The organism is Candidatus Palauibacter soopunensis, from assembly GCF_947581735.1.
GTDB lineage: Bacteria > Gemmatimonadota > Gemmatimonadetes > Palauibacterales > Palauibacteraceae > Palauibacter > Palauibacter soopunensis.
On the sequence record NZ_CANPVT010000032.1, the window covers coordinates 1 to 57,671 of the forward strand.

Consider the following 57,671-nt stretch of genomic DNA (forward strand, 5'->3'; position numbering starts at 1 on the left):
CGACCGCGACCGTGACCGGTGTGGCGCGCGGAAGCGCGGTCGTCACTATCACAGCGGCCGATCCGGCGGGCCTCCAGGCCAACCAGGGATTCAACGTGACGGTGGGCCAGAGCGGCGTGAAGGAGGCGACGGTCGCCATCTTCGGGTTGCGGAACGTGGAGGACCGGTCGAAGTCCATCAACCCGACCAACGTGTTTGGTGATGTCGCCGTCATCCTCGACGTCCAGAACAACGATGAAACGGTCGCGGGGATCGGCCTCACCCTGAACGACGAGGAGATTCAGTGCCGTGGCAACATCGGCGCGGATCTCGCGGCATCCGGCGGGCAGATCGAGGTGGACTGCTTCTTCGACACCAACGCCGTGGACGGCGAGTGCGTGGGGATGCAGTTGCAACCGCGCTACGCCAACGGCGAGTACAACCTCGGCGCGTTCCTCGTCACCGCGGAGGGCGAGCGGCGCGAGGTCGTCGCCACGCAGCCGATCACGCTGAAGAATTCCGGCTACGTGATCATCGCCCACGAGGCGGGTGCGAATTCCGTGGTGTCGAACACGACCAAGGGTCTGACGTTCTACGGCGGGCCTCCGGGCGAGGACGACGAGAACCGGAACAGCTTCCACGCCTGCCCAGTGTCCTACAAGGGCACAACGGTGGGCTCGATGCAACTCGGCAGCATCCACACGAACACGGCGCGTCCGGATCCGGTGGCGACGGATCCACAGCCCGCTTATGGTGCCGGTCTGCTGAGCTTCAGGCGGGCCAACGGCAGGCCGCACGATCCGGTCGACGACGAGGCGCCGTTCACATGGCCGATCAGCACGGCTTCCTGGACGGGCAACAGCGCCGTGGAGAACATACCGGGCGAGAACGAGTTCTGGATCGAGAACCGGGGTCTCATCAAGAACGCCGACGGGCTCGACGTGAGCGGCGAGTTCCGCAAGGACGGCAATGCGGCGAATACGCACAAGGAAGGTCCGTTCCAGTTCGACTTCAGCGCACCGCGCCTGAACGACGACGACGGCGACTCGGAAGTCGCGATCAGCTACGTCACCGGAGGCAGGCGCGTCACCCGAAGCATCGGCAGCGCGACGGGCAACATGTTCTCCCCCGGTTCGAGTTCGTCTCCCGCGCGCCTGGTCGTATCGGACGTCGCGGAGGCCGGCGTGGGCGGTGTGAACGAGGTCATCGCGGTGGGCGATTGCACGATCGCGGCTAACACCGACTCCCGGTCGAGCACCGATTTCGTGGCCGGTGACGGGATGGACGACATACGTAACATCGCCGAGCTGCCCGAGGACGACGCGGAGGCCAATCCGGGCGACGAGGGCGGACTCGACTGCTACACCGCCGAGTTGCAGGAGTTGACGGACGCGATCGGCAACTCGACGTGGCTCGGGAACGTCCGGATTCAGTCGGCCGCGGCCTTCGGCGTCGACAAGACGCCACCGGAGGTCACCGACGTCGAGCCGGAAGGCGAAGTCGTGTTCAAGGGACGCGGCACCACTGCGAGTCCTACCGCCGAGTTCATCTTCTTCGACGCCAACGATCCGGATCTGGAGACGGGCGATGAGGGCAGCGGGTGCTGCTTATTCACGCCCCAGCGGTACTACAGCGGAGCGTACCGAACGGCCAACGCGGGCTGGAGCGTTTCTAGCAGGTTCGGTGACGATACGTACGGCGGTAGCATCGCCGGTCTGGACGACGGGGCGTATCGGCTGCGCGCGATCGCGTGGGACCGCAGCACGCCGGGCAACGGCAGTGTCGCACTCTACTCGTTCGTCAAGGACACGAAGGCGCCGACGTTCAGCTTGGGCGCGAGCCCCGGTGGCGCCATCAACGCGGGCTCTTCCTCGTCCATCACGGTGGTGGTGAGCGGCACGATCAAGGACGCGAACCCGGTCGAGGAAGCCCTGCTGACCGTGATGATGCAAGGGACGGGCGACGGCAGCTCGAACGACATCTGCGGCGGTGACGACACGACCGATACCGAGCTGCCGCGGTCGCGGGCTCGCAAGTACGACCTGGAGAACGACACCAAGACGATCGAGTTCAGCCAGTCGGTCACGATCGGGCGGGCGCCGGGCGGCGGCATGGAGAACCTCTGCTTCAACCTCAAGCTGACGGACTCGGCCGTCGACCATGAGGGCGACGACAACGGCAACGAGTCGATGTACTCGGCCGGCAACTTCTCGGTGAACTGGGGCCTCGGAGTCAACGTGACCGAGGATAAGTTGTCCGTACCGGAAGGCGGCGAAGCCACCTATGGGGTGAGCCTGCAGTCCGCGCCGGTCGGAGACGTCACTGTGACGCCGCGCACGAGCAACTCGCACGTAACGTTTACTCCTGCGACCCTCACGTTCACCACCACCGACTTCGGGACTGCCCAGACGGTCACGGTGTCGGCCGTCGAGGATACTGATGCGGTGAACGAGGCGACGACGATCTCCCACAGCGCCTCGGGCGGGGGCTACAGCAACGTGAGCATAGCCTCGGTCGCGGTGACTCAAGCGGACAACGACGCCACGCTGGCGGTGGATGTGGACTCGATCGACGAGGGCGTAATCGACACGGTGACGGTGACCGTGGAGTTGGCGACCGCAGCGACGGCCGAAACGACCGTTACGCTCACGTTGACCGACAACGTCCCCGACGATGACAACAACGAGGATCCGGTGATCGCCAAAGTCGGCCCGGGCGAGAACCCGACCGCCACCGATCGGACCATCACGATCGCGTCCGGCGCAAAGAAGGGAACGATCGAGCTCGAGATCGAGGTTGGCGAACTCGACGGGACACGGGATCGTAGGATCACGGTGACGGGCACGTTCACTCACATCAGCGGTACCAACGTCACCGACCCGGACGAGGTGCGCATCACGCTCGTCAACGACGATTCATGATGGCGCTCCGGTGAGGCTGGCGGCTTGAAGGGTTGAGCCGCGTAAGCCGAACCGAGGGCAAACGGGAGCCCCTCGCGGATTCGCGGGGGGCTCCTTTTTTCTTAGGGAAGAGTTTCCTTTCACCCGACTTGTTGGGCCGTCGGGTCTGTCGGGAGAAGAGCCGGGAGGGCTGACCGAATGAACGGAAAAACGAATCGCTACCGCACCCTGGGCTTCGCGAGCGCACTCGTTGCGGCTCTCATCGGCGGTGTCTCCTGCGGCGGAGACGGGACGACGGATCCGCCCCCGCCGCCTCCGCCACCGCCTCCGGCGCCTGTGGCTCCGGTGGCGGTCGGGTCGATCCCGGCCCAGGTCATGACCGTGGGGCAGACGGTGACGGTGGACGTGACGCCGTTCTTCCGCGATCCCGACGGGGGCGCCCTGACGTATACGGCCGCATCGTCGGCCACGGCCGTGCTCACCGTGTCGCTGACCGGCAGTAACCTGACGCTGACGGCGGTGGCGCCGGGGACGGCGACCGTGACCGTGACGGCCACCGATCCTGGCGGCCTGACGGCCACGCAGAGCGCGGGGGTGACGGTCGAGGCGGCCAACGAGGCGCCGGAGGCGGTGGGCACGATTCCCGCGCAGGCGATGACCGTGGGCCAGACGGCGACCGTGGACGTGGCGGCCTTCTTCAGCGACCCGGACGGCGACGCGCTGACGTACACGGCAGGGTCGAGCAATGAGGCGGCGGTCACGGCCGGGCTCGAGGGCAGCAGCCTGACGCTGACGGCCGTGGCCGTGGGCACGGCGACGGTGACGGTGACCGCCGCCGACCCGGACGGTCTGACGGCCTTGCAGAGCGCGGAGGTGACGGTCGAGGCGGCCAACCAGGCACCGGAGGCCGTGAGCGCGATCCCGGCGCAGACGTTGTCCGCCGGTGATACGGTGACGGTGGACGTGTCCGCCTACTTCACCGATCCGGACGGGGACGGATTGAGCTACGAGGCGGAATCGAGCGACGCGGACGCCCTCGCGGCCGGGATCGAGGGCAGCAGCCTGACGCTCGCGGCGGTGGCGCCGGGGACGGCGACGGTGACCGTGACGGCCACCGACCCGGGCGGCCTGAGCGCGACGCAGAGTGCGGAGGTGACGGTCGAGGCGGCCAACCAGGCACCGGAGCCGGTGGGCGCGATCCCGGCGCAGACGATGACAGCGGGGCAGACGGCTGAAGTGGACATATCGATTTTCTTCACCGATCCGGACGGCGATGACCTGTCGTACGGGGCGGAGTCGGGCGATGCGGGCGTGGTCTCGGTCGCCCTGTCGGGCAGCACGCTGACGCTGACGGCGGTGTCAGCCGGGACGGCGACGGTGACGGCGACGGCGACGGATCCGGGCGGTCTTTCGGCGACTCAGAGCGCCGAGGTCACGGTGGCGGCGAGCGCCGGATTCCGGGACGACTTCGATTCGGCCGCCAGCCTGGACGACTGGGAGATATTGAACGCCGACGCCTCCGTCGCGGATGGTCTCCTGCGCTTGACCAACACCACGGATGGTTTGCTCGGAATCGCGGAACGCGAGGTCGACCCGGTGCTTACGGACTGGACGATCCGGGTCAGGATGGGCCGGGCCGCGGACGATGGAACCGTGCGGATGTATTGGTTCACGGAGCACCCGCGCTATCAGGCCTTTGGCGTATCGCTTGGCCCGCAAAGTCAAGGGCACAACTACAGGTTCCTTCTCTGGGACGATGATGAGTCGGCCTGGTTTTTTCTCGGAGACCAGAGCGGTAACTCGGATGCGATTCGAGATGCGCCGGGCGAGTTCACGGACGTCACGATTGGGTGGGACGGCGATGAGTTCTTCCTGATGGCGGGAGACACCGAACTCTGGAGATTAACTCCGAACGCGACGTTTCGTGCAGCCTTTGGCAGCGTGACCGATATCTGGTTGGCGGGGAGCGGAGACAGCGGCGCCGCACAACGCTTCGATTGGTTCGAGGTCACAGGCACGGAGAGCAGCGCGGCGATGTCGAGTAGGGCGAGAGCCGCTCGCGATCTTGTGAAACAAGCCGCTGACGCGACGGAGCGTGGATTGGACCGCGCCGGCAGCAAGCAGTGAACCGGAAAGCCTCCCGCCGCGACGGAGCGGCGTCCGCTCGCGCGGCGCGGAGATGTGTACGCGGACTCCGGACCGCGGTCGTATCGATCGCCGGCGCATGGGCTGCGGCCTGCGGCGACGGGAACCAGGTTACGGAGCCGGCCCCTCAGCCGAACCGGGGACCACGGGCCGTAGGCACGATTCCCGCCATGACGGTGTCGGTCGGCGAGTCGGCCAGCGTTGACGTGTCTCCGTACTTCAGCGACCCGGACGGAGACGCCCTTTCCTACGCGGCAAGTTCGTCGAACGATGCGGCTGCGGCCGCATCGGTGTCGGGCGCTTCGGTCGTGGTCGCCGCACACGCGAGGGGCGTTGTGACGGTCACGGTGGAGGCGCGCGATCCACGTGGCCTGATCGCGCAGCAGACGTTCCAGGTGACCGTGCCGAACCGGGGGCCGGAAGCGGCGGACGAGATCCCGGTCCAGACCGTGTTCGCGGGACGGACCGCGACGGTGGATGCATCGGCCTACTTTCGCGACCCCGACGGCGACGCTCTGCGCTACACCGCCACGTCGTCGAGAACCGAGGTTGCAACGGTCGCCGTGTCGGAAGCGGAGATCGCGATCCGGGCCCTGGCCCCGGGGGTCGCGATGGTCACTGTGCGCGCGAGCGATGCGGATGGCGCGAGCGCGGAGCGGGTGTTTTCGGTGACCGTGCCGAATCGGGCCCCGGAGGGTGTGGGGACGATCTCGCCCTTGAAGCTGGCTGTGGGCGACACGGTGACCGTGAACGTGTCCGCCTACTTCACGGATCCGGACGGAGAGAGCCTTTCCTTCACGGCCGCTTCGTCGAACGCCGCCGTGGCCGGCGTCTCGGCGGCGGGAGATTCCGTCACGGTAGCGGCGGTTGCGAAGGGGCTCGTGACCGTGACGGTCACGGCGCGCGACCCGCAGGGCGAGGCGGCGCAGCAGACGTTCCGGGTCACCGTGCCCAACCGGGCGCCGGAGCGGGTCGGGACGATCCCGTCACAGACGCTGCCCGCCGGCGAGACGGCGGAGGTGGATGCCTCCCCATACTTTACCGACGCCGACGGCGACGCGCTTTCCTACTCGGCGGCCTCGTCGAACGCCGGCGTGGCCGCGGTCTCCGCGTCCGGCAGCGTCGTGACCGTGCGGGCGGTCGCGCCGGGCGACGCCACCGTGACGATCACGGCCAGCGACCCAGGAGGCCTGAGCGCCTCCTCCGCGTTCGGCGTGAGTGTGGCAAGCGTCCCCTCCGGGTTCCAGATCGAACTCGTGTTCGCGACGTCGGTGACCGCAACCCAGGAGGCAGCCTTCCGCAGGGCTGCCGAGCGCTGGATGAAGATTCTGGCGCCGACGGACCTCCCGGACATTGCGCTGAACCGAACCCTGGGCTGCGGCGGCGATCCGAAATTCGAGCGCTACGTCGAGACGATCGACGACCTGATGATCGTGGCGGCGATCGAAGAAATCGATGGTTCGCGCGGGACGCTGGCGCGAGCCGGCCCCTGCCGGGTGCGGACCGGGAGCCTGCTGCCCCTGTACGGTCGGATGACGTTCGACGTCGCCGACCTCGAGCGGCTCGAGCGCGGCGGCGAGCTGGAGGACGTGGTCCTCCACGAAATGGGGCATGTGCTGGGCATCGGAACCATCTGGCGACCGCTCGGATTGCTCCAGAACCCCGCATCCGAAGACGACGAGCCCGACACGCACTTCACGGGCCGGCGGACCATCGAGGCGTTCGACGAAGCCGGCGGCGCCAACTACACGGGCGCCAAGGTGCCCGTCGAGAACACCGGCGGCCTGGGCACCCGGAACGGCCACTGGCGGGAAGTCGTGCTCGTCACCGAACTCATGACCGGATACCTGGATCGCGGTCCCGAGCCCTTGAGTGCGATCACCGTTCAGTCCCTGGCGGACCTCGGCTACTCCGTCGATCTCGCGGCGGCTGATTCCTACCGGCTTCCCGACGCGGACGCCGCCCGCGCGGTCGAGGAGGACGAGCGGATCCCGTACGGAGACGACATCTGGAGAGGGCCCGTCGTCGTGGTCGACGATGCGGGGCGGATCGTCCGAATCATCAGACCCCACTAGGCTTTACTCGAATCGGGGAGCGCCAGCCATGACCAAGCCTGAAACCGAAGCCAACCGGCCTCCGGCTGCGACCGAACCCCCGCCGGACCCGAAGGAGTTCGACCCGGTTGCCGTGAACCCGTTCTACCGGGGACTTCGCTTCTCGGAGGTGGTCCGCATCCTCCTCACGCCCACGGACCCGGAAGTGCGCGAGCGGATCAGGCGTAGGGCACGGCGGGGTAGCGGGCCGCGCCCCGGCCGTACACCAGATCCCGATAGGTGAGGCGCTTGCCCGCCATGTGAACCACGACCTCCCGCATCCTCTCCATGGTCCCGAGCGCCCGAAGGTTGTGCTTGCCCGCCAGCTCGTCCACGTACCGCTGAAGATGCTTCCGGCTCAGCACGTGGAACGTCCCCATGTACGCCCGCTTCAGCAGCGCCCAGAAGCTCTCCATGCCGTTGGTGTGGGCATCGCCCCGCACCCACTCCCCCGCCGAGTGCTTCGCCGCGCCGTGCCGGTAGCTCGGCGCCAGCCGTCTGTACGTCGGGTACTCGTCGGTGTAGATCACCGAGCCCGGACCCGCGTGCGCCGTGATGATCCGCCATAGCGTTCTCGCATCCGTGCTTCCCACCACGTAGGCCGACACCCGGTTCGTGGCACGGTCCTTGAGCCCCACCACCGGGATCTTCCCCGCGAACCCGCCCTCCTGGCGAAGCCGCTTGTCCACGTGCTTGTTGTGTTCCTTCCCCCCGATGTACGCCTCGTCCACCTCCACCGGCCCCTCGAACCGCGCCGGGCGGTCCCGGACGAAGATCTGCCGGATCCGGTGCTGCATGAACCACGCCGTCTTCTGCGTCACCCCGATGTCGTGCGCGAGCTTCGTCGACGCCACCCCCTTCGGGCTGCTCATGTTCAGGTGGATCGCGTAGGCCCATTTCCTCAAGGGGAGCGGGGAGCCCGCCATCGGCGTCCCCGTCTTGACCGAGAAGTACTTCCCGCAGTCCCGGCACCGGTACGGCATCTTCGCGTGCCTGCAACGGTAGGTCCCCAGACTCCCGCACCGGGGGCAGTGCCGGTTCCCGTCCGGCCACACGATCTGCTCGAACCACCTCCGTGCCGCCGCTTCCGTCGGGAACTTCTCCGCCAACTCCAACAGGCTCAACCCTTTGACCTGCATCGATGCTCCCTCCCGATCGCTCTCTGACTCAACCCAGGTATGTAAGTCCCACTACCGGATACGACCTGTTCCGGCCCTTGGCAGAGCCGGTCCGAAGGCAAGTTCCTCGCCTTCATCCCCGCTGTCCGCGAATCTGCCGAGCGAGAGGCTCGGAAGCTCGTGCGCGAATTGCGTAAGGGGCTGGGCCGGCCGGTCTACAGGGAACTGATCGCCGCTTCGTCGCGCCCGATGGTGCTCTCCATCCTCGCGGGCGGGGAGAGCTACGGCTACCAGATGCTCAAACAGGTGAAGGTCCTATCGGGTGGAAGCGTGGACTGGTCCGACGGAATGCTCTATCCGGTCCTGCACCGCTTGGAGCGGGACGGTCTCATCGCGGGCCGCTGGCAGTTGACCGATGCGGGACGGCGGCGGAAGTACTATCGGCTGACCGGACGGGGAAGGCGCCAGTTGTCGCGCGACCGGGCGAGTTGGCGGACGCTGACCACGGCACTCGAAGCGGCTTGGGGAGGAGCGCATGTTTGATCCGGAGGCGGCGTTTCGGGACTGGAGCGCGCGCGTGGAGCGCGGCGCGGGGCTGTCGGCGTGCGAGGTGGACGAATTGGAGGACCACTTGCGGGCGCACGTCGATCTGGAGTTGGAGTTGGACAACGCCCTGACCCCCGCTCGCGCGTTTGCGCTGGCCCGCCAAGGCATCGGCGAGCCGAAGACGCTTTCGAGGGAGTTCGCCAAGGCGGGCAAGCCGAGGTGGCGGCACCTGCTTCGGGCTGGCGGGGCAATGTTCGCGGCGTCCTGGGTCCTGCCCGCCATCGGTGACGCGGCCGGGCACCTTTCGGGCTGGGAGGCTTTTCGACTCGCGCTCGAATGGGGAAATCCGGGCGAAGCGCTGAGCGCGCTCGGCAGCATTCTGGTGCTCCTCGCACTGTTCGTGACCGGTCGCGTCCGTCGCGCGAAGCTCCGGTGGCTGACTTGGTGCGTGACCGGCGCGACGGCGCTGAACCTTCTCTACTGGATCCCCTCGGGCGATCTGGCGGTCGGCTACTGGGCTTGGGCGGGCTCGTTCGTTTGCGCGGCGTCCGCCCTGTGGATGCGCGCCCGCGAGCGGGCGTTCACCAAGTTGCGACAGGCTCCGGCCCGGCCAAGCTAGATGGGGGTCCAAAGGGGGGAAGCCCCCCCCTTTGCCAGACCGCCACGTTCAACGTGGCGTCGGCTGGCTGACAGCCACCAAAAGGTCGTCGGCCAGCCCTCGCGGCCGCCGCCGAAACGCCGCTCCGGGCATCGCCCGGAACAGCCTCGACGGGGCCGTCGAGAACATTCCCCCCGGCCTCGTAGTCGTCGGCGTCGCGGACGACGATGGCGAAGCGATCATCGATGCGAATCTGCAATGGCTGGGACGGTCCTGCGGGTGAAGTAAACGGTTGACAAGGCTCCAGCGATGGAACCATCGAAGAACGTGCTATGGTGCTTGCCCGCGCCTAGGAGCTATGGTCGTTTTCGAATTTAAGGGGTGCGCGGTCGCGCATATCCGAGGCATCAAGCCGAGCAGCAGCCCAGCCATCGAAAGTCCCGTTGATCACGGTTTTCTTGGACACCCCGAGTCGGACAGGCTGCATCCGACGTGCGGGCCGAGGCCGAAGCAGCGGCGAAAGATCGGAGCTGGGCCTGCCACCGGACCATGGAATGCTTGCTCGGAGTTTGTACCTGCGGCCTCCAGACTCCTCGTACTTCATGAACGAAGAACTAAGGACAGCATACCCATGACCGAACGCGGCGAATCCACGAGTTCCATCGAGGAATACCTGCAGCATATGTGCGACGATGCAGGAGCAGGCCTCGAGGAGATCACCGACCGAGACATCGGTGAGGGAGTTCTGGAACCGGATTTCCGGTCTCAGTTGATCGCGATCCGCATCGTCCTTGAGCGCAATCGTGACGCCGAAGAGAAGCTCACGACGGAGATCAGAAAGATCGAGGCCGATATCCGGGAACGCGGTGGCGACTCGTGGATGGTGGATCACTGGGTCGACACGCTGCACAGCTCCACGTTTCTAGATGCCGCGCACAGCATGGCCGCTGTCGGTCTGATAGCTCCACTCATGGAGTCCCTGTTCGGCCGAATCGTCCGGTACTTCAAGAACGAGAAGACGTGGAAGGACGGCCGACGCAAACACCGGGGCGTCGTTAACGCGTTCCTGCAGATCGCCAAAGACATCGACTTGAGGGGGCACCTGCCCGACGACTTGGAAACGACCGCGAGGGCTCTCTTTGAGTATCGGAACAAGATGTTCCACGGCGGCCTCGAATGGCCGGAGGAGGATCGTACCAGATTCGCCAACCGAGTCGACTCCGCAGGCTGGGGGGACTGTTTCTCGCTTGCTCACTCAGGTAACGAGCCTTGGTTCTTTTACATGACCCGGGATTTTGTCGAACGTTGCCTTGACACCTTCTACGAGATCATCGACGGAGTTGGAGCCCACGAGAGAATCGTACGGGATTAAGACCGTGAGAATCTAGCGTGACGGCCACCACAAGGTGCCCCTTTCCCCCTGCCCCACCGGGTTAGTCGCGGGTCCCTTCGATGGTCCCGCCGGTCGAGAACGGGCACCCGAAGCGGAAGCGTCGCAAGGGGCGCTGCGAGGCAGGTTGCTTCGCAAAAACGGGCGTCCGCTTGACGACATGGATACTCACGGCCATTACCGGGCCGGGAGCCAGCCGAAAAACGCCTCTCGGAGCGACGTGGGGTGCATCCCGATTTCCCAGGGCCTAGGTTGAGGTTCGATTCGGGAGCCGGAGGGGCGGCAGGGGAGGTGTGGGGGTTTGGTAGTGGTGTGGTGGCCCCCCGCGTCTGGCGACGCGCTGCCGCCGCCTCCTGATGTGCTTCCTGATGTCAAGATACACCGCGCTGCGGGAGGCGGTTCCTGCAACGCCGCGACGTAGCCCGCCCCATCCTCCATGAGCTGACGCCGGCGCTCGAACAGGTCGGAGCGCCTGCAGGCGGCCTCGACCGTGTTTCGAGCGGGCCGCCAGCGCAACTTCAGCCGCCTCGCAGTGGAGATCCGTCTCCTCGGCCGCCTGCGTCGAGGGCTGAAGCCCGGCCGCCGCGATCCGCAACACGCCATTGACCCGGCTTCCCGCTGGGCGCTCTCTTGAACGTGGGGTACAGCCGATGAACGAGTTCGATCAAGGCGTCATTCTGCGGGCTCACCGGTTCCGCGCCGAATCGGTCGGGTATCGGCTCGAACGCGGCCATTACATGGAAGGCGACGACGACCGCGCGGACCGTTGGTACGCGGTGTCCGCCTCCCGGAGGGTCTCGACGGCCGCCGACCGGTCGGGCCCGGGGTTCCGGTCGATCAAGGCTGCGGCGGACGAGGCCGAGCGGCTCGCCGTCCAGGAGCGCGATTCGCCTGAACGCACATGACCGACGACGCTAAGCGGGGTGCTGGTCGAGTTCGCGGACGTTTCGTCATTCGGCGTGGCCGACGTTCGGCTGCTGCTGCGGTGCGGAGCGCTGCGGGCGGGGCGAGCGATCCAGTCTCTCGTCAATGCGGGACTGGCCCGGCCGACGGATCGAGGCGGAAGGCACCTCTACGGAATCAGCCCGCGGGGGCGGGACTTGGCTTCGACGATGAGCGGCAGTCAGTAGAGATGGAGTGGCGCCGGAAACGGGCGGTGGTGGCAAGTCCTGCGTGTCCGGCTCGCTTTGGGGGGCGCCGGACACGAAAATCGCCGTCGGCCGGACACAGCCCCGGTCGCGCAGGTCGCTGCCGCGCCTGCGGTTGCACCACGACCGGCGGAGCGCCGATGCCGATCCGCGCTCCTCGGACGTGGCTGGGAGCGACCCCCCATCTCGGCAGACCTCGATTGCCGCCTGGGGGGATGGAGCCGGACAGCCCCATCCCCACCCCCGCCTGGGGTCGCTCCCGATCAGCAGTCCCTCGCGGGAAGGCCACCGCGCGCCGCGAGGGCGGCGCTTCGGATCGTCAGCCCGGCCTCCGTTCACCCAAGCCGGAGCGGGCGGTCCATGAGCGGTCCTCAACCGGCGAGATAGGCCGCCCAGTCATCCATGAGCCGTCGCCGCCGCTCGAACAGGTCCGTGCGCCGGTATGCCGCCTCGACCTGGTTGCGGACCTTGTGCGCGAGCGCCGCCTCAGCCACCTCGCGCGGATGATCCGTCTCCTCGGCCGCCCAGTCCCGGAAGCTCGACCGGAACCCGTGCGGCACGGCCTCGACCCCGCAGGTCTTGAGCAGGTGCCAGACGGCCGTGCGCCCGAGCGGTCTGCCGCGCACGCCCGGAAACACGAGCGCGCCGCCCCGCCCGATCCGCCGCGCCTCGTCGAGGATCGCGAGCGCCCGCCCGCTGAGCGGAACCCGGTGCTCGCGGTTCCCCTTCGTGCGCGGGGCCGGGATGGTCCACACCGCCTCCTCGACGTCGATCTCCCTCCACGCCGCCCCGCGGACCTCGTTCGAGCGCGTCGCCGTGAGCACGAGGAACTCGAAGGCCAGCTTCACGACCGGCCGCCCGCCCGACGCCTCAACCGTCCGGATCGCCTCCGCCACCTCGCCGTGAGGCAGCGCCCGGAGGTGCTGCGTGCGGTTCCCCTGCACTCCGAGCACCGGGCCGACCCGGTCGCACGGGTTGTCCGGCCTGAGACCCATGGCCACGGCCCACTCCATGACCGCGCGCATGCGCTGGCGCAGCTTCCGCGACAACGCCGGCTTCTCGTGCCACATCGGAGCCAGTATCCCGATCACGTCGGCGCTCGTCACCTCCGAGACCGGCATCTCGCCGATGCGGGGGAAGACATGGCGCTCCAGGCTGTTCAGCCAGACCTGCGCGTGCCGGTCCGAGCGCCAGCCCGGCCGAAGCTGCCTCCAGACCTTGTCGGCCGTCTCGATAAAGGTGGGCATCGACTCGGCCCGCCGCTTCTCGGAGAGCGGATCGCCGCCCTCGCGGGCGAGCTTCCGGTTGAGGAACGCCTTCTCCCGGGCCTCCTTGAGAGAAACCAGGGGGTATCCGCCGAGCCCGAGCTCGGTGCGGCGGCCCCGGATCGTGAGGCGCTGGATCCAGCCCCGGCTCCCGGAGGGGCGGACATCGAGGTACAGGCCGTTACCGTCGCAGTACCGTCCGGCCTCGCGCACGTTGCGGACGAAGGCCGAGGAGAGCGCGTTGTGGGGATGCCGGCGGCGCGGCTTGCGTTTCGGTGGTCGTCGGGGGAGCGTCATACCCACCATTATACCGGCCACACTGTGGGAGATGCAAGGGGATGAGGCTGGTCGATCCGGGATGTCAAACGGCGCTTAGATCGCGGGATAACCCAATGAAAACGTGTCGTTTATGGACGGCGTGGGACTTGGCTGCACGAGGGAAGCGTTCTCTAGAATACAGCCCCGCGGGAACGTCGAGGCGGTCAGGCCGGGTCAGGCGGTGCTGGGGGCCTCGTCGGAGTGTTCGATTCCGGCTCCGCCCATCGCGGCGCCGGTGCCCACGGTGATGACGCCGAACATGAGGTCGTTGAAAAAGGCCTGCGCGTTGGCGAGATACCCGTGGATGAAGGGCGACAGCATGCTGTAGGCGCCGAGGGCGATGAGTCCCCAGCCGCTGATCCGGTTGATGCCGAGGTTGAAGGTGATGGTGACGACGAGGATGGAACCGCCGAGCACCACGCTGTGCCACCACAGGAAACCGAACGGGTATCCCCAGATGAACGGGGCGCCCAGGAACCAGAGTCCCAGCGCGAGACCGACCCAGCGTGAGGCCATCGAACCTCTCTCGGAAGAAACCGGATGAACCGTCGAACCGGCGCCTATGATGCGCCCCGGCAGGGGCAAAGGCAACGTCGCTACAGGCGGGTCCGGCGGAGACGGTTCGCGTTCGTGACGACGGAGATCGAACTCAGCGCCATCGCGGCCTCAGCGAGCACGGGGTGGAGGAGGCCGAGGAAGGCGACCGGGATCGCGACGACGTTGTAGACGTAGGCCCAGAAGAGGTTCTCGCGGATCTTGCGGAAGGTGGCGCGGGCGAGCTTCGTCGCGCGCAGCACGGAGCGCAGGTCTCCCTGCACGAGGGTGATGTCCGCGGCTTCGATCGCGATGTCGGTGCCGGTCCCCACGGCGATGCCGACGTCCGCCGCCTTGAGCGCGGGTGCGTCGTTGATCCCGTCGCCGACGAAGGCCACGGTGCGGCCCTCAGCGCGGAGTTGCCGGACGGCCTCGACCTTGTCGGCGGGGAGCAGCCCGGCCCGGAAGTCGTCGATGCCGAGATGCTCGGCGACGGCGGCCGCCACGGCTTCATGATCGCCGGTGAGCATCACGGTCCGGAAGCCGCGGCGGCTCAGCTCGAGGAGGGTTTCCCGCGCGTCTTCCTTCACCGGGTCGGCGATCGCGATCGCGCCGAGCAGCCGCCCGCCGGCGGCCACCCAGGCGACCGTGCGCGCGGCGTCGCCGAAACGCCGCTCTACCTCGGCGATGTCTTCCGCCGGGACGCCCTCCTCGCGCAGCAGCCGCGCGCTCCCCACGATGACCCGCTGGCCGTCGACCTCGCCGACGATGCCCATCCCGACCCGGGCCTCCACGCCGCCCGCCCGGGAGAAGGCGATGCCGCGACCGCGCGCCTCCTCGACGACGGCGCGGGCGAGCGGGTGCTCCGAGGCGTCCTCCACCGCGGCCGCGAGTGCGAGTACGCGCCCCTCGGCTGCCTCGTCGGCCGCGAAGATCTCGACAACGCGGGGGGCGCCCTGGGTCAGGGTGCCCGTCTTGTCGAAGACGAGCGTGTCCGCCCGGTCCAGGGTCTGGACGGCGGCCCCGTCCCGGATGAGGACGCCGCGCGTCGCCCCGAGGCCGGTCCCGACCATGAGCGCCGTGGGGGTGGCGAGCCCGAGCGCGCAGGGGCAGGCGATGACGAGCACCGCGACCGCGGCGTAGAGCGCGAGCGAGAGGCGGCCCAGTTCCGGGTTCACCCACGGGATGAACCCCGACGCCCAGCGCGCGGCCTCCGTGAAGAGTCCGGGCACCACGAACCAGCCCGCGAAGGCCGCCAGCGCGACGACGAGGATGACGGGCACGAAGATGGCGGTCACCCGATCCGCGAACTCCTGGATCGGGACCTTGCTCGTCTGCGCCTCCTCCACGAGACGGATGACGTTGGACAGGAAGGTGTCCTCGCCCACGCCCGTCGCCCGCACCCGGAGCGCGCCGGAGTGATTGACCGTCGAGCCGAGGACGGAGGATCCCGGTTCCTTCTCGACCGGGATCGACTCGCCCGTCGCGAGCGATTCATCGACCGCACTCCGGCCCTCGAGAACGACGCCGTCCGTCGGGATCTTCTCGCCCGGGCGGATGATCATCACGTCACCCACCGCGACGTCCCGGGTCGGGATCTCGAGTTCCGCGCCCTCCCGCTCGACGCGGGCCGTCGGCGCCTCGAGCGAAAGCAGGGCCTGGATCGCCGACGAGGAACGGCCGCGCGCCTTCGCCTCCACGGAGCGGCCCGTGAGGTGGATGGCCGCGATCATGGCGCCCACCGGCGCGAAGTTCATGATCATCGGGGCAAACCCGAGGACGTGAAGGACCGCCCACACGCCCGTGAGCACGGAGACGCCGGCCCCGAGCGCGATGAGAACATCCATGTTCGGCGTGCGGCCCCGCGCCGAACGCCACGCGCTCCGCAGCGTCGAGCCCCCCGGTCCCACGAGGACGGCGGCCCCGAGCACCGTGACGCCGAGATCGAAGACGAGAGGCGACGGCCAGCGCAGGCCCGCGAACATCTCCGGCAGCATCCACACCATGGCCGGGACCGTGAGCGCCCACGCGGTCCACATCGTTTTCGACGCCTCGCGTGAGCGGGCTTCCGCCTCCGCAAGGCGCGAGCGCTCGGCCTCTCCGCGGTCCACGTCCGCGATGGGTTCGATCTCGTAGCCGGCCCCTTCGACGGCCGCGGCGAGTTCCTCGAAGCCCACGTCCCGGGTGAGCGTCAGCGTCGCGGACTCGGCGGGCAGGCTCACCGAAGCCTCCACGCCATCCACCGCGTTGAGGCTCTTCTCCACGGAGCCCACGCAGGCCGAGCAGTGCATGCCGGCGATCCGATAGGTCTTTCTGGCCATCACTTGCCGGCAAAGCGCATGAAGAGATCCGCGATCTCCGCGCGCACCCGCGCGGCGTCGTCGCCGCCTGCCTCGATGGCGTGCGTCGCGCAGCGATCGAGGTGGTTCAGCAGGAGTTCCTTTTCGGCCGCGCGGAGCGCGGAGTGAACGGCGGCGAACTGCTGCAGGATGTCCGGGCAGTACCGTTCATCCTCCACCATGCGGGCGATGCCCCCGACCTGTCCCCGGATACGGGCCAACCGACGGCCGAGGTCGTGTTTCGTCCCCTCCGCGATCCCCATCGCATGCGGCCCCGCGTGGCTCACCGCCATTCCCTCCGCGTTCGCGTCAATGATGGATAATACTATACAGGGGTATTGTATTTATCGCAAACCGTGAGGTCCGGTGCGAACCGCGGCGCGAGATCGGAACGCAAGCGGTGGCGGCGTTTCGCCGGGGGCTGCTAAACTCAGGGCCATGTTCAGAAAACTGAGGCAGATGGTCGACGAGGCGCTCGACCGGATGGAAGCGAAGCAGCCTGGCGCGTCCGAGGACGACATCGACCGCGTCATCCGCGCCATGCGCCAGGAACTCGTGGATACGCGAGCACGGATCTCCGAACTCGAGGAGCTGTTCGAGTCGCAGGTGCGTCAGGCCGACCGGGAGAAGGACGCGGCCCGAGTCGCCGAGCGGCGGGCCGCGAAGGCCGCCGAGATCGGGGATGCGGAGACGGTCGAGGTCGCGAACCGGTTCGCGGCGCGGCACCGCCAGCGGCTCGAGGTACTCGTCCTCAAGGCCGAGGGGACGCAGGCCGAACTTCAGCAGCAGAAAGCCGAGGCCGTGCAGGGCGCTGAACAGCTGAAGAGCGCCATGGCGCGGCGGGATTCGCTCAGCGTGCAGCAACGGCGCGCGCAGGCGATCCAGCACTCCGCCGACCGCTTCGACTCGGTGGATGCGTTCGACCGCATGGCCGAGAAGATGGAGGGAAGCAGCGACCTCGACGACGCGCGCCGCCAGGTGGACGAAGCGCTCGATCCGATGGCGGGCGCGCCGGAGCGGGATTTTGCGGCCGAGCGGGACCTGCGGGAGGCGCGGGCGGACGCGATGCTCGAGGAGCTGAAGCGCCGCATGTCGAAAGAGGAGTAGCGGATGGACCTGCTGACGATCGCCGTCTTCGGCTACCCGCTCGTCCTCATCGGGATCGGCGTGTGGCGCTCCAGGCAGATCAAGAGCCACGCCGACTTCATGGTGGCGGGCCGGAACGTGCCGGTGGCGCTCCTCGTCGGGACCCTCATCTGCACCTGGATCGGATCGGGCTCGCTCTTCGGCGGGGCCGGGCTGGCCTACCGCACGGGGATCGCGGAGTTGTGGTTCTCCTTCGGCGCCTGGGTCGGCCTCCTCGTCGCCTTCTACCTGGCGCCCCGCGTGCGCTCGATCGCGAAGTACACCGTCCCGGACCTCCTCGAACAGCGCTACAACGCGGCGGCGCGCGTCCTCGGCACGGTCGCGATCATCCTGGCCTACGTCACGATCGCCGCCTACCAGTTCCGGGGCGGCGGCTGGATCCTGAGCATCGTCACCGACGGCGCGATCTCGCCCACGACCGGGATGATCATCACCTGCGTCACGATCGTGGCGTTCACAGCGCTCGCCGGGATGGTGTCGATCGTCTCCGTCGATCTCCTGAACGGGATCATCATCACCCTCGGGATCGTCATCGGTCTCCCCTATCTCGTGTTCTCGAACGGCGGGGTCGGGGAGATCGCGGCCGCACTGCCGGAGCAGCATCTCACCGTACTCGGGGGACACAACGTGCTCTGGGTCATCGGCGTCGCGATGCCCACCTTCCTGCTCATCCTGGGCGAGAGCGGCATGTACCAGAAGTTCTTCTCCGCGAAGGACGCGGGGTCGGCCAAGAAGGCGGTGGTCGGCATGTTCCTCGGGGTCGTCTTCATCGAGACGACGCTGGCCCTGATCGCGATCGTCGGGCGGGCGGTCTTCCCGGAACTCGCCGACCCGGAGCAGGTGTCACTGGTCGGTCGCGCGGCGTCGGAGACGATCATCCTCTACATCGCCGCCAACGGCCTGCCGATCGTCGGGGGCGCGATTCTCCTCGCCGCGGCGGTCGCCATCGTACTCTCGACGGGCAACACGTTTCTGCTCGTGCCCTCGACGAACGTGAGCCGGGACCTCTACGAACGCTTCGTGGATCCGGACGCGAGCGAGGGGCGGAAGCTGGCGTTGCAGCGCCTGTGCGTCGTCCTGTTCGGCGGGCTGGGGCTCGTACTGCTGACGCAGTTCGACACCGTGCTCGCGATGGCGCTGTACGCGTACTCGCTCGTCGGGGCGAGCCTCACGCCGGCGCTCCTCGCCGCTTTCCTCTGGCGTCGCGTGACGCCGCAGGGAGGGGTGGCGTGTATCGCGGGCGGACTCGGGAGCATCGTGGGGATCGCGCTCCTGTCCCGGTTCGGCGTGAACTTCACCGCCACGATCGGGGGCACCGCGTTCGACTTCGCTTCGAGCGACTACATCGTGATCCCGGGAGTCCTCATCTCGCTCGGACTCCTTATCATCGTGAGCCTCCTCACACCGCCCTCCCCCGAGGAGAAGTGGCAGCCCTTCTTCCGGGAGAATCCCGAGAAGCTCTGAGCCGCGGGCTCCGCGCCGGAGGTCAGCTCAGGAAATCGCGCAGTTCGTCGAAGCTGCGAGGAGGTCCGAGCACGACGAGATCGTCGCCGGCCCGCAGCCTCTCCTGCGACCCCGGGTTGTAGACGAACCCCTCGGCGTCGCCGCCCCCTTCGCTTCCGCGCCGGATCGCGACGACGAGCAGGCCGGTTCTGGCCTGGATCTTCGCCTCGGCCAGGGTGAGTCCGGCGACCTCGGAGGACTCCGGCACGGACACCTGCTCCAGAAGGAGTCCCATTCCGCCGGCGTCGCCGGGGGTGTCGAAGTCGACGAAGAGCGTGAGGTCGGGCCGCAGGACGAGCGAGGCCATCTGGATGCCGCCCGTCGAGTTGGGCGTGACGACGCGGTCGGCGCCGGCCTTCTTGAGCTTGCTCACCGCGTCCTCGGAACGCGCCCGCCCCACGATCGTCAGATCCGGGTTCAGCTCACGCGCCGCCAGACACACGAATGCGTTGTCGGTGTCCGCGCTCAGCGAGGCGATGAGCCCGCGCGCCCGCTCGATCCCCGCCGCGACGAGCGCGTCGTCATCGGTCGCGTCCCCCTCGATGACCAGCGCGTCGGGGTCGATCCGGCGGGCCTCCTCGATCTGCACGGGGTCGCTTTCGATGGCGACGTATGGGGTCCCGCGCGTGGCGAGCCTCTTCAGCGCGGCCAGGCCGGTGCGGCCCGCCCCGCACAGGATCACATGGTCCCTGCGGCGGTCGATCCTCTTCATCGTTCTTCGTCTCTTGAGTGACTGGGTCAGGTCCATCTCGACGAGGGTGGCGGTGATGAGGGCGAACCAGATCGCGAGCGTGACGATGCCGCCCGCGATCATGAAACTCGCGAAGATGCGGCCGCCGTCCGTGAGCGTCCGGATTTCGCCGTACCCGACCGCCGAGACCGTGATGACGGTCATGAAGAATGCGTCCGACAGGTTGTATTCGGGCATGAGAGCGAAGCCGATCGTCCCGATGACCGTGAGACTCACCGTGAAGACGACGGCCCCGAGGAGGCGGCCTTCGAACCGGCTGAAGTCGAACAGGTGCCGCACGAGACTCATCCGGCTCATCGCGCCCCGCGGTCCAGGCGCGCGACGACCTGGCGCCCCTTGATCCGGCTGCCGTCGAGGCCGCGGACCACGGCGTCGGCGACCAGCGAATCGATGTCGACGAGGGTGAAGTTCTGCCGGATGTCTATGCGCCCGATCTGTCCGCCCGCGACGGATGTTTCGCCGGTGATCGCGCCGACGAGGTCGCCGGGGCCCGCGCCGTCGCGCCTCCCGACGCCGACGAAGACTTTGGTCCAGGTGGGGCGAGTGGCACGCCGGGCGCTCGTGTCGGGGCGCGCGGCCGCGGTGTCGCCGGGCGGTGCGTCGCCGGGTGCGGCCTCCCGGGTCCCGGCGGCCGGGCGGTCCGCCGCCCGGAGGAGTCCGGCGAGGGCGGCGGCGACGCGCGCGGCGCCGTGTTCCTGCATGAGAGGGGCCAGGAGGAGCGCGCCGGCCGCGAGGTCCTGCTGCTCCAGCGCGCTGGAGACGCGGGCCCGGAAGGCGGCCACGTCGTCCAGGAGCGCGGGATCGGCGGACTCGGCCAGCGGTGCGACCCGCAGCCCGGCCCGCAACGCCGTCAGCTCGAGCTGACGTTCGTGCAGGGAGTCGACGATGGCGTAGCAGCGCTCGGCGTCGGCGGCCGCGCGGGCGAGGGGTTCCGGCGTCGGCGGCAGTTCGAACGCGACGGCATGGGCGGCGGGGTCGACCTCGCCCCACGCTCCAACCCGTACCTCGTCGCCGCCGTCAGTCTCGGCAGCGTCGCCGTCCGTCTCGCCCGCGCCGCCCCCGGTCTCGGTCTCTCCGTCGTCCGTTTCCGCCGTGCCGGCTGCCTCGGACCCGGCGACGCGCAGCCCGGCCAGCGAGAGCGCGGCGCTCACGTCCGCGACGGCGGCGGGGGCCGTCTCGACGCTGGCGGCGGCCGCCGCGCCGGCCCGCGTGAGGTCGTGAAGCAGCTCGGTCAGGCGGGTCAGCCGGCCCTCGCGCGTCGCCTGGCTCGCGACGGCGATCGGAGTGCCCGCCCCACGGCCCGCCTCCGGCTCCCCGGCCCGCGGCTCGGCGAACAGTTCGTTCGGCCACCGGCGCGCGCGGGGCAGCCAGCGCTCGATCAGCTCGTCGAACCCCGCATCCCGGGCGTGGGTCGTCGCGATCCGACGGGCCCCGTCGCCCGAGGCCTGCACCACGGCCTCGACGGCGGCCCGCGCCGGCTCGAGCGCACGAACGTCGTCGAGGACCAGGGTGCACAGCGCCCCCGCCGGGATGTCGCCCCTTCGCACGCCCTCCAGCAGGACGGCCGGAGGCCCGACGAGGATCGGGGCCCGCCCAATCGCCCCGGCGGCGGCGCCCGGCGTGATGACGACCTCGTGCCCGGCCGCCCGCGCGGCGGCGTGCATGCCCGCTGCGCAGCGCCGCGCGCGGTCCACGGTCGCGGTGAGCACGAAGGCACGTCCCCCCGCCTCGCCGGCGGCAAGGTCCCGCACGGCGGCTGCCGCGTAGAGCGGGGCGAGGCCCGCCCCCTCGGCGGCAATGAGCGCCAGGTGGCGCCCCCGCTCGATCGCGCCAGAGAGGCTCTCGAGCGCTTCCGGCGACGGCGGGGCGGTGCCCGCCGCGGGCTCCGACTGTTCCTGGTTCAAGCGCGGGATCCCGAAGAACGAGTTGGACAAGGGGTCGTGCGCGGGCCTTCGCCCAGCGGTGGGAAGGTACGCAAGGCGTCCGCCCGTCCAAAGTGGACCCGCCCCCCAGGCTCCCCCGCCGGTCGCGTCACGTTGACGGCGGTTCGGAGGCGCGTCTAACGTCACGGTCCGCTCGCCGCGGCAGTCCGGCGCGCTCTCCCCCGATGACCTCCAGTACGAGGTGACAGCAATTTCCACCGTCGGCACTCTGGAGGCGATTCAGGCCTGGGTGTGGGGCGTCCCCCTCATCATCCTCCTCCTCACCACCGGCTTCGTCTACACGCTGCTGCTGCGCGGCCTCCAGTTCCGCCGGCTGGGGCACGCGCTCTGGCTGGCGCTCGTCAAGCGTCGCGAACCGGAGGGCGAGGGCGACATCTCGCACTTCCAGGCGCTCATGACCGCGCTGGCCGCAACGGTCGGCACGGGGAACATCGTGGGCGTCGCGACGGCCATCGGTGCGGGCGGCCCGGGCGCGCTCTTCTGGATGTGGGTGACGGGCCTCCTCGGGATGGCGACGAAGTACGCAGAGGCCGTGCTCGGTGTTCGCTACCGGGAGACCGATGCCAGGGGCGAGAAGGCGGGCGGCCCCATGTACTACCTCGAACACGGCCTCGGCCGGGGTGGGCTCGGCCGCGGCCTCGCGATCGCCTTCGCGCTCTTCGCGACCCTCGCGGCCTTCGGGATCGGCAACGGCGTCCAGTCGCAGGCCGTCGCGGACGCGATGAACGAGTCGTTCAACGTGCCGCACTGGGTCATGGGACTCGTCACGGCGGCGGCCGTCGGCCTCGTCATCATCGGGGGGATCCGGTCCATCGGGCGCGTGGCGAGCGTCATCGTGCCCGCGATGATCGTCCTCTACATGGGCGTCGCCGCCATCGTACTCATATCCAACGCGGCACAGATTCCGTCGGCCTTCCGGCTCGTGTTCGAGCATGCGTTCGGAGGGCGCGCGGTGGCCGGTGGGGCGCTCGGCTACACCGTGCTCCAGGCGATGCGCTTCGGGGTCGCGCGCGGGATCTTCTCCAACGAATCCGGGCTCGGGACGGGCGCCATCGCCGCCGCGGCGGCGCAGACGCGCGAACCGGTGCGGCAGGCCCTCGTCTCCATGACGCAGACGTTCATCGACACCATCGTCGTCTGCACCTTCACGGGACTCGCGATCCTCACGACGGGCGCGTGGCAGTCGGGCGCCGAGGGCGCGAACATGACGCAACTCGCCTTCGACACGAGCCTGCTCGCGGGTGCGGGGGACATCGTGGTTGCCCTCGGCCTCGCGACCTTCGCCTTCAGCACGATGCTCGGGTGGTCCTACTACGGAGAACGCAGTTTCGCCTACCTCTTCGGCGAACGCGTGATCCGTCCCTACCGGCTGGTGTTCGTACTCGTGGTCGGGCTCGCGGCCGTCGTGCAACTGGATGTCGTGTGGCTGATCTCCGACATCCTCAACGGGCTCATGGCCGCCCCGAACCTGGTGGGACTCCTGCTCCTGTCAGGCGTCGTATGGCGGGAGACGCGGAGCTACTTCAACCGCTAGCAGGCCGTGGCAAAACCCCGCGTCAGCGCCGAGAGCGGTGAAGCGCTCGCCTGACAAGGAGCGACGAGGGAGCATAGCAGCGCTATTCTGCGGATATTTCGTAAATTGCATATATTACAATGATTTATGTTTTTTGCGGTAAGGTTCATCCCCTTTTTACATCCCCATTCCTAAACGGGATTCCGCGCGACGTTGGTGAACTTCGGTGGACCTGAACTCGCAGTGTGGCCGACGGCGGCGAGAGCTATTCAACGGGGCTCACCCCTGACGCAGCCTGCGTCGACACTCGGGGTGCAACGCGGTCACCAGACGATTGAAATGTTCGCGCATCCACTCGACGGCCTCTTCGAAGTCGCGGATGGCTGTCCCGTCCACGAACTCCGTATGGCGACTGAAGCCCAAGCGCGGCTGTCCTGTCGAATTCGTCCAGCGCTTGCAGCCGTCGAGCACGGCCGCCAAAGGTTCATTGCCGTCCACGGCGCTGATGATCTCGTCAAAGACCCTTCCTTCCTCGGGGAAGCCTGCACGCCATGTGAGGTAGGTTCCGATGCCGGATTGGTTGCGGTTGAGAAAAGCGCCGAACGAGAGGCCCCAGCCCCGGAATCCCGATCCTTCGACCTTGACCCAAGCCGTCGAGTAGCTGGAGGGTTGAGGCACTTCGGGTGTGGGATCGTCGAAGGCGAAGTCTTCCAACACCGCCCTCCAGAATCGCTCGTTCTCATCCTCGATCGGCGACGCCTCATGTTCGACAACTGGATCGTCGTCGGTCTCCTCCAGAACGGTCTTGCGAATGAGGATCGTGCGGGGCACGAGTTCGGTCCGCGCGAGGACACGAGGCTGGATGATCAGGTCTTCGCTATCGCCACGACGAAAGACGGCAGCCTCGATGAGCGCGAGATTGAAGCGCAGTCCGCTGTGTTCCTGCACGTAGGCGACGATGTCTTGGACGCCCTCGCGGATTCCGTCGCCGATGATCAGGAGAAGGAACTCGCCCCGTTTGAGCCGGCGGGCGACGCCATCGACGAAGCTGTGCTCTTCTACCTCGCCGTGTGCTTCGGAAACGATGTCAAATGGCGACCGCTTGGTGCGGTTCCTGACCTCCCGGTCCAAGTCGTCGTAGCTCCACGACGCGAGCACGCGGGCGTAGTCGAGAATCTGGCCAACCACCTCCCTCCGTGCGTCAGGATTTCTCCACAGCTTGAACTCTGCGAGAACGATTCGGCCGGTCGGCGTCAGGTACAACGCATCGGCGGATCCGGCTCGCGTTCCGAGCTCCACGCAGACCGGAACCGAGCTGTGGTATGCAGGGTCGATTTCACCGAGCGGGAGGATGTCCGCGTGCCGGAACAAGATCTCCTGTAAGGCGGCCTCGTCGATTGACGACTCGCCGCTTGCGGAACCTACTGGTACGCGCCGCCACGTGCTTCTCGCGGTCGAGTTGCCGCTCAGTTGGATGAGATTACCGTAAATCTGTGGTCTCTCGGTGATGTTCCCGTGGTCGAGTTCGACTTGGAGGTCGACCAAGCCCTTGATCGCGAACGAATCCGGTGCTCGTCGGACCTCACCCAGTCGGGCTTCTCCCGAAGATAGCGACATGTGTGGTGGCTGCCACAATGCCCTGCCGCGTTGGATCGCGGAGCGCGTGCCGCACGTAGCGGCTCCAGAGGCCGTTTCGCGGGGGCGTCCGCTGGGCTGGCTCCCGTCCCTATAATAGGCCGGAAGCCAGCCGACCCCGTGTTGAACACGGAGGCTGGCGAGGGGGGCCGCACCCCCCTTCAGAACCCCCGGCTTTTTGCACTGCTGCGAGTATGGTCAGCGCGTGAGCAACTCACGAATCCCGTGGCTGGAGTGTCCACGATTCGGGCTGCTTCGCGCTATTGTGGTCGGTTGCTGCCCATTTCGTACACCTCGACGACCTCGACATCGAACTCGTCGCGGCGCAGCACCGCGATTCTCCCGTGAGCCACGTCGAGCAACTCGACAGGCTGGCTCGTCACGGCGACCGTTGCTTCGAGCTGCCCCAAGGGGAACAGAACCGGAAGATTCACCGCCGCTACCTGCGTCCCGTCCGGCTCGATGATCGTCCATCGCCGCAACTCGTCGGCCAACTTGGGATAGTCCCCAATCCAGATCCTGCCATCGGCGTCGACCTTGATCGCTCCAAAGGTGGGATAGAAATCCCGGATCGTGGACCGCTCCAACCGGCGGCGCCAGCCCGCTCGAAAGTCTTCGGGGAAAACCTCCAGGAAGCGCTCGGTCCACTCCTCCTTCTCCCGGACGGTGACCCTGCGGGGGGAGTATCCTCCGCGAAGGCGAGCGACCGGATCCACCCCGTGGTAGAGCGTGAGGTCGAGAGAATCGGTGGTGCCGGCGAGTGCGTGGCTCCCCCGGCCCGCGAAGAGTGCGGTCCGCGCGAATCCGACCGGAAGCCATTCGTCGGTGACGTAGCGCTCCTTTCCGGCCCATTCGCCCACGGTGTCCACGATCTCCCCCAAGTCGTTGCTAAGGACCAGAAAGACCGGTCCCCGCTGCAACCCCGGAGGCAGGGTCGGCCGCGTCTCCAGAGCCGCCACGACCTCGCCGCTCTCCAAGCGGCTGAGAGGCACGGCCGCACCGAGTCCGGCCCCCTGATCCAGCCGTTGGATGCGAGTCACGTCACCGTCCGCGTCCAGAAAAGTGAATCGTCGCAGACGCCGGTCGAACACGAACGGCATGCCATCCACGCCGACCCCGACCCGCTCGATCCACCTGTACTCCCCCGGCCCCTCCCCGTCACGACCCGAGCGCGCCCGAATGCTCCCGTCGCCATCAAGGAAAACCAGCTCGCGTGCACCGCCGTCCCCGATGATCAGGGCTGAGTCCGGCAGAAAGACGGCTCCTGCGACCCGGTCGAGATGAAGGTCCGGCAGAGCAGCCGTCGAATGGATCAGGCGTAGTTCGACCAAGGGAAGATCCAGCGCGTGCACATCGGAGATCCGCACGATGTCCTCGTCGGCCGGATCGCCTGCGCCCGTGCTCACCGATTCGGTTGTTCGATCCTCGCAGGCGAGGTGCATGGCGGAGGCTGCGACGATGATGACAAGGCGTTTCTCCACCCACCCGCCTCGATTCCTTCTCACGGCAGAGAGGCCCTGATGACGTAGTGGACGTCGAACTCATCGACAACCCGTGCGTAGATGCTGCCGTGCTGGATCCAAATCGGGCCTGCCGCGTCGAACGCGAGGCGAACGGATCCCAAGTAGTCGCCGTCCCCCGAGTACTGGTCGTAGAAGGCGGGCGCGCCCCTCGGCGTGATTCTCTCGACCCAGAGTCGTCCTTCGTCGTCCACGAATAGACCCTCAAGCAGTGGCTTGACGTCCGGCATCAGGGCAGCCACCTCCTCCGCCTGTCGCCGGAGTTCGGGGCTGTCGTCGACAATGCCCTCGACGTAGGCATCGCGATCCTCGTCCGTGACCCGTTGGACGGGGAGCCCGGCTTCGATGACCACCAGCGTGTCGCCGCCCTCGCCCGTTCGGACGATCCGGTACGACGCGTTGTTCGCGCGCCAGAATCCACCGGAAGGATTGACCTCGATCAACTCGGCCGCCTCGAACGGAAGCGGCAGGAACCCCCAGCCCGCAGGCGTGCTGTATCCGTATGACCGAAAGCGTGCCTCGCCGACGTACACGGAGTCGATGGCCCCGGTGGACAGTTCGTAGGACTTGTAGTAGCGCCGCTCGCTCCACAGACTCAGGCCCGGCGGGGGCGGGTAGCCCGGATCGTCGTCTCCGTGCGTGGTCGCCCGCCAGTAGCGGCCCCGACCATCGAACACGCCGTCCCAGATGTATCCGTAGCTCATGACGGGCTTGGCGAACCGGCGTATCTCCTCACCGGTGGGGTCCACTCCCATGATCGTCCACTGTCCGGTGTCGTGGATCCAAAGGAGAGTGTCTCCGGACAGGCGTATCCCGTTGGCGCTGCCGATCTCGCCCGGCCCCTCGCCACGCCTCACGATCGTCCGCAGGTACTCGCCGCTGGAATCGAAGACGCGGACTTCCGCAGCCTGTTCGTCCAGCACGTAGATGGTGCCGTCGCTGGCCGCCTGGACGCCTCGAACGTCACCGAAGGTCACGTTAAGGTCTTCTCCTTCAAGGGATCCGAACTTGAGGTCCACGCGCGCCTCGATGACTTCCGGGCCGACGGAGTCCACGGCGGGGAGTGTTGGGTAGCGAACGAGGACGGCACCGCTCGGAAGTGTCTCGCGAGTCGGGTTGTCGGATGCCGGTTCCGGTTCGCAGGAGGTGAGTGCGGCAAACAGCGCGAGGACGAGAATGATGGCCGGCCCGGGGCCTGTAGAGGGCGGCTTGTGACGGAACATGTCCGACCCTTCCGACTGGAGTTTGCAGCGAACGCCCGAATCGATACGGGAGTACCAAAGATACGGCTCGCGGACCTCGTCCTGCCATGCCACGACCGCCCACGTGCCGCCACGGGGAAGGGAGAAAGCCCCGCCCGCGATCCCCGCGCGCTTCGGTGCGGGACATTCCGGGGTCGAGGGGGCGGAGCCCCTCGTCAGCCCCACCGTGTAATACGGGGGGTACGCTGGCTTGACGCCCTTAGCCTGCGTCAAGCCAGCCTTGGGGCGCCTCCAAAACCGCTCGGGCACGGCCCGCAACAGGCTCGACGGGCCGTCGGCACATTCCCCCGTCGTGGTCGCCGGCCTCGCGGACGACGAGGACGAAGCGGCAATCGATGCGAATCTGCAACAAATCGGACGGTCCCTGCGGGTGAAGCGAATGGTTGGCGAGGTCTCCACGACAAAAACCATCGAAGAACGTGCTAGGGGGCTTGTCCGCGCCTAGCAGCTCAGGCATCGAAGGTCCCGTTGACAGATTGCAGAACCGGCAAGCAGTGTATGGAACTGCTGGCAGGTGCCATACCCTCTTCGTGTCGGATGATCACGATTTTCTTGGACATCTGAGTCGGACAGGCTGCATCCTACATGCGGGCCGAGGCCGAAGCAGTCGGCAAAGATCGGAGTTGGGCAAGTCACCGGACCATGGAGTGCTTGCCTGGGAGTTCGTGTACCTGTCGCCTCCAGACTCCTCGTACATCATGAACGAAGAACTGAGGACAGCATGCCCATCACCGAACGGGGCGACTCCACGAGTTCCATCGATGAATACCTGCAATGCATGTGTGAAGATGCAGGAGCAGGCGTCGAGGAGATAACCGACCGAGACTTCGGCGAGGGAGTTCTAGAACCGGATTTCCGGTCTCAGTTGATCGCGATTCGCATCGTCCTGGAACGCAATCACGAAGCCGAGGAGAAGGTCTCGGCCGAGATCAAGAAACTCGAGGCCGATATCCGGGAACGCGGTGGCAACTCATGGATGGTAGATCGCTGGGTCGACGAGTTGTACAGCTCCACGTTTCTTGATTCTACACACAGCATGGCGGCTGTTGCCTTGATAGTCCCGCTCATGGAGTCCCTGTTCGATCGAGCTTTCCGCTACCTCAAGCATGCCATAGGGGAGTCGCATTCACTGGGGAGCGGCCACGAACGGTGGCAACTCGACGATCCATGGGATCATCGCTACATGTGGAAGCGCGGTCGTCGGTCTCGCGGCATCGCGAAGGGAATCGTTCAGCTTGCTGAAGCAATCGACTTAAGGAAGCACCTTCCCGGCGATCTGGAGAGAACCCTGTCGGTTCTCTTCAAGTATCGGAACAAGATGTTCCATTGCGGTCTCGAATGGCCCAAAGAGGATGTGAAACATTTTGCCAACCTGATTAGGTCGAACGGGTGGGCGGAGTGCTTCGCCAGAGCCGAATCAGGCAGAGATCCCTGCACCTTCTATATGTCAAGGGAGTTCATTGATCACTGCCTAGATACCGTGGATGAGGTCATCGCGGGCATCGGCGCGTACGTACGCCTCCACGTACACCTGTTTTAGGCAGACGGCCCACCCAAGAATCGGTGATGGCGTCGGGGCGGCGGCCAACACCTGAGGCGTCGCGAGCGATCCACTCTCTCGTCAACGCGGGACCCGACCACAGCACAAGGCAAGAGCTGCGTGCCGGGCTCACCCGGTAGCGGGACGGGACCGGTGGCGGGCCACATTGCGGGCTGCGGGAATCAACGGGTCGGCCCGGTCTAGCGGTCTCCGCTCCCATCTGTCAAGTAGCTCGCCCAATCGTCCATGAGCTTGCGTCGGCGCTCGAACAGGTCGGTGCGCCGGTACGCTGCCTCGACCTTGCTCTTGACCACGTGGGCCAGTGCCGCCTCGACGACCTCCCGGGGATGGTCGGTCTTCTCCGCCGCCCAGTCCCGGAACGACGACCGGAACCCGTGCGGCACCGCCGCGATCCCGTGCTTCCTCAAGAGCCGGTTCAGCCGCTTCCCGTCCAGCGTCCTCCCGCGCTCGTTCACGAACACGACCGGATTCTTCCCGCCCTCCAGCTTTCGGGCCGCCTCCAGAATCTCCAGCGCCCGGCCGCACAGCGGCACCCGCTGCTCCCGCCCGGTCTTCATCCGGCTCGCCGGGATCGTCCACACGCCCGAGTCCCGGTCCATCTCGCTCCACACCGCGCCGCGGACCTCGGCGCCCCGCGCCGCCGTCAGCACCATGAACTCGAACGCCAACGTATCCACCTTGCCCGGATCGCCCGCCCGCACCTTCTCGATGGCCGCAGCGACCTCGCCGTGAGGCAGGGCCTTGTGGTGGGTGACGACATCGTGCTGCGGGCCCAGAAGGTGCAGAATCCGGTCGCAGGGGTTGTCCGTCCGCCACTCCATGGCGATGGCCCATTCCAGTACCGCCCGGATGCGCATGTGGACGAACCGCGCCGTGGGAGCCTTGGCGTGCCAGATCGGGGTGAGGATCTCCAGCACGTCGGCGCTTGCGACCTCCGAGACGGCCACGCCGCCGATGCGGGGGAAGGCGTGAATCTCCAAGTTACGGAACCACTCCCTCGCGTACGCCTTGCTCCGCCACCCGGCCCGCTTCTGCTCCAACACCCGCTCGGCGGCCTCGGCGAAGGTGGGGATGCCGACCAGCCGCCGCTTCTCTGCCAACGGATCGCCGCCCGCGCGGGCGAGCTTGCGGTTGGCGAGCGCCTGCTCGCGGGCCTCGGCGAGGGAGACGAGTTCGACGCTCCCGAGTCCGAGTTCGCGCTTGCGCCCGCGGACGACGAGACGTTGTATCCAGCTACGGGTTCCGGTCTTCTGGACGTAGAGGTAGAGTCCGTTGCCGTCGCAGTGTCTTCCGGGCGGAGCGGAGCGCACGAAGGGGGCCGAGAGCCGCTTGTGGGGATGGCGGCCCTTGGGCTTGCCACGTGGTTTGGTGGGAGTGGCGGTCACATTATCCATCCCCTAATCGTATCGGGGATGGAAGGGGATAGCAAGGATCGGCGCTGGACCAACGAGGTAGGAGAAATCCTACTTAAAGCGTTACGGATAAAGGATGTTACGAACGGTCATGGACGAAGACGGACGACATCGGATTCCGTATGTCCGACTTGCAGCGCTACGTGACCGAGGAGCGACGCAGAGCGCAGCGTTCAGGCGAGATGCAGCGCCGCTCGAACGCAGCGGGGCTTTGCCACGGTCTGCCAGATCAGTCGAAGTGGATCTGGCGGACTTCGTCGATGCCGTCGAGTTCGCTCAGGCCGCGCAGCACTTCGGGCGGGACTTCGCCGTCGATCCGCACCACGCCGAGGGAGCGGCCCCCGCCGCGGCGCCGCGCCAGGTGGTACTCTGCGATGTTTGCGTTCGCCTCGCCGAGTACGGTGCCCACCGCGCCGATCACGCCCGGCCGGTCGCGATTGCGGATGAAGAGGCAGGTGCCGAGCGGCTGCGTGTCGACGCGAAACGTCCCCACGCGCACGATCCGCGGCTCCATGCGCGCGCCCATCAACGCGCCGCCCACGACCATTCCCCCGGCTCTCCCCGAAGCCGCGGAGAGTTCGACGTAGTTCGTGTAGTCGCCCACGGCCTGCGTGCGTACGCGCACGATCTCCAGGCCCCGCTCCGCCGCGATCGAAAGGGCATTCACGACGTTGAGCGGGGGATCGACGCGGCGTTCGAGGAAACCGACGGCGACGCTGGCCGCGAGGGGTCCGAGCACACCGTCCTGGGGGCCTCCATAGCGCACGTCGATCCGGCCCGGGGGCGTGTCCTGCAACCCGGCGAGGAGACGTCCCAGACGGTACCCGAGACCCATGATGGGTCCCGCCCCGTCGCGGTCTTCGGCTTCGAACGGGGCGTTCAGCGCGGCGCTGTAGTCGCCCTTGACCAGCGCGTCCCGCACGGCGACGGCGATCTGACGGGAGACCTGACGCTGGGCTTCGTACGTGGACGCGCCCAGGTGCGGGCTGAACACGAGTTGGGGGGCATCCCGCAGCGGGCTGTCCTCGGGGAGCGGTTCCGTCTCGAACACATCGAGACCGGCGGCTCCGAGATGACCGCTGGCGAGCGCCTCGGCCAGCGCCGGCTCATCCACGAGCCCGCCCCGCGCCGCGTTCACCAGAATCGAGCCCGGGCGCATGGCCTTGAGCTCCTTGCTGCCGATGAACCCGCGGTTCTCATCGGAGAGGGGGACGTGCAGCGTAATCGCGTGGCATGTCGGAAGGAGTTCCTCGAGGCTTGCGAGTTCCACCCCCAGGTCGCTCGCACGGTCGGCGCTCACGAAGGGATCGTGGGCGACGACGCGCATCCCGAACGCGCGCGCCCGCCACACGACCTCCGCTCCGATCCGCCCGAGTCCGATCACACCGAGCGTCTTCCCGCTCAACTGGATCCCGCGCAGCTCCTTGCGCTTCCATTCCCCGGCGCGGATGCTCGCGTCCGCCTCCGTGATCCGGCGGGCTGCGGCGAGGAGCAGGGCGAAGGCGAGTTCGGCGGTGGACTGCGTGTTCGCGGCCGGCGCGTTGAGCACGGCGATTCCGCGCCGGGTGGCGGCGGGGATGTCGATGTTGTCCACGCCCACGCCCGCCCGTCCCACGACCCTCAGCCGGTCGGCGGACTCGATGAGGTCGGGGGTCACCTTCGTGCGGGACCTCACGATGAGTGCCGATGCGCCTTCGAGCGCGCCGCGGAGCGTCTCGCGATCCGATTCCGTGTGATCCTCGACCACGAGCCCGGGGGCGGCCCGCAACGTCTCGATCCCATCCGGGAGGAGGGGATCCGCAATGATGACGCGAAGGTCGCCCTCGTTCGAATCGCTCACGAGACTTCGCTCACAGGACTTCGTCGAGGATGGCCAGAAGCGCCTCCAGCTCGTCGAGAGTGTGCTCGCCCATGTGTCCGATCCGGAACGACGGCTGTTTCAAGGGTCCGTAGCCCGCCGCCACCGTGTATCCGTGCGCCAGCGCGCGGGAGACGACTTCCGGACCCGTCAGACCATCCGGAAGCATGATGACCGTTACGCAGGGCGAGCGGTAGCCTTCCGGCGCGAGCACCCGCCACGGCCGGCCCGTTCGTGCAGCCGTATGGTCCACCCATTCGTACGTCCGGCGGGCCATCGCATCGTGCCGCGCCCAGCGCGCCTCCAGCCCTTCCGCCATCATCCGGTCCAGCTGCCGCTCGAGCGCGAAGAAGAGCGAGACCGCCGGCGTATTCGGCGTCTGCCAGCGCTCGAGATTCTTCTCGAACTTGAGGATGTCGAAGTAGAAGCCCCGGTGTTCGACCTCCTTCGCGCGGGTGAGCGCCCGTTCGGACGCGACGGCCAGCGCGAGGCCCGGCGGCAGCGCCACCGCCTTCTGCGAACCTGTGAGGACGAAGTCCAGTCCCCATTCGTCGGTCTTCACCGGCGCCCCGGCCAGGGACGAGACGGTATCGACGGCGATCAGCACGTCGTCGAACTCGTGGACGACGGCGGCGAGTTCCTCCAGCGGATTGAGGACGCCGGTCGAGCTCTCGGAGTGGACGACCGTGACGAGGTCGTACCGGCCGGGCGCCGCGGCGAGCGCGTCGCGCAGCCGCTCCGGGAGGTTCGGCTCGCCCCACTCCGCCTTGAGCGCGTCCGCGGGGCGCCCCGTCGCTTCGGCGATCGCGTGGAACCGCTTGCTGAACGACCCGTTCGTGAGGCAGAGGACGCGGCGGCGCGTGAGGTTCGTGATCGCCGCTTCCATCATGCCGGTGGCAGACGAGGTCGACAGATACACCGGCCGCGACGTCCGGAAGAGTCGCGACGCGGACGGCTGCATCGCTTCGATCAAGCCCGAGACCTCGGCGCTCCGGTGTCCGACGACGGGTCGCCGCATGGCGTCGAACAGATCCGGGGGAACTTCGGTCGGGCCGGGCAGAAAGAAGCGGCCGAACGAGATTGGCGGGTTCATGGCGGGAGATGGTATCGCTCCCGGAGGCCTGTCGCCAATCGTTCGCGCGAGGCTCGCGCCGCCTTCGGTTGACGGACCGCTGGAGGCGCAAGATCTTGCGCCCCGCTCGAGGACGTTCCGCACCGCCGGAGCCGTCCCCGGACCCGCTGGCCGAACCGGAATCCACATGCGATACGTCACGATCACCGACCTGTCCCCGGAAGATGTCCTCGACCGCGCGAAGAGCTTCTTCGGCGAGCACTCCAGGCTCCAGGTTCACGAGGAGACCGACGCATCCGTCACCTTCGCCGGGGAGATCGGGCTGGCCCGCTTTGCGGTCGACCGGGCGGGCGGCCACACGAACGTCCGCGTGGAGACCGACCGCGTCGTGGGCCTCGACGTCACCGACCTCGCGAAGCGCTTCCTCTACACCCTCCGCAACGCCCACGGAGGGTGACCAATGAAGCCGGCGCTGAAGCCGTCACGGGGAGCCGCATGAACGCCATCACGGTTCGCCTCATCATGCCCGACCGCTGGCTCGAGCACGTGGCCGAACTGCCGGCCGACACGACCGTCGCCGACGCCAAGGCCTTCGGCATCCGCGCGATGCTCCAGCGCTCGTCGGACGACCCCGCCGACTTCTACACGGAGTTCGCCGAGCGCCGCATCCGCGATGAGACGCGCACCCTCGCCGACGTGGGGATCGGGTCGCACGGCGTCCTCTCGATCCGGGCCTACGACCTCGGCCACTACCCGCCCTTCCGCGGCTAGCATCGGGACGGGACGGCCTTCAGGCGGGAGGGCTCCACACGGCGGCGACCTCCGGATCCGGGGCGGGGAGGCGGTCGGGATGGAGAAGTCCGGCGAGGATCTCGACGCCGGTGACGAAGCGGGGGCCCGAGCGGTTGAAGTAGGAGGAGGCGTCGACGGCCCAGGCGCGTCCCTCGGCGACCGCGCGCGGAGCCACCTTTCCGAGACGTTCGGCGTGCGCGTCGGCATCTCGCCGGGCCGCTTCGAGACCGTAGCCGCAGGGCATGAGGAGGAGCGCGTCGGGATCGAGGTCTCCGATCTCCCACCACGACACCTCACGGGAAGGCCGCCCCGATTCGCCCGCCAGGTTCCGGCCGCCGGCGAGTTCGATCATCTCCGGCACCCAGTGGCCCGGCGCGAACGGCGGGTCGAACCATTCGATCCCGAGCACCCGCGGCGGGTCGGCGTCTCCCACGGCAGCGCGCACCGCGTCGAGTCGGCTCCGAAGCGATCCCCCCGCGTCCCGGGCGACGCCCGGATGACCGGCAGCGCGCGCCACCTGCGTCAGCGAGGCGAGAATGTCCTCGATCGTATGAGCGTCGAGCGACACGACCTCGGCACCGATCCCGCGCGCCCCGAGCACCTCCCGCACCCCGCCGGTCGGCACCGCGCACACCTCGCATACGGCTTGGGTGAGGATGATGTCCGGGTCGAGCCCTTCGAGGACGGCCCCGTCGATCTCGTACACGCTGCCGTGTTCGACCATGGCCTGCCGCACCGCGGCGTCGATCTCTCCGCTCGAGAGGCCCTCCGGGTCGAAGCGGGGGCGGCTGACGCGGGGCCGGTCGAGCAGGTGCGGCGGATGATCGCACTCGTGCGAGATGCCGACGAGGCATTCGCCGAGACCGAGCGCGTCGACGATCTCGGTCCCCGATGCGAGGAGCGAGACGATGCGCGGAGCGGCGGCCGTCACGGGTTCAGGCCGCCATCAGTACTGCGGCATCGCCGGGTCGATCTCCTCCGCCCAGGCGAGGATCCCCCCCGCAAGGTTCACGGCGTTGTCGAACCCGACCGCGCGCAGGTACTCGACGGCACGGTCGCCGCGAGGCCCCGTACGACAGTGAATGATGAGGGGTTCCGATGCGTCCAGGCTCTCCACGGCCTGCGGTAGCGTCGCGAGCGGCACGAGCCGCGCCCCCGCCTCTTCCAGGTTGCAGATCGCCCATTCGTAGTCCTCGCGTACGTCGATGAGCTGGAAGCGCTCGCCGGCATCGATCCGGCGCTTCAGTTCGTGTACGTCGATGTCGAGGTCGTGCATGGCGCCCTCCGTTCCCGCGCGGCCGTCCGCTCCGCCGCCGCCCGTTTCCGCGTCGCCCCCCGTGTCGCCGCAGAAGCGCTCGTAGTCGATGAGTTCCGTCACCGTCGGCTCGGGGCCGCAAACCACGCACTCGGGGTCCGGGGCGATCTCCAGCGAGCGGAACTCCATGCGGAGCGCGTCGATGAGGAGCAGGCGTCCCGCGAGGGTCTCACCGATCCCCGTCAGACACTTGATCGCCTCGTTGGCCTGGATCGACCCCACGATCCCGGGCAGGACGCCCAGGACCCCGGCTTCCGCGCAGTTGGGCACGAGATCCGGAGGCGGAGGATCCCGAAACAGGCAGCGATAGCAGGGGCCGTCGGGGGCCGCGAAAACCGCCGCCTGACCCTCGAAGCGGAGGATGGCCCCGTACGCGAAGGGCGTCCCGAGCATCACGCAGGCGTCGTTCACGAGATACCGCGTGGGGAAGTTGTCGCTTCCGTCGATGACGAAGTCCCACCCCTCGAGGATCTCGAGCGCGTTCCCCGATTCCAGGCGCGCGTCGAACGTCTCGACGGCAACGTCCGGGTTCAGCCCCGCGAGCCGTGCCCGGGCGGACGCGAGCTTCGGCGTCCCGACCGAATCGGTGTCGTAGAGCACCTGCCGCTGCAGGTTGGAGAGTTCCACGCGGTCGTGGTCCACGAGTCCGAGCCGTCCCACCCCCGCCGCGACGAGGTAGAGCGCGGCCGGCGATCCCAGCCCGCCTGCGCCCACGATGAGCACGCTCGAGGCCCGCAGGCGCCGCTGGCCCGCCACCCCCACCTCGGGGATGCTGACGTGACGCCCGTAGCGGACGAGTTCCTCGCGCGAAAGGCCGCCGTTCATCCTGTCCTCAGCCGTAGGGCGCGAGCGCGTCGTTCAGCGCCGCCATGTTCGCGGCGATGCCGGGCGCCCACCGGAAGACCGAGGAGCCGGCCACGAACACCGACGCCCCTGCCGCGGCGCACACGGGGGCGGACGCGGGATCGATCCCTCCGTCCACCTGGATGGCCGGCGGAGCCAGCCCTCGATCCGCGGCCATCCGCAGCACCGTCGAGATCTTGGGCACCGCGTCGGCGATGAACTTCTGTCCTCCGAACCCCGGATTCACCGTCATCACGAGAACGAGGTCCACGTAACCCAGGACCTCCGACAACGTCTCCGCGGGCGTGGCCGGGTTGAGCGCGACGCCGGCGTAGCAGCCCATCTCCCGGATCCGGTGCAGGTCCCCGTGCAGGTGGGCCGACACCTCCTGGTGGACCGTGAGCATGTCGGCGCCCGCCGTCGCGAAGGGCTCGAGGAACTCGCCGGGGTTGTCGATCATCAGGTGCACGTCAAGGAACGAGTCGGAGACCGCCCGCAACGATTCCAGCACCGGCAGCCCGATGGTGAGGTTGGGGACGAAGTGCCCGTCCATGACGTCGAGCTGAAACCACTCCGCTCCCGCCGCCTCCGCCTCGGCCACTTCCGCGCCCAGCCGCGCGTAGTCGGCGGCGAGGATGGACGGGGCGATGACCATCCCCCCGGGCAGCTCCCGATTCAGTCCGCGCTCAGTCACGATCCCATGCTCCCCGCAGTCTCGGTGGCGCCGAAGGCGTCAGATCAGGTGGAGCCGCTCGCCCACCTTCTTCAGGGCGGCGAGGGCGGCGTCGATGTGTTCCCGCTCGTGCGCGGCCGACAGCTGACAGCGGATCCGGGCCTCGCCGCGCGGGACCACGGGATACCCGAACCCGATGACGAACACGCCCTCACGCAGCAGTTCGCGGCTGAGCCGGATCGCATCCGCCGTTTTCCCGATGATCACGGGAACGATGGGCGTGCCCCCGGGAATCGGCTTGTATCCGAGTTCGATCAATCCTTCGCGGTAGTACTCCGTGTTGTCGCGGAGCCTGGCGACGAGTTCCGGATGCGTCTCCAGGTGCTCGATCGCGGCCATGGCCCCGGCCGCCGAATGGCAGGGCAGGGCGTTCGTGAACAACTGGGTGCGCGACGCCTGAACGAGATAGTCGATCACGGCTTCGGAACTGGCCGTGAAGCCGCCCGCCATGCCCCCGAGCGCCTTGCCGAGCGTCGACGTGACGATGTCGACCTCGCCGTGCATCCCGAAGTGCTCGGGCGTCCCGCGCCCCGTGTCACCCAGGACCCCCGTCGAATGCGAGTCGTCCACGGCCATGATCGCGTCGTAGCGGTCGCACAGTTCACGGATCTCCGGAAGCGGCGCGATCTCCCCTTCCATCGAGAAGATGCCGTCCGTGATGACGAGGCGGTGGCGCGCGTCGCGGCTCGCCTCGAGGGCGTCGCGCAGCGAGCCCATGTCCATGTGATCGTAGATGAAGCGGCGCGCCTTGCAGAGGCGGATCCCGTCGATGATGCAGGCGTGGTTGAGGCGGTCCGAGATCAGGGCGTCATCCGCGCCCAGCAGGGGCGCGAAGAGGCCCTCGTTCGCGTTCCACGCGGACGTGTACGTGAGGGAGGCCGGCGTCTCGAGGAAGTCCGCGATCTTCGCCTCGAGTTCGTGGTGAATGTCGAACGTCCCGCAGATGAAGCGCACCGAGGAGGTCCCCGCGCCGTACTTGTCCACTCCGTCCTTCACCGCCTGCATCACGGAGGGTTCGTCGCACAGGCCCAGGTAGTTGTTCGAGCACATGTTGATGGTCTCGCCCAGACCGGCGATGTCCACGACGGGAGCCTGCCGCCCCATGATGTGCAGCAGTTCCTTGTGAACCCCGTTCTCCTTCATCTCCAGGAGTTCGGAGACGAGGCGGTGCTCGAGGCCCCGGTTCACACTCGACGTCATCACATCCCGCTCCTCATACAGTGTCATGATCGCGCCGTCCCGGGCTCGTGTCGCTCAGGGATAGAGATCGCCGACCCGCTTGTCGGTGGCCCATGCGGTGTCCACACGAATTCTGGGGCGCGACCCCCAGTTGCCGCACGAGATGAAGCCTCGCAGCCGCCCGCGAACATGAAGGACGCGGTCGGTCCCCGCCTCGCGAAGCTCGGGATTCAGGCCGTCGAGCGCGAATACCCGCTGGCCGCCGATCCACCCCGGCCCGAACAGCCAGCACCCGGCCGCCTCGCGGATCGTCCCCTCGCCCCAGGTGCGGATCCCGGAGAATCCTCCGCTGTCCGTCACGACGAGCGTGCCGAGATCGATGTCCGACCCGGTGCGGATCCGGTAGCGGCCGGGCGTGCCGAGCGTGATCGGCCGCGCCTCGTAGTAGCTGACGTGCTGAGGCGCGCACACGGCCCGGAACGTCGTCCGCCGCGCCGCGAGCTCGATCGAGGAGTCGGTGACCGCCAGCGTGGCGGTGTCAAGCCGCCCGCACGCGTCCTCGGACACGGGCCCGCCGAACTCGAAGGAGAACGGCGATCCCACCTCGACCGTCTCCGGATACGCGACCCAGGTGACGAGCGCTTCGCTGGAGGCGCCCTCCCCGAGGCGCCAGCAGCCGGCCGTCAGCAGCACGGCGGCGGCGAGGGCCGGAACGGCGGGGGCGGCGGCGCGCGCCACGGGGGCCGAGTGGCTAGTCCAGCGCGAGGACGACCTTCGCCGCCTCGCCGGAATGCATGGAGTCGAACCCTTCCTCGAAGCGGTCGAACGGGAGCCGGTGCGTGATCACCGGCTCGATGTCGAGGCGTCCCGCCGCGAGGAAATCCCGCATCTCGATCCACGTCCGGTACATGAGCCGCCCCACAACGCCGTACACGTGGAGACCCTTGAAGATCACGTCGCGCGCAAGGTCGACCTCCACCGGGTCCTTGGGAAGTCCCAGCAGCCGGACGTGCCCGCCGTTGCGGCACATGCGGAACGCGGAGCGCACGCCTTCGGGATGCCCGCTCATCTCGCACACCACGTGCGCCCCGTAGCCGTGCGTGAGGTCGGCGATCCGCGCCTCCACCTCCCCGTCCGCCGGGTCGAGGCAGTCGTGCGCGCCCATCCGCGCCGCGAGTTCCCGCCGCCCCTCGTGCGGCTCGACCGCGATGACCCTGGAAGCGCCCGCCGCGCGCGCGATCCCGATGGCGAACAGGCCGATCGGCCCGCACCCGACCACGGCGACGACCCGCCCCGCCACCTCCGTGTGCAAAACCGTGTGGAAAGCGTTGCCGAGCGGGTCGAACACCGCCGCCACGTCGTCGCCGATGGCATCGGGGATGTGGATGATGTTCGCCGCCGGGATGGAGACGTACTCCGCGAAGGCGCCGTCCCGGTCGATGCCGATGATCCGGGTGTCCCGGCACACGTGCGCCTGCTCGGTGCCGCAGTACTCGCAGTGTCCGCAGACCAGGTGCCCCTCCGCCGAGACGCGGTCGCCGACCTCGATGTTCCGGACCAGCCGCCCGGTCTCGACAACTTCTCCCATGAACTCGTGGCCGAGGGTGACGGGCGGATTCACGCGATGCCGCGACCAGCGGTCCCACTGCTGTATGTGCAGATCCGTGCCGCAGATCCCCGCCCGCCGCACCTTGACCAGCACGTCGCGGGAGCGAATCTGGGGCACCGGCGCGTCGCACAGCACGAGGCCGGGGGCCGGCCCGGGTTTGCGGATCGCTTTCATGGAGGCGGAAAATGGCTCCTGGATGGAGACGTGTCGGGTGGCGCACAATGTGCCGGAGGGTCTGACCGGGCGGCAAGCTCCGGGAACCCGCGGGGGCGGCTCTCCGTACGATGCTTCAGCGGGGAGCCGCTGACCGCCGCGTGACGCCGTCCCGGCGGTCTCGGGACCATTCTGGAGTCGGATCGGACCTGTGCGCACGACGACAAGGAAACGACCGGACTGGCGATACCGGGTCGCGTCATCGCGCTCCCGCCGCCGGGAGCGGGCCGTGTGGTGGGGGGGGATGCTCGCCTCTGCGCTCCTGCACGCGTTCCTCCTCCTCGCGTGGGTGCGCCCGGCGCCCGAGTTCGAGCGGGCGGCCCGGCCCGGCGTGGATCCCGATCTCCCCGCCGGCGGGGGCGGCCTGAGGGCGCTCAGGGTTTCCATGCCCCGCAGGATCGAGATCCCTCCGCCACCGCGTCCCGTCCTCGCCGTCGACATGCCCGAGATCCAGGTCCGCGAGACGGAGATCGAGGTGGCCTCCGAACTGCTCCCCGTCGGCGCGCCGGCGCCATCGCCTGGGCGCGGGGCCGGGTTCGGTCCCGGGGACGAGGGAGCGGGCGGGGGCGAGGGCGACGGATACGTGTCGCCCGTGCCGAGGTCCGTCGTGCCGCACTGGGACCCCCCGAGCGCCGTGCGCGGCATGGAGGTGACGGTGCGCGTCTTCGTCGATGCGACCGGGCGCCCCGGCCTCGTCGAACTGGACCCCCCGACCCCGGATGAGGGGTTCAACCGCGACATCATGCGCCAGGTGCGGGCGTGGGAATACCGGCCCGCGCTGCGCCACGGGACCCCCGTCGACGGCTGGGCCGAGATCACCTTCATCTTCTAGCCGCCACGAACGCCGCCCGCGATCCGCCCACCGCTGCGGGCCCTCAGCGGTGTTGACGGCTCGTTGATCGCGCGCCCGATCCTCCGGTCACAATCCGTTTGACCAGGGAGGTGCGGGTGTGTGGGATCTGAATCGCGCGGAACGCAAGGCGCTGGGCGCGTCGCTGGTACTCGTGGGCGTAAGCCTTGTGGCTCGCACCCTCCTCGTGCCCGAGCCCGGTCGGGTAGACGGTCTCGAAGCGATCGACCCCACGACGGATCTGGAGGGCATCGAGGGCGAGGTCGTCGCCGCCCTCACCCGGGAGCAGCGGGCACAGACCCCACTCGCCGATGGCGAGCAGATCGATGTGAATCGCGCCCCGGCCGACGAACTGCGCCGGCTGCCCGGCGTCGGGCCGAGTCTGGCGGCGGCCCTCATCGAGGAGCGGGAACGCGCTCCGTTCCGACGAACCGCCGACCTGGAGCGGGTCCCTGGAGTGGGGGAGGTCACCGCACGCCGCCTCGCCCCGTATCTCCGTTTCGAACCCGGGGCGCCCCGACCGGCTGCCGCTCCCGTCGCGTCGGTGTCGACGGGATGTCCGCCCGGAGGGGCACGGATCGATCTCAATCGAGCCAGCCGCGCGCAACTCGAGAGTCTCTCCGGCATCGGCCCCGCCCTCGCGGCACGCATCATCGCGGACCGAAGCGAGAACGGGCCGTTCGAGACGCCCGAAGCCGTCACCCGCGTCCGGGGCATCGGGGCGCGCTCCTTCGCCCGCTTCCGGGATCGGGTATGCACGGGGGTGCGGTGACGCCTTCGCCGGCCACGGACACACCGGCCCCGAGGCGGAAGCGGCTGGCGTCGGACCCCAGGGTCCTTCGCCTCATCCCGGCGGAATTCGCGAGCCGGCATCTCGTGCTCCCGTTGCGGCGCGCCGGACGGACGCTCTCCGTGGCCATGGCGGACCCGTCCGACGCGGCGCTCATCGACGACCTGAAGTTCCTCACGCAGTTCGAGATCGAAGCGATCAGAGCGGGGGAACACACGCTCCGCCAACGGATCGACCGGAGCTACGAGGCCGCCACGCCGCGCAACGGCGGGCGCGCGGAGGAGGCGGGTGAGGCATCGCCGGCCGAGGCCGGTTCGGCCGAAGGCGACGAGGAACCGGCCGTCCGGCTGATCAACGACGTCCTCGGCGATGCGGTACATCGTGGCGCTTCGGACATTCACTTCGAGCCGTACGAAAGCGAACTTCGGGTTCGCTATCGCCTGGACGGGAGACTGCGCGAAATCATGCGACCTCCCTTCGGGATGTCGGCGGCCCTGACGTCTCGCGTCAAGATCCTGGCGGACCTGAACATCGCGGAACGCCGGATACCCCAGGATGGTCGGATCCGCATGCCGGTCGCCGACAGGGTCATCGACTTCCGGGTCTCGACGCTTCCCACGCTGTTCGGTGAGAAGGTCGTCCTTCGAATCCTCGACAGGGAGCGGCAGACATTCGACCTCGAATCCTTCGGGATGGAGGCGCGCGCGGAGCGCACGCTGCTTGCGGCGATCGCGCAAACGTCAGGCATGGTTCTGGTCACAGGTCCCACGGGATCGGGGAAGACCACCACGCTCTATAGCGCACTCGCGAGACTCAACACGCCCGAGGCGAACATCATGACCGTCGAGGATCCTGTCGAGTACAGCATCGAGGGCATCAATCAGGTCCAGATTCGTCCGAAGATCGGCCTTACCTTCGCCACCACGCTTCGCGCCTTCCTGCGGCAGGATCCCGACATCCTCATGGTGGGCGAAATCCGTGACCGCGAGACGGGCGGCATCGCCGTGAAGGCTGCGCTCACCGGCCATCTCGTGCTTTCCACCCTCCACACCAATGACGCCGCCTCGACCGCGACGCGACTGGTGGACATGGGGATCGAGGCGTTCAACGTGGCCGTCGCCGTAAAGGTCATCACCGCCCAGCGGCTCGTCGGTCGGATCTGTCCGGACTGTCGGGTCGAGACGAGCTACGCACCCGAGATCCTGAGTTCGGTCGGACTGGAAGGAGGCGGACACGGCAAGGGCGGCTTCTACCGCGGCGGGGGCTGCGATTCGTGCGGCGGATCGGGGTATTCGGGCCGGCAAGGCCTGTACGAAGTCCTTCCGATGTCTCCCGCGATCCGCCGGCTGGTCCTGGCGGGCGCCTCCTCGGAGGAGATCGAGCGCTGCGCGGTAGACGAAGGGATGATCACCCTGCGGCAGGATGGGTTCGCCAAGGCGAGAAGGGGGATCGCAACACTCGAAGACGTGCTCAGAGAGACGCCGGCATAGGCCGAGCCACATGGACCCACGTCTGGTTGAACTGCTGAGCGAGATGGTCGAGCGGGGTGCGTCCGACCTGCACCTCACGGCGGGCGAACGCCCGAAGCTCCGGATCGACGGCGATCTCGCGGACAGTCGCGCGGAGGACGTGCTGCACCCGGAGGATACTGCGGCTCTCGGCCGTTCGATGCTCTCGAGCGACCAGCGCGCGCGTTTCGCGGGTGAGCCCGACTTCGATTTCGGCTTCGCGATTCCCGGCCTCTCCCGCTTTCGCGCAAACCTGTTCCGCCAGCGGGGGAGCGTGGCGTGCGCCATCCGCCGCGTGCCGGTCGATATCCCGAGCCTGCGCGAACTCGGCGTTCCATCGGTCGTCGGCCGTCTGGCGGACAAACCGCGCGGGCTCGTGCTGGTGACGGGCCCCACCGGCTCGGGAAAATCGACGACGCTGGCGGCGATGGTCGACCGCATCAACACGGCCCGCTCGGGCCACATCGTGACGATCGAGGATCCGATCGAATTCGTACATCCGCACAAACGCTGTATCGTGAACCAGCGCGAGATCGGGCAGGACACGCCCGACTTCGCCAGCGCCCTCCGCTACGCGTTGCGCCAGGACCCCGACGTGATCCTCATCGGCGAGTTGCGGGATCCCGAGACGATTCAGGCCGCGCTCACGGTCGCCGAGACCGGACACCTCGCGCTCGGCACGCTGCATACGCGTTCGGCGGCGGAGTCCATCCACCGGATCATCGACGCGTTCCCGGCGCACCGACAGGAGCAGGTGCGCGCGCAGTTCGCCCACGTCTTCGAGGGCGTCATCACCCAGACGCTGCTTCGCCGGGCGCAGGGCAGCGGACGCGTCGTCGCCTGCGAGATTCTGGTCGCGACGCCCGCGGTCAGGGCTCTGATTCGGGAGGCGAAGGTCCATCAGATCCATTCCGCGATGCAGGCCGCGCGCAGGTTCGGCATGCGGACGCTCAACGATGCGCTCCACCGGCTCTATGCCCGGCGGCAGGTGGACTTCGACGAATGCCTCCGGATCACCTCCGATCCCGCTGAATTCCGCCGCATGACAAGTACGTCCGCGCCGGATGAGTCCCTACGGTGACGGAGTCGATGTGAGGAGAGCGATAGCGACCGGCCGCCGGCGACGGCGCGGGGTGGATGATGTGGGGGCTGGCGGTCGGTCCACCCCTCTCCGGGACGAGAGCCGGTGACGTCTGTGTTGGCGAACATGGGCCGGGGCGTGCGGCGCCGCGTCCTTGCACCGTCGGCGCGGGTGACAACGCGGGATCTCGTACTCTTCACGCGACAGTTCTCTGTGATGATCAGCGCCGGGTTGCCGCTCACCCGGACGCTCGAGACCCTCGCGCTCCAGGCGGAGTACTCTGCGCTTCGGCAGGTGGCCCGCGACACGCTTCGTGACGTCGAGGCCGGGAACACGCTGGCCGGCGCGCTCGGCAGGCACCCCCGCGTTTTCACGCAGCTCTATGTGAACATGGTCCACGCGGGGGAGTCGGGGAGCAGGTTGGACGGGATCCTCGACCGCCTGGCCACCTTCCTCGAAAAGAGCGAGGAGATCCGTCGCAAGGTGAAGGGCGCCATGCTCTATCCCGCCGTCGTGCTCGCGGTGGCCATGGCCGTGGTCGCGACGCTCCTCCTCTTTGTGATCCCCACGTTCGAGACCGTGTTCGCGAGTTTTGATGCGACGCTCCCGCTCCCGACACGCGTGGTCATCGGTCTCTCAAGGATCGTCCAGAACTGGTGGTGGGCGCTGCTCGCCGTGGCGGGCGGCACGGTTCTGATACTGCGCCGCTGGACCGCAACGGATGCGGGCCGGCGGCACTTCGACCGTACGCTGCTGCAACTGCCGGTTCTCGGCTCGCTGACCCGGAAGGCCGCGGTATCCCGCGTCACGCGGACTCTGGGAACGCTGCTCTCGTCGGGCGTTCCGATTCTCGAGGGACTCGAGATCACGGCGCGGACGGCGGGGAACCGCGTGATCGAGGACGCGATACAGGCGAGTCGGGTCGCGATCCGGCGGGGTGACTCCATCGCGCGCCCACTACGCGAAACCGGGGCCTTCCCGCCCATGGTGGCCCGAATGATCCATGTCGGAGAAGAGACCGGAGACCTCGACGGGATGCTGGCCCGGATCGCCGATTTCTACGACGACGAAGTCGATTCCGGCGCCGAGAGTCTGCTGAGAATACTGGAGCCTGTCCTCATCGTGATCCTCGGAGGTCTCGTCGGCGGGATGATCATCGCCATGTACCTCCCCATCTTCGAACTCATCAACGCGATCCAGTGACGCCACCCGGACCCCTCCGGACGCGAGTCCTCGCGGCTTGCGGGGTTCCCCCTCGTTCCTCTTCTTGGCGCATGTCCGCGAGCGCAAACGACGAAGAGAAGATCCACCGCGGGACGGCTCCCCGCGTGCAAGACCTCCTCGGCCAGTCGGTCGATGCGGCCTTCGAGCGGTACGGACGCGCGACGGCGGACCGGCGGGTCGGGGAGGACCGATGGCTGCGCTTCGAGGCTCCGGACTGGACGCTGCGTCTGCGGGCCAGGCCGGACGGGATCGGCGGTCCGGCCCTCGTCCGGTCGTGGACGGCCGTCTTCGCGGAAGGGTTCGACGCCGTCCCGGAGGCTCTCCACGCGTTGGGGCTGCCGCCTCCCGAGCCGTCGGCCGGGACGGAGGAACTCCGCCGGCCGCTGCCAGACGCGGCCGGACGGGTGCATTCGCTGACCCTGTCGGAGCGAAATGGCCGAATCCGGTCCGCCACCGGCTTCGATGAACCGCCGGATTGGGACGTTGAGACCCCGTTGCTGGACGATGGCTAATTGTGGGGTAACCGTCCGCAGTCGCCGGCGCGCCGCCGGAACCGCGGCCCGCGCAGCCCCACCGGAGGTGCTGCCGAAGATCCAACCCGGGCGGAAGTGAGGAGAGGGATGGGAAGAACGACGAAGAGTGGTGCGGAGGGGTTTACGCTGATCGAGCTGCTGATCGTGGTCGTCATCATCGGCATTCTCGCGGCCATCGCGATTCCGCAGTTCACGAGCACGAAGGAAAAGGCGTTCGATGCCGCCGCGCAGAGCGACATTCGCAACCTGATGACGGCCGAGGAAGCGTACTTCTTCAACCACCAGGCGTACGCCGCGATCGCCGTAGCCGCCGGCGGAGCGGGGGATCTGGACGGCGATGGCACCCCGGACTTCCAGGCCAGCACGAACGTCGCGCTGACGGTGACGGCCTATCTCGACGGCTACCAGATTACGGCGAAGCACGCATCCTCGCCGAACACGTGGTGCGTGAATTCGTCGGCCGCCAACGCCTCGGGAGCCGTCGGACAGATCATCGAGGCCACCAGTTGCTAGCAGCAGTTGATGCGCCGTTGACACGGGGGGCGATGCTTACGGGAAGAGTCGGCAACGCTCATTCAGGAAGGGGAGTCCCCCGTGCGGCAAGACGGATCACGTAGATCGCCTGGATCACACACAGGGCGGAGTGGGTTCAGTCTGGTGGAGGTCGCGATCGCGCTGGCGGTCACAGGATTGGCCGCGACTTTCATCATCTCTCGCGAACCCCTGGATCGTTTCAGCCTGACGCGAGCCGCCCGGGTGGCGGAGTCGCAACTCACGCTGGCACGTCTCCACGCCGTGGCAACCCATGTGCCGACCGCGGTGACGCTTGCGGGGACCCGGCTCGAAGTGTCGCGGCGTGGAGGGTCCCTGCTGTCTCGCGTCGACCTCGGGCGGCACACCCTGGGTCGGCTCGACTCGCTGCGGCTGCAGCCCTCCACGCTCCGTTTCAACGCGCGGGGACACGGGTCGCCCGGTAGCGTCTACCTCTATCGCGGCGAGCGAGGCATTCGGTTGGTGTCGAACTTCGTAGGCCAGGTCCGCGCGGTACCTTTTCAACATTGAAGACCGCCGGCATCAGTCTGGTCGAGGTCCTGCTGGCCATCGTCGTGACGTCCGTCGGGGTCCTTGGAGCGGCGGGCGTAGCGCTCGGGATCGGCTCGCAGGCGCTCCGGGCGGCCTGGGACACGGAGCACGCCCTCGCGGGTCGAAACGCCGTGGAGTCGCTTGTCCGGGCCGGATATGCCGCCGCGGCTTCCCACGCGAGCGCCGTCGACATCGGCGGACGTCGATTCGACGTGTCGCTCGACGTGACCGCCGGGTCGCCGCGGCTCAAGTACGCCCGCGTGACGGTGTCGCTGCCGCCGGCCCCGGAGGCGGAACTCGAGATCGTTCTCTCGCGGCCCCGCCCGCTGCCCGCAGCGCCATGAGCGTTCCACGCCGCCTCGCGCCCGCCGAAACCTGCCGCCAGGAAGGGTTCACGCTCGCCGAGATGCTCGTCGCGCTGGCCGGCGCCGGTCTGCTCATCGGCTTGCTCATCGGCATGCTCGCGAGTCAGAGCCACTTTCATCTGCGGAACGAGGATGCCATCCAGGCTTCGCAGATTGCACGCGCTCTGTCCGACGGAATGGGAGCGGAGATCCGCAGTGCCGGGCCGGGCGACCTGCTCCTTGCGACGCCCGACACGGTGTCCATCCGCGTAGACGTGTTGAAGGCGGTCGTATGTGGTGGGGCGAGCGGCGGCTCAATCGATCTCTTCGCCTACGATTCCATCGCCGCGAACCTTCATTCCGGGTGGCGCGGCACGGCGCTTTCCGGGCCGTACTCGGCGGCCTGGGTATACGCGGACGGGTTTACGCCCGCTTCCAGTGTCTCGGCGGCCGCGGAGACCGCTTGCAGGGCTGCCGGAGCGGATCGGGCGAATCGGATGTCGAACCGGTGGTTCCGTCGCACAAGCGGCTGGAGCGGAGGCTTTGCCGCGACGCCCGCGCCCGGCTCGCTCGCTCGCGTTTATGGACGGCTCACCTACGCCATCCGCCCATCCGATTCCGAGCCGGGAACGGTGTCCATCCGGCGCAACGGCCAGGAGTTCGTATCCCCGCTCGAATCCGGGACGGCGTTCGAGTACCGGTTGTCGAGCGGCGCCATTCAGGCCGGCGTAGCGCCCGGAGATCTCTCCCGCGTGCCCGAAGTCCGGCTGACCGGTACGGCCATCGGCCGAAACGGGCGTGCAGCGGGTCGGCGGGTCGTTTACGCGATGTCGCTCCGTAACTGAGACATGAAGCGATTCGGATTGCGGCGCCGGAAGACGACCGTTGGAGTCGATATCGGCAGCGGTTTCAGCAAGGCCGCGGTGATCGACCATGGCGAGAACGGCCCACGCCTGACAGGGCTCGCGACCGCTCCGAACGAGGCGGACACGGTGCGCGGCGGGACGATCAGGGATCCGGAGCGAGTCGCGGACAGGCTTTCCGCGCTGTTCAAGCGGGAGCGCATCAAGCCTCGCAACGTGGCCATCGGCATCGGGGGGCGCGATGTCCTGAGCAAGGTGATCGAAATCGACCGGATGGATGAGGCGGAAGCCCGCGCCGTGATGCCGTGGGAAGCGGAGCAGCACGTCCCCTTCGACATGAAGAACACGGAACTGGATTTCGCGATCATCGATCCGAACGGAGAAGGATCGACGATGACCGTGCTGCTGGCGGCGGCGAAGCGCGACGTGATCGAGGGACGGATCGCTCTCCTGCGGCGGGCGGATCTGAACCCGACGACGGTCGACGTGGAGGCTCTGGCCCTTCGCAACGCGTTGGAGGCGAACTATCCGACCGCGATGAAGGATGTGACCGTGCTGGCCGACATCGGGGCCCATTCGACCGCCATACACCTGCTTCGGAACGGACTTCCCCTGCTGACCCGCGAACTGGCCGTCGGCGCCCCGGCCGCTGACGAATTGGAGGAGTGCAGCCGCCGGATCGCGCGCGGCATCGACCGGACGGGGACGCTCGTCGAAACGGGGCCCGGGATCGCACGCGTCTATCTGTGCGGGGGAGGGGCCACGGCGTCCGGACTGGTCGAGATCCTCGCGGAAGCAACGGGTGTGGAAACGCGCCTCGCGAGTGCGTTCGAACGGATCGCCGTCGCGCCCGATGTTGCGGACCGGGCAGATCTGGGCTCAATGGCGCCGATGCTCATGCTCTCGGTCGGGCTGGCTCTTCGATCCCCGGCCCGGGGCGGCTGAACGTGGAGGCGCCGGTACGATCATGATCGAGATCAATCTTCTGCCCGAATCCCTGCGCGCCCGGCAAGGGATCGCGACCAACGGGCACGCCGAAGGCGGTCTCCACATCGATTTCTGGGGTGTCGCACTGCTGATTTCGGCACTGACCATCCCGCCGGGCACGGTCGCGCTGTGGTGGTCGCAACGGTCCGAAGCTCTCGAACTCGGGGCGCGCCTTGAAGCGGCCATGGCGGACTCGGCGCGGCTCGCCGAACTCCACGCGGCAAGCGACAGTCTGTCGGAGCGGTCTCGCGAGATCCGCGAGCGCGTCGCCCTGGTCGAACGACTGGACCGCGACCGGTTCGCGTGGCCGCACATGATGGACGAAATCAGCCGCGCGCTCCCGCCGCCGGCGTGGCTGATTTCCCTGCGTCAACTGTCGCCGCCGCCCGACCTCACCGTCGAACTCCAGGGGGTTGCGGGCAATCCGCTCGCGATCACGGAATTCGTCCGTAGCCTGGGGACCTCGGACTACATCGCCGATGTGAAAATCATCGGCAGCCAGCAGCAGCAGGGATCCGATCCCGAGCAGGTCTCGCGGCAGGCCTTCACCCTCGTTCTTCGGTTCGCCCGGGCGTCCGCGTTGCGGCGGGTCGGACCCACTTGACCGTGCTGCCCAGGGATTCGCGCGCGCAGTACCGGGTGCTCGGGCTCGTACTCCTGCTGGGCTGCGGGACGGCCTTCCATCTGCGCTTCGGCAACCCGCGCAGGGTGGAACTGGCCGAGTTGGCGGAGCGGGTCGAGCGGGCGGAGCGAGTCAACGCCCTCGCCGAGCTGCCCGCCGGAAACCTGGATGCGATACATGAGAGTCTCGTGCTCGGTGAACGACAACTCGCCGCGCTGAAACGGCTCGTGCCGCGAGAGCGTGAAGTCGAGGCCATCTACGAAGCCATCGCGGCCGAAACACAGTCGCTCGGTCTCGAGCTCGTCCACGCCCTGCCCGCCGACCCCGTGACCGACTCCACCGGCTACTTCGTGCGGCAGCAGTGGGCGCTTCAGGTGGAGGGGGCATACCACGACGTCGGGACGCTCCTGACGCGAATCGCCGGCTTCGCCCGAATTGTGCGGCCCGAGGTCGATGAAATCGTACCCTCCCGGATCACCAACTCGGGTCGGCAACTCGTTCATGCGCGCTTCAGCCTCGAAACCTTCGTGCTTCCGCCGGAGGACGACGCTTCGCCGGAGGAAGGATGATTCGCCTGATCTTCACCGTCGTGCTCGCCGCTGCGTTCCGGACCGGGCCATCGGAGGTGGCGGCGCAGACACGGCCGCCCCCCGTCTATGAGCGGGAGGTCTTCACGTACCCCGTCTTCAACCGACGCGACCCGTTCCAGCCGCTTCACCTCGATACGCAGGCGGGGCCCCGTTTCGGAGACCTTACCCTGGTCGGCGTGCTGTACAACCCGCGACTCGGAAGCGTGGCGATTCTGACCGATCGATCGACGGCCCGGCGATACCGAGCCCGCGAACGCGATGTCATCGGCACCGCCCGCGTCGTGCGGATTCGCATGGAGGAGGTGGATTTCGTGATCACGAGCTTCGGGGTCAGCCGTCAGGAGACGCTCCGGGCAAGGCGTGAAAGGGGGACAGGCGGATGATCTCGCGGGCCTTTCTGGCGTTCGCCGTGGCGGTCGCGACGGCGTCCCCAACCGAGATGCGGGAAGTAAGGATCGCTTCCGAGGGGACGGAAACCGAGATCACGGTGGTCGTCGGCGGACCGGCCACGCCCCGCCACATGATGCTCGCCAATCCTCCGAGGCTGCTTCTGGACATAAGGGGAGTGGATCGCGGACTGGCCCGCCGCCACTACGATCGAATCAACCGCGGCGGAGTTCTCGGGATGCGTTCGACCCAGTTCCGGCCCGGGACGGTGCGGCTCGTGTTCGACCTCGATCGGGAAACCGCCTACCGCGTGACCGCGGACTCCCGTGCGGTTCGCGTGACCTTCCAGAACCCCGGCCCGCCATTTCCTCCCTGGTCCACGACGGATGCCCGGGCGGCTGCTGCGACGGATGCTCGGGGGGCTGCCGCGACGGAGACCCGAGGGGATGCTGCGCCGTTGCCCGCAGTCCAGGAGACCGAACCGCGCATCTCGGTGGTGTACGACAGCGCCAGCATGCTCGATGTCCTCGCCGGTTTCTCGGAGTTCGCGGACATCTCGGTGGTCCCGAACGGCGAGGTCGCGTCCGTCGTCGTTCGAGGCATCGACATCCGGGATCAGCCGTGGGATGTGGCACTGAACGCGATCCTGTCGGCTCAGAACCTCGGCTGGCACAGGACCGACAGCGGGATCATCGTCGTCGACTGGCTGGAGAACCTTCAGGCGCGGGATCAACTGCTCAGCGAAACGCGCGTGATCCGGGTCAACTATGCGCGTGCGGATTCGGTCGCCGAGACGCTCCGACACCTGGCCACGCCCGACCGCGGCCAGGTGGTGTCGTTCTCCGGCAGCAACACCGTCATCGTGACCGACGCACCGTCTGTCGTCGCGCGGATGGACACGATCATCGCGGCACTGGACCGGCGTCTCCCCCAGGTCGCGATCGAGGCGAAGATCGTGTTCGTCGATCGGACGGACGTACAGCAACTGGGGATTGTGTACGACCTGAAGGAACGGAACGGCGGTTTCGTCGAGCAGGGACTCAACGACTTGATCGCCGCCCCCGACCCTGATCAGCCGCCCCAGCTCGTCGATCTGAACGGCGACGGCACGCCCGACGAAGCCTTTGTGCGGCGGACGAACGAAACGCTCGTGAATCTGGGGGGCTCCGCGGTCGCGGCGCTGGCGAACGCGAACGATCGGCCGATCGGACCGGCGCTTCAGATACTGACGGCGGTCGCGTTCGGCGATTTTTCCCTCTTCGCCTTCCTCGAGGCGCTCGAATCCCACCAGCTATCGGACGTGCAGGCGGCACCCTCCATCCAGGTCGTGGATCATGCTCATGCGCGGATCCAGGTGGGCGAACGCACGCCCATCCGGGTCCTCGAGCCGGGCGCCCAGACCGAGAATGCGCGTGTCAACGTCGAGTTCGAGGACACCGGCATCATCCTCGACGTCGTACCGCACGTCACGAACAACGACCAGATCCGCCTGGAACTGATGGCGGAGCGGTCCGGACTGAAGCTCGGCCTGTCGGATGTGGGCTTCGTGTTCGAGAAACAGATCGGAGAGACGACGCTGCTGCTCGAGGATGGAGAGACGGCCGTAATCGGAGGGCTTACACTGAGCGAAGTGAGTCGGAGTCGGAGCGGCATCCCCGGCCTCATGAACCTTCCACTGCTCGGGACCCTGTTCCGGAGCACGAAGGAGAACGAAGTGAAGCAGGACCTCATCATCCTCGTCACTCCTCACATCATTCGGTCCGGCCCTGAAGGGTCGTAGAAGGGGACGTGGTTGCGGCTCCCGCCTTCGGCACATCCTTTTCCCGCCGTTGGAACGGCCGCTTGATGAGGAGAGAATCCACGCGATGCTGACAGAATGCTGAGATGTCTGAGGTTGACGACGGCGGGCGAAACACACGGCCCGGCCGTGGTCGCCCTGCTGGAAGGGATCCCCGCCGGACTGGCGCTCGAGCCCGAAGATATCGCGCGGGAACTGGCGCGCCGGCAGGGCGGGCACGGCCGCGGGGGCCGCATGAAGATCGAGAAGGATGTGGGCGAGATCTTCGGCGGCGTGCGCCTCGGAGAGACGTTGGGGGCTCCGGTCGCGGTCCGGATCCCCAACCGCGACTTCAGAAACTGGGGCGCGGCGATGGCGGTCGAAGCGCCGCAGGTGGACGACGACGAACTCCTGCGCCGGGTATACCTGCCGCGACCGGGACACGCCGACCTCGCGGGAATGATCAAGTACGGGCGACAGGACGCCCGCGACATCCTCGAACGTGCAAGCGCCCGCGAGACCGCCGCGCGCGTTGCCGCCGGGGCCGTCGCCAAGCGGCTGCTGGACGAGTTCGGCGTGCGCGTCGAGAGTCACGTGGTGTCGATCGGTCCGGTGGAGGTGCCGCCCGGGCTGCCGCTGCCGGAGGATCTTCTCTCGGTGGCCGACGCCTCGCCCGTGCGCTGCATCGACGCCGACGCGACCGCCGCGATGATCGACGCGATCGATGCCGCGCGTCGCGCGGGCGATTCGCTGGGAGGCGTGTTCGAGGTCGTCGCGCGTGGCGTGCCCGTGGGGCTCGGGAGCCACGTCACCTGGGAGACCCGCCTCGGTGGCCGGATCGGCGGCGCGATGATGTCGATCCACGCGATGAAGGGCGTCGAGATCGGCATGGGATTCGAAGCCGCGCGTCACCGGGGGTCCGATGTCCACGACGAGATTGAACGGGATCCGGCGCGCCCCGAGAGCGGCGGCTACCGGCGGCGGCGGAACAACGCGGGAGGCTTGGAAGGGGGGATGACGACGGGAGGCGACATCGTCGCTCGCGTGGCGATGAAGCCGCTCAGTTCGCTGCGGCGCCCCCTCGACAGCGTGGACACCCGGACCGGCGAACCCGCCAAGGCGGTCCTCGAGCGCAGCGACGTGTGCGCGGTGCCGGCCGCCGGGATCGTCGGGGAGGCGATGCTGGCGCTGGTGCTGGCGGACGCGTGGATCGAAAAGTTCGGCGGCGACAGCCTAGCGGAGATGCGGTCCAACGTGGAGAGCTACCTCGCCCGGATCGGGACGTGACGTGTCGAGCGTGCCCCGAAGGATCTGGCTCGTCGGCCTCTCCGGGGCGGGGAAGAGCACCATAGGTCCTCTGCTCGCCCAGCGGCTGGGGTATCGCTACGTGGATCTCGACCACGAAGTCGAGGAACTGGCGGGGGAGACGATCCCTCACCTGTTCCGCGTCGGCGGGGAAGCGGAGTTCCGGCGGCTCGAGGCCAGGGCCGCGTCCCGGACGGCGCGGGCGACGGATGTCGTCGTGGCGACCGGGGGTGGTTGGATGGCGCGCCGGGACATCGACCGTACGTCCGGCGGTCGGGTACGCGTCTGGTTGCGCGTGCGCCCCGAGACCGCGATCCATCGCCTCTCCCGGGAGGGTGCCGCGGCCCGGCCGCTGCTGGCCGGACCCGACCCCGCGACCGCGCTCGCCACGCTGCTCGCGGCGCGGGAGGCCGCCTACGCGGAGGCCGAGGTGGTGCTGGAGACGGATGGACGGGAACCGGAAGATGTCGTGGAGGTAGCGCTGAGAAGTCTGCGGAGTTTCGCCGCCCGCCCGCCGGCGGACAGGGAACGACAAACTGAAGGACAACAGGAGAGTTGAGAGACCGCCCGTGAATCTCGTCATCGTGGAGTCGCCCGCGAAGGCCCGCACTCTGGAATCGTATCTCGGAGCCGGCTTCAGCGTGCAGGCATCCGTCGGCCACGTCCGGGACCTTCCCAGGAGCGGCCTCGGCGTCGACGTCGAAAATGGGTTCGAGCCGGAGTACGTCACGATCGAGGGAAAGGAACCCGTCCTCCGGAAGCTGCGCGCGGCGGCGGCGAAAGCGGATTCCATCCTTCTCGCCACCGACCCCGACCGGGAGGGCGAGGCGATCGCCTACCATATCGTGGAGGCCCTGACCGCGCGGAAGCGCGCGCTTCGAGAGCGGTTCCGCCGCATCACGTTCAACGAGATCACCAGGAGTGCCGTACTCGAGGCGCTCGAGCGGCCGGGAGAGATCGACCTCCCCCGCATCGAGGCCCAGCAGGCGCGCAGGATTCTGGATCGTCTCGTCGGGTACAGGGTCTCTCCGCTTCTGTGGAAGAAGATCAAGCCCGGACTCTCCGCGGGCCGCGTGCAGTCGGTCGCCGTCCGCCTGCTTGTGGAGCGCGAACGGGAACGGCGCGCCTTCCGGAGCGGCGCCTGGTGGCGCCTGCGCGCGCACCTCGCCGCGGACGGTGGCGCCTTCACGGCCGATCTGGCCGCGCTCGACGGCGTGGCGATCGCGACCGGCCGGGATTTCGATGAGCGCACCGGCACTCTCAAGTCCGGCCGCAAGGTCGTCCTGCTGGACCGGGAACGCGCCGAGGCGCTCCGCGCGCGGTTGGCCGATGCGACCTTCACCGTCGTCAGCCTGCAGGAGAAGCGGTCGAAGCGGAGTCCGTATCCTCCGTTCACGACGGCGACCCTCCAGCAGGAGGCCAACCGCAAGCTGAACCTCGGGGCCCGGGAGACGATGCGGATCGCCCAGGCGCTCTACGAGGCCGGCCGCATCACCTACATGAGGACCGATTCCGTTACGCTCTCCGAAGCGGCGATCACGGCGATTCGCAGCCGCGTCGCGACCCGGTATGGGAAGGAGTATCTGAGCCCGGCCCCACGGCGCTACAAGACGAAGTCCCGCTCGGCCCAGGAGGCCCACGAGGCGATTCGCCCGGCCGGCACCGACATGCAGACCGCCGATGAACTCGGACTCACCGGCCGGCAGAAGGCGCTCTACGAACTGATCTGGAGACGCGCGGTCGCGACGCAGATGGCGGATGCCCGGCTGCGGCATCTGAAGGTGCACGTGGATGCGGAGGAGGCGCGCTTCCGCGCCGCGGGGAAAGTGATCGAGTTCCCCGGCTTCTTCCGCGCCTACGTCGAAGGCTCGGACGATCCGGACGCGGCGCTGGAGAACCAGGAAACGGTCCTCCCCGACATGCGGGAAGGTCAGACGCTCGCGAACCGCAAGCTGGAGAGTCGGAAGCACGAGACGAAGCCGCCCCCCCGCTTCACGGATGCGGCGCTCGTGAAGGAACTGGAGGCGGACGGAATCGGGCGTCCCTCCACGTACGCCGCCATCATCTCGACCGTCGTCGATCGAGGGTACGCGGTGCGACAGAACAAGCAACTCGTCCCCACCTTCATCGCCTTCGCGGTGACCGGTCTCCTGGAGGATCATTTTCCGAACCTCGTCGACACCGGGTTCACGTCCGAGATGGAGGAGGCGCTGGACGAAATCGCTCGAGGCAACGTGGACTGGCGCGCCTACCTTGGGGACTTCTACAGCGGGGGAGAGGGTCTCGAGGCGCGACTTGTCGAGCGCGAAGCGGCCATCGACCCGCGCGAGGCCTCGACCGTGCGGCTCCAGGACCTCACTCCCCGCGTGCGGATCGGCCGCTACGGGCCCTTCCTCGAACTCGAGAAGAACGGCGACCGGCTCACCGCGTCCCTCCCCGACGACGTTGCCCCGGCCGACCTCAGCGAGGAACAGGCGATCGATCTCCTCCGGAAGCGGGCGGAGGGTCCGGATCGTCTCGGGGAGGACCCCGATTCCGGAGAGACCATCTACCTCATGGAGGGGCGCTTCGGCCCCTACGTGCAGCGCGGCCAGAGGGAGGACGGGAAGAAGCCGAAACGCGCCTCCCTCCCGAAGAACGTTCGGCCCGAGGACGTATCGCTGGCGACGGCGCTCAAACTGCTCGCCATGCCGGCCCCGCTAGGTTCGCACCCGGAAAGCGGGGACCCGGTGAAGGTGGGGATCGGGCGCTACGGCCCGTACGTCGTCCACCAGTCGGACTACCGTTCACTGACGGAGAACGACGATCCGCTCGAGATGACGTTTGAGCGCGCCATGGAACTGCTCTCCGCGCCCAAGACGCGGGGCCGCCGGGCGAGCGCCACACCGCTGCGGGAAGTCGGCGCGCACCCGGATGACGGTGAGTCGATCGCCATCTTCAAGGGTCGCTACGGTCCCTATGTGAAACACGGCAAGACGAACGCTTCGCTGCCCAAAGGGACCGAGCCCGATGAGGTCACGCTGGACGTGGCGCTGGATCTGCTGAGGAAGCGGAAGGAGCGCGAAGCGACCAGAAAGGCGGGGGGGCGGCGCGGCGGCCCCCGCAAGAAGTCGTCGAGAAAATGACCCCGACGTCGGCGCCCGCCGGTGCGCGAGCGCGAGCCCGGCGCGCATGGGTCGACGACTTCCTTCGCTACGCCCGTGCCGAGCGCCGACTGTCCCCCGGCACCGTGTCCGCATACCGTCGCGACCTCGGCCAGTTCGAGGCCTTCGTGAGCGCGTACGAGGGGACGCACGACTGGGGCTGGGCGGACGTCCATCGGGTGTCCATCCGTTCGTTCATGGGAGACCTCGAGCTGCGCGGGCTGAAACGTTCCTCCATCGCCCGCAAGCTCGCCGCCGTGCGCGCCTTCTTCGCCTTCCTCCAGCGCACGGACCGGGTGGAGGCCAGCCCGGCACGACTCGTCCGCACCCCCCGCCGGGACCGGACGCTGC

The 57,671-nt window shown here is 68.2% G+C and carries 50 protein-coding genes and 1 pseudogene (1 of these 51 running past the window's edge); 32 read left to right on the forward strand and 19 right to left on the reverse strand.

The window, feature by feature from the left end; all coding sequences use genetic code 11:
• The 3 genes and pseudogenes from RN901_RS09350 to RN901_RS09360 form a co-directional block, all read left to right on the forward strand.
• Positions 1-2,900 (forward strand): annotated as a pseudogene (locus RN901_RS09350) (hypothetical protein); the annotation flags it as partial.
• A gap of 177 nt (positions 2,901-3,077) precedes the next feature.
• A complete protein-coding gene (locus tag RN901_RS09355) occupies positions 3,078-5,006 on the forward strand; it encodes an Ig-like domain-containing protein (protein ID WP_310758006.1) in 1,929 nt (642 codons plus the stop codon).
• Between the two features lie 188 nt (positions 5,007-5,194).
• The gene (locus tag RN901_RS09360; protein WP_310758007.1) at positions 5,195-7,099 is read left to right on the forward strand and encodes an Ig-like domain-containing protein; all 1,905 of its coding nucleotides are present in this window, start codon (positions 5,195-5,197) and stop codon (positions 7,097-7,099) included.
• Positions 7,100-7,296: 197 nt separating this feature from the next.
• On the opposite strand, the gene RN901_RS09365 is transcribed toward RN901_RS09360, so the two are convergent.
• The gene (locus RN901_RS09365) at positions 7,297-8,256 is read right to left on the reverse strand and encodes an IS1595 family transposase (RefSeq protein WP_310758008.1); all 960 of its coding nucleotides are present in this window, start codon (positions 8,254-8,256) and stop codon (positions 7,297-7,299) included.
• A gap of 159 nt (positions 8,257-8,415) precedes the next feature.
• Between RN901_RS09365 and RN901_RS09370 the strand changes: the two genes are divergently transcribed.
• The 4 genes from RN901_RS09370 (at position 8,416) to RN901_RS09385 (ending at position 11,674) form a co-directional block, all read left to right on the forward strand.
• Positions 8,416-8,778, forward strand: coding sequence for a helix-turn-helix transcriptional regulator (locus RN901_RS09370; protein WP_310758009.1), 363 nt, complete (start codon positions 8,416-8,418; stop codon positions 8,776-8,778).
• The gene (locus RN901_RS09375) at positions 8,771-9,400 is read left to right on the forward strand and encodes a hypothetical protein (RefSeq protein WP_310758010.1); all 630 of its coding nucleotides are present in this window, start codon (positions 8,771-8,773) and stop codon (positions 9,398-9,400) included. Before RN901_RS09370 ends, RN901_RS09375 begins: the two co-directional genes overlap by 8 nt.
• Before the next feature lie 610 nt (positions 9,401-10,010).
• A complete protein-coding gene (locus RN901_RS09380; RefSeq protein WP_310758011.1) occupies positions 10,011-10,751 on the forward strand; it encodes a hypothetical protein in 741 nt (246 codons plus the stop codon).
• Positions 10,752-11,419: 668 nt separating this feature from the next.
• Positions 11,420-11,674, forward strand: a complete 255-nt coding sequence (locus RN901_RS09385) for a hypothetical protein (RefSeq protein WP_310758012.1) — start codon at positions 11,420-11,422, stop codon at positions 11,672-11,674.
• 614 nt (positions 11,675-12,288) lie between these two features.
• On the opposite strand, the gene RN901_RS09390 is transcribed toward RN901_RS09385, so the two are convergent.
• The 4 genes from RN901_RS09390 to RN901_RS09405 form a co-directional block, all read right to left on the reverse strand.
• Positions 12,289-13,479: an integrase arm-type DNA-binding domain-containing protein gene (locus RN901_RS09390; protein WP_310758013.1), complete on the reverse strand. Its 1,191-nt coding sequence runs from the start codon at positions 13,477-13,479 to the stop codon at positions 12,289-12,291.
• A gap of 195 nt (positions 13,480-13,674) precedes the next feature.
• Positions 13,675-14,016: an SPW repeat protein gene (locus RN901_RS09395; RefSeq protein ID WP_310758014.1), complete on the reverse strand. Its 342-nt coding sequence runs from the start codon at positions 14,014-14,016 to the stop codon at positions 13,675-13,677.
• Positions 14,017-14,096: 80 nt separating this feature from the next.
• Complete coding sequence (locus RN901_RS09400) at positions 14,097-16,355, reverse strand: heavy metal translocating P-type ATPase (RefSeq protein ID WP_310758015.1); 2,259 nt, start codon at positions 16,353-16,355, stop codon at positions 14,097-14,099.
• Positions 16,355-16,660 (reverse strand): metal-sensitive transcriptional regulator, encoded by a 306-nt coding sequence (locus RN901_RS09405; protein WP_310758016.1) that lies wholly within the window; start codon positions 16,658-16,660, stop codon positions 16,355-16,357. The genes RN901_RS09400 and RN901_RS09405 overlap by 1 nt, the downstream gene beginning before the upstream one ends.
• Before the next feature lie 151 nt (positions 16,661-16,811).
• On the opposite strand from RN901_RS09405, the gene RN901_RS09410 reads away from it, so the two are divergent.
• Together RN901_RS09410 and RN901_RS09415 are read left to right on the forward strand one after the other, a co-directional pair.
• Positions 16,812-17,480 (forward strand): hypothetical protein, encoded by a 669-nt coding sequence (locus RN901_RS09410; RefSeq protein ID WP_310758017.1) that lies wholly within the window; start codon positions 16,812-16,814, stop codon positions 17,478-17,480.
• Between the two features lie 3 nt (positions 17,481-17,483).
• The gene (locus tag RN901_RS09415) at positions 17,484-18,983 is read left to right on the forward strand and encodes a sodium:solute symporter family protein (protein WP_310758018.1); all 1,500 of its coding nucleotides are present in this window, start codon (positions 17,484-17,486) and stop codon (positions 18,981-18,983) included.
• 22 nt (positions 18,984-19,005) lie between these two features.
• On the opposite strand, the gene RN901_RS09420 is transcribed toward RN901_RS09415, so the two are convergent.
• Both RN901_RS09420 and RN901_RS09425 read right to left on the reverse strand, forming a co-directional pair.
• Positions 19,006-20,061 carry a potassium channel protein gene (locus RN901_RS09420; RefSeq protein WP_310758019.1) on the reverse strand — a complete coding sequence of 352 codons (1,056 nt, stop codon included), beginning with the start codon at positions 20,059-20,061 and terminating at the stop codon, positions 19,006-19,008.
• Positions 20,062-20,066: 5 nt separating this feature from the next.
• Positions 20,067-21,677: a DbpA RNA binding domain-containing protein gene (locus tag RN901_RS09425; protein WP_310758020.1), complete on the reverse strand. Its 1,611-nt coding sequence runs from the start codon at positions 21,675-21,677 to the stop codon at positions 20,067-20,069.
• Positions 21,678-21,897: 220 nt separating this feature from the next.
• Between RN901_RS09425 and RN901_RS09430 the strand changes: the two genes are divergently transcribed.
• Positions 21,898-23,250, forward strand: coding sequence for a sodium:alanine symporter family protein (locus RN901_RS09430; protein WP_310758021.1), 1,353 nt, complete (start codon positions 21,898-21,900; stop codon positions 23,248-23,250).
• A 258-nt stretch (positions 23,251-23,508) separates the two neighbouring features.
• Here RN901_RS09430 and RN901_RS09435 read toward each other — a convergent pair whose 3' ends face one another.
• The 3 genes from RN901_RS09435 to RN901_RS09445 form a co-directional block, all read right to left on the reverse strand.
• Positions 23,509-24,774 (reverse strand): hypothetical protein, encoded by a 1,266-nt coding sequence (locus RN901_RS09435; RefSeq protein ID WP_310758022.1) that lies wholly within the window; start codon positions 24,772-24,774, stop codon positions 23,509-23,511.
• A gap of 350 nt (positions 24,775-25,124) precedes the next feature.
• Positions 25,125-26,345: a hypothetical protein gene (locus RN901_RS09440; RefSeq protein WP_310758023.1), complete on the reverse strand. Its 1,221-nt coding sequence runs from the start codon at positions 26,343-26,345 to the stop codon at positions 25,125-25,127.
• Positions 26,346-26,365: 20 nt separating this feature from the next.
• A complete protein-coding gene (locus tag RN901_RS09445; protein WP_310758024.1) occupies positions 26,366-27,607 on the reverse strand; it encodes a 6-bladed beta-propeller in 1,242 nt (413 codons plus the stop codon).
• 760 nt (positions 27,608-28,367) lie between these two features.
• On the opposite strand from RN901_RS09445, the gene RN901_RS09450 reads away from it, so the two are divergent.
• Positions 28,368-29,186 (forward strand): hypothetical protein, encoded by an 819-nt coding sequence (locus RN901_RS09450; protein ID WP_310758025.1) that lies wholly within the window; start codon positions 28,368-28,370, stop codon positions 29,184-29,186.
• Positions 29,187-29,386: 200 nt separating this feature from the next.
• Here RN901_RS09450 and RN901_RS09455 read toward each other — a convergent pair whose 3' ends face one another.
• The 3 genes from RN901_RS09455 to RN901_RS09465 form a co-directional block, all read right to left on the reverse strand.
• Positions 29,387-30,601: an integrase arm-type DNA-binding domain-containing protein gene (locus tag RN901_RS09455; protein WP_310758026.1), complete on the reverse strand. Its 1,215-nt coding sequence runs from the start codon at positions 30,599-30,601 to the stop codon at positions 29,387-29,389.
• 247 nt (positions 30,602-30,848) lie between these two features.
• Positions 30,849-32,459, reverse strand: coding sequence for a phosphoglycerate dehydrogenase (serA, locus tag RN901_RS09460; protein ID WP_310758027.1), 1,611 nt, complete (start codon positions 32,457-32,459; stop codon positions 30,849-30,851).
• A gap of 10 nt (positions 32,460-32,469) precedes the next feature.
• Positions 32,470-33,570, reverse strand: a complete 1,101-nt coding sequence (locus RN901_RS09465) for an alanine--glyoxylate aminotransferase family protein (protein WP_310758028.1) — start codon at positions 33,568-33,570, stop codon at positions 32,470-32,472.
• A 166-nt stretch (positions 33,571-33,736) separates the two neighbouring features.
• Here RN901_RS09465 and RN901_RS09470 point away from each other — a divergent pair, with 166 nt between their 5' ends.
• Complete coding sequence (locus RN901_RS09470) at positions 33,737-34,006, forward strand: hypothetical protein (protein ID WP_310758029.1); 270 nt, start codon at positions 33,737-33,739, stop codon at positions 34,004-34,006.
• A gap of 38 nt (positions 34,007-34,044) precedes the next feature.
• Positions 34,045-34,320, forward strand: coding sequence for a hypothetical protein (locus RN901_RS09475; protein WP_310758030.1), 276 nt, complete (start codon positions 34,045-34,047; stop codon positions 34,318-34,320).
• Positions 34,321-34,339: 19 nt separating this feature from the next.
• Here RN901_RS09475 and RN901_RS09480 read toward each other — a convergent pair whose 3' ends face one another.
• The 6 genes from RN901_RS09480 to tdh form a co-directional block, all read right to left on the reverse strand.
• Positions 34,340-35,272, reverse strand: a complete 933-nt coding sequence (locus RN901_RS09480; protein WP_310758031.1) for a cobalamin-binding protein — start codon at positions 35,270-35,272, stop codon at positions 34,340-34,342.
• Between the two features lie 15 nt (positions 35,273-35,287).
• Complete coding sequence (gene moeB / locus RN901_RS09485; protein ID WP_310758032.1) at positions 35,288-36,481, reverse strand: molybdopterin-synthase adenylyltransferase MoeB; 1,194 nt, start codon at positions 36,479-36,481, stop codon at positions 35,288-35,290.
• A gap of 7 nt (positions 36,482-36,488) precedes the next feature.
• On the reverse strand, positions 36,489-37,154 hold the full coding sequence (rpe, locus tag RN901_RS09490) for a ribulose-phosphate 3-epimerase (protein ID WP_345782375.1): 666 nt from the start codon (positions 37,152-37,154) through the stop codon (positions 36,489-36,491).
• 78 nt (positions 37,155-37,232) lie between these two features.
• The gene (locus tag RN901_RS09495; RefSeq protein WP_310758034.1) at positions 37,233-38,459 is read right to left on the reverse strand and encodes a glycine C-acetyltransferase; all 1,227 of its coding nucleotides are present in this window, start codon (positions 38,457-38,459) and stop codon (positions 37,233-37,235) included.
• Between the two features lie 27 nt (positions 38,460-38,486).
• Positions 38,487-39,149 carry a hypothetical protein gene (locus RN901_RS09500; protein WP_310758035.1) on the reverse strand — a complete coding sequence of 221 codons (663 nt, stop codon included), beginning with the start codon at positions 39,147-39,149 and terminating at the stop codon, positions 38,487-38,489.
• Between the two features lie 13 nt (positions 39,150-39,162).
• Entirely contained in the window at positions 39,163-40,194 is a 1,032-nt protein-coding gene (gene tdh / locus RN901_RS09505) for an L-threonine 3-dehydrogenase (protein ID WP_310758036.1), read from the reverse strand.
• 283 nt (positions 40,195-40,477) lie between these two features.
• On the opposite strand from tdh, the gene RN901_RS09510 reads away from it, so the two are divergent.
• From RN901_RS09510 to RN901_RS09600, 19 genes are all read left to right on the forward strand, one after another.
• The gene (locus RN901_RS09510; RefSeq protein WP_310758037.1) at positions 40,478-41,065 is read left to right on the forward strand and encodes an energy transducer TonB; all 588 of its coding nucleotides are present in this window, start codon (positions 40,478-40,480) and stop codon (positions 41,063-41,065) included.
• A gap of 118 nt (positions 41,066-41,183) precedes the next feature.
• Positions 41,184-41,855 (forward strand): helix-hairpin-helix domain-containing protein, encoded by a 672-nt coding sequence (locus RN901_RS09515; RefSeq protein ID WP_310758038.1) that lies wholly within the window; start codon positions 41,184-41,186, stop codon positions 41,853-41,855.
• Complete coding sequence (locus RN901_RS09520) at positions 41,837-43,363, forward strand: ATPase, T2SS/T4P/T4SS family (RefSeq protein ID WP_310758039.1); 1,527 nt, start codon at positions 41,837-41,839, stop codon at positions 43,361-43,363. Before RN901_RS09515 ends, RN901_RS09520 begins: the two co-directional genes overlap by 19 nt.
• A 10-nt stretch (positions 43,364-43,373) precedes the next feature.
• The gene (locus RN901_RS09525; protein WP_310758040.1) at positions 43,374-44,462 is read left to right on the forward strand and encodes a type IV pilus twitching motility protein PilT; all 1,089 of its coding nucleotides are present in this window, start codon (positions 43,374-43,376) and stop codon (positions 44,460-44,462) included.
• A 105-nt stretch (positions 44,463-44,567) separates the two neighbouring features.
• Positions 44,568-45,665 carry a type II secretion system F family protein gene (locus RN901_RS09530; protein ID WP_310758041.1) on the forward strand — a complete coding sequence of 366 codons (1,098 nt, stop codon included), beginning with the start codon at positions 44,568-44,570 and terminating at the stop codon, positions 45,663-45,665.
• A 125-nt stretch (positions 45,666-45,790) separates the two neighbouring features.
• The gene (locus RN901_RS09535; protein WP_310758042.1) at positions 45,791-46,198 is read left to right on the forward strand and encodes a hypothetical protein; all 408 of its coding nucleotides are present in this window, start codon (positions 45,791-45,793) and stop codon (positions 46,196-46,198) included.
• Between the two features lie 108 nt (positions 46,199-46,306).
• Positions 46,307-46,732 (forward strand): prepilin-type N-terminal cleavage/methylation domain-containing protein, encoded by a 426-nt coding sequence (locus tag RN901_RS09540; RefSeq protein ID WP_310758043.1) that lies wholly within the window; start codon positions 46,307-46,309, stop codon positions 46,730-46,732.
• 81 nt (positions 46,733-46,813) lie between these two features.
• Positions 46,814-47,281: a prepilin-type N-terminal cleavage/methylation domain-containing protein gene (locus RN901_RS09545; protein ID WP_310758044.1), complete on the forward strand. Its 468-nt coding sequence runs from the start codon at positions 46,814-46,816 to the stop codon at positions 47,279-47,281.
• Entirely contained in the window at positions 47,278-47,646 is a 369-nt protein-coding gene (locus tag RN901_RS09550) for a hypothetical protein (protein ID WP_310758045.1), read from the forward strand. Before RN901_RS09545 ends, RN901_RS09550 begins: the two co-directional genes overlap by 4 nt.
• Positions 47,643-48,491 carry a hypothetical protein gene (locus RN901_RS09555; RefSeq protein ID WP_310758046.1) on the forward strand — a complete coding sequence of 283 codons (849 nt, stop codon included), beginning with the start codon at positions 47,643-47,645 and terminating at the stop codon, positions 48,489-48,491. Before RN901_RS09550 ends, RN901_RS09555 begins: the two co-directional genes overlap by 4 nt.
• Before the next feature lie 3 nt (positions 48,492-48,494).
• Positions 48,495-49,454 (forward strand): type IV pilus assembly protein PilM, encoded by a 960-nt coding sequence (pilM, locus tag RN901_RS09560; RefSeq protein ID WP_310758047.1) that lies wholly within the window; start codon positions 48,495-48,497, stop codon positions 49,452-49,454.
• Positions 49,455-49,476: 22 nt separating this feature from the next.
• Positions 49,477-50,100, forward strand: a complete 624-nt coding sequence (locus RN901_RS09565) for a PilN domain-containing protein (RefSeq protein WP_310758048.1) — start codon at positions 49,477-49,479, stop codon at positions 50,098-50,100.
• A gap of 2 nt (positions 50,101-50,102) precedes the next feature.
• The gene (pilO, locus tag RN901_RS09570) at positions 50,103-50,687 is read left to right on the forward strand and encodes a type 4a pilus biogenesis protein PilO (RefSeq protein WP_310758049.1); all 585 of its coding nucleotides are present in this window, start codon (positions 50,103-50,105) and stop codon (positions 50,685-50,687) included.
• The gene (locus tag RN901_RS09575) at positions 50,684-51,091 is read left to right on the forward strand and encodes a hypothetical protein (RefSeq protein WP_310758050.1); all 408 of its coding nucleotides are present in this window, start codon (positions 50,684-50,686) and stop codon (positions 51,089-51,091) included. Before pilO ends, RN901_RS09575 begins: the two co-directional genes overlap by 4 nt.
• The gene (locus RN901_RS09580; RefSeq protein WP_310758051.1) at positions 51,088-52,875 is read left to right on the forward strand and encodes a secretin N-terminal domain-containing protein; all 1,788 of its coding nucleotides are present in this window, start codon (positions 51,088-51,090) and stop codon (positions 52,873-52,875) included. The genes RN901_RS09575 and RN901_RS09580 overlap by 4 nt, the downstream gene beginning before the upstream one ends.
• Before the next feature lie 96 nt (positions 52,876-52,971).
• Positions 52,972-54,159, forward strand: coding sequence for a chorismate synthase (aroC, locus tag RN901_RS09585; protein ID WP_310758052.1), 1,188 nt, complete (start codon positions 52,972-52,974; stop codon positions 54,157-54,159).
• 1 nt (position 54,160) lies between these two features.
• Positions 54,161-54,736: a shikimate kinase gene (locus RN901_RS09590; RefSeq protein WP_310758053.1), complete on the forward strand. Its 576-nt coding sequence runs from the start codon at positions 54,161-54,163 to the stop codon at positions 54,734-54,736.
• 10 nt (positions 54,737-54,746) lie between these two features.
• Positions 54,747-57,302 carry a type I DNA topoisomerase gene (topA, locus tag RN901_RS09595; protein ID WP_310758054.1) on the forward strand — a complete coding sequence of 852 codons (2,556 nt, stop codon included), beginning with the start codon at positions 54,747-54,749 and terminating at the stop codon, positions 57,300-57,302.
• Positions 57,299-57,671, forward strand: partial view of a tyrosine recombinase XerC gene (locus RN901_RS09600; protein WP_310758055.1) — the 5' portion only. The gene runs 572 nt beyond the window's last position; 373 of the gene's 945 nt are visible here — the first part of the coding sequence; the start codon lies at positions 57,299-57,301; the stop codon falls past the right edge of the window. Before topA ends, RN901_RS09600 begins: the two co-directional genes overlap by 4 nt.

What these genes read in the sequence shown, in the direction of transcription:
- RN901_RS09355 (WP_310758006.1), top strand. Translation starts at nt 3,078, where the DNA reads ATGAACGGAAAAACGAATCGCTACCGCACCCTGGGCTTCGCGAGCGCA.
- RN901_RS09360 (WP_310758007.1), top strand. Translation starts at nt 5,195, where the DNA reads ATGACGGTGTCGGTCGGCGAGTCGGCCAGCGTTGACGTGTCTCCGTAC.
- RN901_RS09365 (WP_310758008.1), bottom strand. Translation starts at nt 8,256, where the DNA reads ATGCAGGTCAAAGGGTTGAGCCTGTTGGAGTTGGCGGAGAAGTTCCCG.
- RN901_RS09375 (WP_310758010.1), top strand. Translation starts at nt 8,771, where the DNA reads ATGTTTGATCCGGAGGCGGCGTTTCGGGACTGGAGCGCGCGCGTGGAG.
- RN901_RS09380 (WP_310758011.1), top strand. Translation starts at nt 10,011, where the DNA reads ATGACCGAACGCGGCGAATCCACGAGTTCCATCGAGGAATACCTGCAG.
- RN901_RS09385 (WP_310758012.1), top strand. Translation starts at nt 11,420, where the DNA reads ATGAACGAGTTCGATCAAGGCGTCATTCTGCGGGCTCACCGGTTCCGC.
- RN901_RS09390 (WP_310758013.1), bottom strand. Translation starts at nt 13,479, where the DNA reads ATGACGCTCCCCCGACGACCACCGAAACGCAAGCCGCGCCGCCGGCAT.
- RN901_RS09395 (WP_310758014.1), bottom strand. Translation starts at nt 14,016, where the DNA reads ATGGCCTCACGCTGGGTCGGTCTCGCGCTGGGACTCTGGTTCCTGGGC.
- RN901_RS09400 (WP_310758015.1), bottom strand. Translation starts at nt 16,355, where the DNA reads ATGGCCAGAAAGACCTATCGGATCGCCGGCATGCACTGCTCGGCCTGC.
- RN901_RS09410 (WP_310758017.1), top strand. Translation starts at nt 16,812, where the DNA reads ATGTTCAGAAAACTGAGGCAGATGGTCGACGAGGCGCTCGACCGGATG.
- RN901_RS09415 (WP_310758018.1), top strand. Translation starts at nt 17,484, where the DNA reads ATGGACCTGCTGACGATCGCCGTCTTCGGCTACCCGCTCGTCCTCATC.
- RN901_RS09420 (WP_310758019.1), bottom strand. Translation starts at nt 20,061, where the DNA reads ATGAGTCTCGTGCGGCACCTGTTCGACTTCAGCCGGTTCGAAGGCCGC.
- RN901_RS09445 (WP_310758024.1), bottom strand. Translation starts at nt 27,607, where the DNA reads ATGTTCCGTCACAAGCCGCCCTCTACAGGCCCCGGGCCGGCCATCATT.
- RN901_RS09450 (WP_310758025.1), top strand. Translation starts at nt 28,368, where the DNA reads ATGCCCATCACCGAACGGGGCGACTCCACGAGTTCCATCGATGAATAC.
- RN901_RS09455 (WP_310758026.1), bottom strand. Translation starts at nt 30,601, where the DNA reads ATGGATAATGTGACCGCCACTCCCACCAAACCACGTGGCAAGCCCAAG.
- RN901_RS09465 (WP_310758028.1), bottom strand. Translation starts at nt 33,570, where the DNA reads ATGAACCCGCCAATCTCGTTCGGCCGCTTCTTTCTGCCCGGCCCGACC.
- RN901_RS09470 (WP_310758029.1), top strand. Translation starts at nt 33,737, where the DNA reads ATGCGATACGTCACGATCACCGACCTGTCCCCGGAAGATGTCCTCGAC.
- RN901_RS09475 (WP_310758030.1), top strand. Translation starts at nt 34,045, where the DNA reads ATGAACGCCATCACGGTTCGCCTCATCATGCCCGACCGCTGGCTCGAG.
- moeB (WP_310758032.1), bottom strand. Translation starts at nt 36,481, where the DNA reads ATGAACGGCGGCCTTTCGCGCGAGGAACTCGTCCGCTACGGGCGTCAC.
- rpe (WP_345782375.1), bottom strand. Translation starts at nt 37,154, where the DNA reads ATGGTCATCGCCCCGTCCATCCTCGCCGCCGACTACGCGCGGCTGGGC.
- RN901_RS09495 (WP_310758034.1), bottom strand. Translation starts at nt 38,459, where the DNA reads ATGACACTGTATGAGGAGCGGGATGTGATGACGTCGAGTGTGAACCGG.
- tdh (WP_310758036.1), bottom strand. Translation starts at nt 40,194, where the DNA reads ATGAAAGCGATCCGCAAACCCGGGCCGGCCCCCGGCCTCGTGCTGTGC.
- RN901_RS09510 (WP_310758037.1), top strand. Translation starts at nt 40,478, where the DNA reads ATGCTCGCCTCTGCGCTCCTGCACGCGTTCCTCCTCCTCGCGTGGGTG.
- RN901_RS09520 (WP_310758039.1), top strand. Translation starts at nt 41,837, where the DNA reads ATGCACGGGGGTGCGGTGACGCCTTCGCCGGCCACGGACACACCGGCC.
- RN901_RS09525 (WP_310758040.1), top strand. Translation starts at nt 43,374, where the DNA reads ATGGACCCACGTCTGGTTGAACTGCTGAGCGAGATGGTCGAGCGGGGT.
- RN901_RS09540 (WP_310758043.1), top strand. Translation starts at nt 46,307, where the DNA reads ATGGGAAGAACGACGAAGAGTGGTGCGGAGGGGTTTACGCTGATCGAG.
- RN901_RS09555 (WP_310758046.1), top strand. Translation starts at nt 47,643, where the DNA reads ATGAGCGTTCCACGCCGCCTCGCGCCCGCCGAAACCTGCCGCCAGGAA.
- pilM (WP_310758047.1), top strand. Translation starts at nt 48,495, where the DNA reads ATGAAGCGATTCGGATTGCGGCGCCGGAAGACGACCGTTGGAGTCGAT.
- RN901_RS09565 (WP_310758048.1), top strand. Translation starts at nt 49,477, where the DNA reads ATGATCGAGATCAATCTTCTGCCCGAATCCCTGCGCGCCCGGCAAGGG.
- RN901_RS09575 (WP_310758050.1), top strand. Translation starts at nt 50,684, where the DNA reads ATGATTCGCCTGATCTTCACCGTCGTGCTCGCCGCTGCGTTCCGGACC.
- RN901_RS09580 (WP_310758051.1), top strand. Translation starts at nt 51,088, where the DNA reads ATGATCTCGCGGGCCTTTCTGGCGTTCGCCGTGGCGGTCGCGACGGCG.
- aroC (WP_310758052.1), top strand. Translation starts at nt 52,972, where the DNA reads ATGCTGAGATGTCTGAGGTTGACGACGGCGGGCGAAACACACGGCCCG.